Annotated in this window: 46 protein-coding genes (2 of these 46 cut by a window edge); 26 read left to right on the forward strand and 20 right to left on the reverse strand. The window is 47.7% G+C overall.

Annotated elements, in window-relative coordinates; genetic code table 11:
- Window positions 1–553, forward strand: partial view of a UDP-N-acetyl-D-mannosamine dehydrogenase gene (gene wecC, locus METBU_RS0118755; RefSeq protein ID WP_017842077.1) — the final stretch only. It extends 656 nt beyond the left edge of the window; the window shows 553 of its 1,209 coding nt (coding positions 657–1,209); the start codon falls outside the window, past its left edge; the stop codon is at window positions 551–553.
- A gap of 47 nt (window positions 554–600) precedes the next feature.
- Here the strand turns inward: wecC and greB are convergent, their stop codons facing one another.
- Window positions 601–1,098: a transcription elongation factor GreB gene (gene greB / locus METBU_RS0118760; protein ID WP_040575876.1), complete on the reverse strand. Its 498-nt coding sequence runs from the start codon at window positions 1,096–1,098 to the stop codon at window positions 601–603.
- A 99-nt stretch (window positions 1,099–1,197) separates the two neighbouring features.
- Here greB and METBU_RS0118765 point away from each other — a divergent pair, with 99 nt between their 5' ends.
- The gene (locus tag METBU_RS0118765) at window positions 1,198–1,680 is read left to right on the forward strand and encodes an FKBP-type peptidyl-prolyl cis-trans isomerase (RefSeq protein ID WP_017842079.1); all 483 of its coding nucleotides are present in this window, start codon (window positions 1,198–1,200) and stop codon (window positions 1,678–1,680) included.
- 81 nt (window positions 1,681–1,761) lie between these two features.
- Window positions 1,762–2,703 (forward strand): TraB/GumN family protein, encoded by a 942-nt coding sequence (locus METBU_RS0118770; protein ID WP_017842080.1) that lies wholly within the window; start codon window positions 1,762–1,764, stop codon window positions 2,701–2,703.
- 476 nt (window positions 2,704–3,179) lie between these two features.
- Here the strand turns inward: METBU_RS0118770 and hemF are convergent, their stop codons facing one another.
- From hemF to METBU_RS0118790, 4 genes are all read right to left on the reverse strand, one after another.
- Window positions 3,180–4,100 carry an oxygen-dependent coproporphyrinogen oxidase gene (gene hemF, locus METBU_RS0118775; protein WP_017842081.1) on the reverse strand — a complete coding sequence of 307 codons (921 nt, stop codon included), beginning with the start codon at window positions 4,098–4,100 and terminating at the stop codon, window positions 3,180–3,182.
- Window positions 4,101–4,409: 309 nt separating this feature from the next.
- The gene (locus METBU_RS0118780) at window positions 4,410–5,567 is read right to left on the reverse strand and encodes a hypothetical protein (protein ID WP_017842082.1); all 1,158 of its coding nucleotides are present in this window, start codon (window positions 5,565–5,567) and stop codon (window positions 4,410–4,412) included.
- Window positions 5,568–5,569: 2 nt separating this feature from the next.
- Window positions 5,570–6,130 carry a DUF1415 domain-containing protein gene (locus METBU_RS0118785; RefSeq protein WP_017842083.1) on the reverse strand — a complete coding sequence of 187 codons (561 nt, stop codon included), beginning with the start codon at window positions 6,128–6,130 and terminating at the stop codon, window positions 5,570–5,572.
- A 38-nt stretch (window positions 6,131–6,168) separates the two neighbouring features.
- The gene (locus METBU_RS0118790; protein WP_014149948.1) at window positions 6,169–6,639 is read right to left on the reverse strand and encodes a CBS domain-containing protein; all 471 of its coding nucleotides are present in this window, start codon (window positions 6,637–6,639) and stop codon (window positions 6,169–6,171) included.
- 331 nt (window positions 6,640–6,970) lie between these two features.
- Here METBU_RS0118790 and adk point away from each other — a divergent pair, with 331 nt between their 5' ends.
- The 5 genes from adk (at window position 6,971) to METBU_RS0118815 (ending at window position 13,717) form a co-directional block, all read left to right on the forward strand.
- A complete protein-coding gene (gene adk, locus METBU_RS0118795; protein WP_017842084.1) occupies window positions 6,971–7,609 on the forward strand; it encodes an adenylate kinase in 639 nt (212 codons plus the stop codon).
- A 73-nt stretch (window positions 7,610–7,682) separates the two neighbouring features.
- Window positions 7,683–9,107 (forward strand): 3-isopropylmalate dehydratase large subunit, encoded by a 1,425-nt coding sequence (gene leuC / locus METBU_RS0118800; protein ID WP_017842085.1) that lies wholly within the window; start codon window positions 7,683–7,685, stop codon window positions 9,105–9,107.
- Entirely contained in the window at window positions 9,104–9,736 is a 633-nt protein-coding gene (gene leuD, locus METBU_RS0118805) for a 3-isopropylmalate dehydratase small subunit (RefSeq protein ID WP_017842086.1), read from the forward strand. The genes leuC and leuD overlap by 4 nt, the downstream gene beginning before the upstream one ends.
- Window positions 9,737–10,056: 320 nt before the next feature.
- The gene (locus tag METBU_RS0118810) at window positions 10,057–11,079 is read left to right on the forward strand and encodes an aspartate-semialdehyde dehydrogenase (protein ID WP_017842087.1); all 1,023 of its coding nucleotides are present in this window, start codon (window positions 10,057–10,059) and stop codon (window positions 11,077–11,079) included.
- A gap of 70 nt (window positions 11,080–11,149) precedes the next feature.
- Complete coding sequence (locus METBU_RS0118815; protein WP_017842088.1) at window positions 11,150–13,717, forward strand: FimV/HubP family polar landmark protein; 2,568 nt, start codon at window positions 11,150–11,152, stop codon at window positions 13,715–13,717.
- A 419-nt stretch (window positions 13,718–14,136) separates the two neighbouring features.
- On the opposite strand, the gene METBU_RS0118820 is transcribed toward METBU_RS0118815, so the two are convergent.
- Together METBU_RS0118820 and METBU_RS0118830 are read right to left on the reverse strand one after the other, a co-directional pair.
- Complete coding sequence (locus METBU_RS0118820; RefSeq protein WP_017842089.1) at window positions 14,137–14,520, reverse strand: VOC family protein; 384 nt, start codon at window positions 14,518–14,520, stop codon at window positions 14,137–14,139.
- A gap of 695 nt (window positions 14,521–15,215) precedes the next feature.
- Window positions 15,216–16,307 carry a response regulator gene (locus METBU_RS0118830; protein ID WP_138767224.1) on the reverse strand — a complete coding sequence of 364 codons (1,092 nt, stop codon included), beginning with the start codon at window positions 16,305–16,307 and terminating at the stop codon, window positions 15,216–15,218.
- A gap of 383 nt (window positions 16,308–16,690) precedes the next feature.
- Here METBU_RS0118830 and METBU_RS0118835 point away from each other — a divergent pair, with 383 nt between their 5' ends.
- Window positions 16,691–17,965, forward strand: a complete 1,275-nt coding sequence (locus METBU_RS0118835; RefSeq protein WP_017842092.1) for an NAD(P)/FAD-dependent oxidoreductase — start codon at window positions 16,691–16,693, stop codon at window positions 17,963–17,965.
- Window positions 17,966–17,979: 14 nt separating this feature from the next.
- Entirely contained in the window at window positions 17,980–18,180 is a 201-nt protein-coding gene (locus METBU_RS0118840) for a YgaP family membrane protein (RefSeq protein WP_014149938.1), read from the forward strand.
- Window positions 18,181–19,010: 830 nt separating this feature from the next.
- Here METBU_RS0118840 and METBU_RS0118845 read toward each other — a convergent pair.
- The 3 genes from METBU_RS0118845 to nagZ are packed head-to-tail and all read right to left on the reverse strand — an operon-like array spanning window position 19,011 to window position 21,325.
- Window positions 19,011–19,751, reverse strand: a complete 741-nt coding sequence (locus METBU_RS0118845; protein ID WP_017842093.1) for an S-methyl-5'-thioinosine phosphorylase — start codon at window positions 19,749–19,751, stop codon at window positions 19,011–19,013.
- A 10-nt stretch (window positions 19,752–19,761) separates the two neighbouring features.
- The gene (locus tag METBU_RS0118850; protein ID WP_175421733.1) at window positions 19,762–20,313 is read right to left on the reverse strand and encodes a hypoxanthine-guanine phosphoribosyltransferase; all 552 of its coding nucleotides are present in this window, start codon (window positions 20,311–20,313) and stop codon (window positions 19,762–19,764) included.
- Entirely contained in the window at window positions 20,306–21,325 is a 1,020-nt protein-coding gene (gene nagZ / locus METBU_RS0118855) for a beta-N-acetylhexosaminidase (protein ID WP_017842095.1), read from the reverse strand. Before nagZ ends, METBU_RS0118850 begins: the two co-directional genes overlap by 8 nt.
- 79 nt (window positions 21,326–21,404) lie before the next feature.
- Here nagZ and METBU_RS0118860 point away from each other — a divergent pair, with 79 nt between their 5' ends.
- Window positions 21,405–21,797 (forward strand): flagellar basal body-associated FliL family protein, encoded by a 393-nt coding sequence (locus tag METBU_RS0118860; protein ID WP_017842096.1) that lies wholly within the window; start codon window positions 21,405–21,407, stop codon window positions 21,795–21,797.
- A gap of 133 nt (window positions 21,798–21,930) precedes the next feature.
- Here METBU_RS0118860 and METBU_RS24705 read toward each other — a convergent pair whose 3' ends face one another.
- Window positions 21,931–22,383: an HIT domain-containing protein gene (locus METBU_RS24705; RefSeq protein WP_051056255.1), complete on the reverse strand. Its 453-nt coding sequence runs from the start codon at window positions 22,381–22,383 to the stop codon at window positions 21,931–21,933.
- Window positions 22,384–22,466: 83 nt separating this feature from the next.
- Here METBU_RS24705 and METBU_RS0118870 point away from each other — a divergent pair, with 83 nt between their 5' ends.
- Window positions 22,467–23,513: a hypothetical protein gene (locus METBU_RS0118870; protein ID WP_017842098.1), complete on the forward strand. Its 1,047-nt coding sequence runs from the start codon at window positions 22,467–22,469 to the stop codon at window positions 23,511–23,513.
- 193 nt (window positions 23,514–23,706) lie between these two features.
- Here METBU_RS0118870 and METBU_RS0118875 read toward each other — a convergent pair whose 3' ends face one another.
- From METBU_RS0118875 to METBU_RS0118885, 3 genes are read right to left on the reverse strand one after another with little or no spacing between them, the layout of a single operon-like run.
- Window positions 23,707–23,916: a dodecin gene (locus tag METBU_RS0118875; RefSeq protein WP_017842099.1), complete on the reverse strand. Its 210-nt coding sequence runs from the start codon at window positions 23,914–23,916 to the stop codon at window positions 23,707–23,709.
- A complete protein-coding gene (murU, locus tag METBU_RS0118880; protein ID WP_017842100.1) occupies window positions 23,909–24,589 on the reverse strand; it encodes an N-acetylmuramate alpha-1-phosphate uridylyltransferase MurU in 681 nt (226 codons plus the stop codon). The genes METBU_RS0118875 and murU overlap by 8 nt, the downstream gene beginning before the upstream one ends.
- Window positions 24,586–25,581 (reverse strand): aminoglycoside phosphotransferase family protein, encoded by a 996-nt coding sequence (locus METBU_RS0118885; protein WP_017842101.1) that lies wholly within the window; start codon window positions 25,579–25,581, stop codon window positions 24,586–24,588. Before METBU_RS0118885 ends, murU begins: the two co-directional genes overlap by 4 nt.
- A 113-nt stretch (window positions 25,582–25,694) precedes the next feature.
- Here METBU_RS0118885 and METBU_RS0118890 point away from each other — a divergent pair, with 113 nt between their 5' ends.
- From METBU_RS0118890 to METBU_RS0118900, 3 genes are all read left to right on the forward strand, one after another.
- Window positions 25,695–28,397 carry an LPS-assembly protein LptD gene (locus METBU_RS0118890; RefSeq protein ID WP_017842102.1) on the forward strand — a complete coding sequence of 901 codons (2,703 nt, stop codon included), beginning with the start codon at window positions 25,695–25,697 and terminating at the stop codon, window positions 28,395–28,397.
- 18 nt (window positions 28,398–28,415) lie between these two features.
- Entirely contained in the window at window positions 28,416–29,705 is a 1,290-nt protein-coding gene (locus tag METBU_RS0118895; RefSeq protein WP_017842103.1) for a peptidylprolyl isomerase, read from the forward strand.
- A gap of 88 nt (window positions 29,706–29,793) precedes the next feature.
- A complete protein-coding gene (locus METBU_RS0118900; protein WP_083877789.1) occupies window positions 29,794–30,360 on the forward strand; it encodes a DbpA RNA binding domain-containing protein in 567 nt (188 codons plus the stop codon).
- 556 nt (window positions 30,361–30,916) lie between these two features.
- Here METBU_RS0118900 and glgA read toward each other — a convergent pair.
- Window positions 30,917–32,347, reverse strand: coding sequence for a glycogen synthase GlgA (gene glgA, locus METBU_RS0118905; RefSeq protein ID WP_017842105.1), 1,431 nt, complete (start codon window positions 32,345–32,347; stop codon window positions 30,917–30,919).
- Window positions 32,348–32,664: 317 nt separating this feature from the next.
- Complete coding sequence (gene glgB, locus METBU_RS0118910) at window positions 32,665–34,851, reverse strand: 1,4-alpha-glucan branching protein GlgB (protein ID WP_085986420.1); 2,187 nt, start codon at window positions 34,849–34,851, stop codon at window positions 32,665–32,667.
- Window positions 34,852–34,961: 110 nt separating this feature from the next.
- Here glgB (METBU_RS0118910) and glgC point away from each other — a divergent pair, with 110 nt between their 5' ends.
- The 8 genes from glgC to glgB (METBU_RS0118955) all read left to right on the forward strand — a co-directional run bounded on the left by glgC (window position 34,962) and on the right by glgB (METBU_RS0118955) (window position 48,917).
- Window positions 34,962–36,236: a glucose-1-phosphate adenylyltransferase gene (gene glgC / locus METBU_RS0118915; RefSeq protein WP_017842107.1), complete on the forward strand. Its 1,275-nt coding sequence runs from the start codon at window positions 34,962–34,964 to the stop codon at window positions 36,234–36,236.
- Complete coding sequence (locus tag METBU_RS0118920) at window positions 36,226–37,917, forward strand: glycoside hydrolase family 57 protein (RefSeq protein ID WP_017842108.1); 1,692 nt, start codon at window positions 36,226–36,228, stop codon at window positions 37,915–37,917. Before glgC ends, METBU_RS0118920 begins: the two co-directional genes overlap by 11 nt.
- A gap of 15 nt (window positions 37,918–37,932) precedes the next feature.
- Window positions 37,933–39,408 (forward strand): 4-alpha-glucanotransferase, encoded by a 1,476-nt coding sequence (malQ, locus tag METBU_RS0118925; protein ID WP_017842109.1) that lies wholly within the window; start codon window positions 37,933–37,935, stop codon window positions 39,406–39,408.
- Between the two features lie 188 nt (window positions 39,409–39,596).
- Window positions 39,597–40,244, forward strand: a complete 648-nt coding sequence (locus METBU_RS0118935) for a DUF4912 domain-containing protein (RefSeq protein WP_017842111.1) — start codon at window positions 39,597–39,599, stop codon at window positions 40,242–40,244.
- A 277-nt stretch (window positions 40,245–40,521) separates the two neighbouring features.
- Window positions 40,522–42,135, forward strand: coding sequence for a glycoside hydrolase family 57 protein (locus METBU_RS0118940; protein WP_017842112.1), 1,614 nt, complete (start codon window positions 40,522–40,524; stop codon window positions 42,133–42,135).
- 450 nt (window positions 42,136–42,585) lie between these two features.
- Window positions 42,586–45,087 carry a glycogen synthase GlgA gene (locus METBU_RS28805; protein WP_235726427.1) on the forward strand — a complete coding sequence of 834 codons (2,502 nt, stop codon included), beginning with the start codon at window positions 42,586–42,588 and terminating at the stop codon, window positions 45,085–45,087.
- Between the two features lie 12 nt (window positions 45,088–45,099).
- Complete coding sequence (locus METBU_RS0118950; RefSeq protein WP_026130326.1) at window positions 45,100–46,374, forward strand: alpha-amylase family glycosyl hydrolase; 1,275 nt, start codon at window positions 45,100–45,102, stop codon at window positions 46,372–46,374.
- Window positions 46,375–46,691: 317 nt separating this feature from the next.
- Window positions 46,692–48,917, forward strand: a complete 2,226-nt coding sequence (gene glgB / locus METBU_RS0118955; RefSeq protein ID WP_017842115.1) for a 1,4-alpha-glucan branching protein GlgB — start codon at window positions 46,692–46,694, stop codon at window positions 48,915–48,917.
- Between the two features lie 174 nt (window positions 48,918–49,091).
- Here glgB (METBU_RS0118955) and METBU_RS0118960 read toward each other — a convergent pair whose 3' ends face one another.
- Together METBU_RS0118960 and METBU_RS0118965 are read right to left on the reverse strand one after the other, a co-directional pair.
- Window positions 49,092–49,943, reverse strand: coding sequence for a quinoprotein dehydrogenase-associated putative ABC transporter substrate-binding protein (locus METBU_RS0118960; RefSeq protein WP_017842116.1), 852 nt, complete (start codon window positions 49,941–49,943; stop codon window positions 49,092–49,094).
- Window positions 49,944–50,119: 176 nt separating this feature from the next.
- Window positions 50,120–51,973, reverse strand: a complete 1,854-nt coding sequence (locus METBU_RS0118965) for a methanol/ethanol family PQQ-dependent dehydrogenase (protein WP_017842117.1) — start codon at window positions 51,971–51,973, stop codon at window positions 50,120–50,122.
- 263 nt (window positions 51,974–52,236) lie between these two features.
- On the opposite strand from METBU_RS0118965, the gene METBU_RS25490 reads away from it, so the two are divergent.
- Together METBU_RS25490 and METBU_RS24720 are read left to right on the forward strand one after the other, a co-directional pair.
- Window positions 52,237–54,675 carry a cation:proton antiporter gene (locus tag METBU_RS25490; RefSeq protein WP_017842118.1) on the forward strand — a complete coding sequence of 813 codons (2,439 nt, stop codon included), beginning with the start codon at window positions 52,237–52,239 and terminating at the stop codon, window positions 54,673–54,675.
- Window positions 54,676–55,317: 642 nt separating this feature from the next.
- Complete coding sequence (locus METBU_RS24720; protein ID WP_235726428.1) at window positions 55,318–56,037, forward strand: reverse transcriptase domain-containing protein; 720 nt, start codon at window positions 55,318–55,320, stop codon at window positions 56,035–56,037.
- A 28-nt stretch (window positions 56,038–56,065) separates the two neighbouring features.
- On the opposite strand, the gene METBU_RS0118980 is transcribed toward METBU_RS24720, so the two are convergent.
- Together METBU_RS0118980 and METBU_RS28810 are read right to left on the reverse strand one after the other, a co-directional pair.
- Entirely contained in the window at window positions 56,066–57,082 is a 1,017-nt protein-coding gene (locus METBU_RS0118980) for a transposase (RefSeq protein WP_017842120.1), read from the reverse strand.
- Window positions 57,083–57,099: 17 nt separating this feature from the next.
- Window positions 57,100–57,435, reverse strand: a complete 336-nt coding sequence (locus METBU_RS28810; protein ID WP_017842121.1) for a hypothetical protein — start codon at window positions 57,433–57,435, stop codon at window positions 57,100–57,102.
- Between the two features lie 105 nt (window positions 57,436–57,540).
- On the opposite strand from METBU_RS28810, the gene METBU_RS24725 reads away from it, so the two are divergent.
- On the forward strand, window positions 57,541–57,671 hold the 5' portion of the coding sequence (locus METBU_RS24725; RefSeq protein WP_268869782.1) for a group II intron maturase-specific domain-containing protein. The gene runs 466 nt beyond the window's last position; the window shows 131 of its 597 coding nt (coding positions 1–131); its start codon is at window positions 57,541–57,543; its stop codon lies beyond the right edge, outside the window.

Genomic DNA, 57,671 nt, shown 5'->3' on the forward strand with positions numbered 1-57,671 from the left:
TTTTGCTAACGAGTTGTCGCTGATTTGCGATCAGGAAAATATCAACGTTTGGGAATTGATCAAATTAGCGAATCGCCATCCTCGAGTAAATATATTGCAACCGGGGCCTGGCGTCGGCGGGCATTGTATTGCCGTGGACCCTTGGTTTATTGTGGCGAGGTCACCGGATCAAGCCAGGCTCATTAGGACCGCTCGCGAAGTAAACGATGCCAAACCGCATTGGGTCATCGACAAAGTCAAAGTCAGTGCCGATAAATTTAAAAATCCTGTTATCGGCTGTTTGGGTTTGGCTTTTAAAGCTGATGTCGACGATTTGCGGGAGTCGCCGGCTTTGGATATCGTTAAGGAAATACGAAAGCAAGGCATTGGCGAGGTATTGGTTGCCGAACCCAACTTAACGGAACACAAAGAATTTGCGCTGTTGCCTTATCAAGAAGTCATCAAGCGGTCCGATATCGTGCTGCTGTTGGTCGATCATAAGCCGTTTAAAGCGTTGAAGGCGGCCGATCTCAAGGAGAAAATTTTGATCGATACGCGCGGCGTGATTCAATAGTTTGCGGATGCCCGATTCGGAAAACTAAAGCGATGCGGTTTTCCGAATCATGCCTCATAGGCAATATCCAGCACCGTATACTGTACGGCTTGATTGGCAATGTTAATGACGACCACATCGTCAAATGTCTTCTTCAATAAGACCTTGGCTAGTGGCGAATCCAAGCTGATATGCTGTTTAGCCGGATCGAGCTCGTCTGCGCCTACGATTCGGTATTTGACTTCCTTTCCTTCGGCGTTTTCCAGCGTTACCCAGGCACCGAAATAGATGCGATCTTGATCGTTCGGTGTTTGATCGACCACTTTCAGAATCGGCAAGCGTTTTTGCAAGTAATGAATACGCCTGTCGATATCGCGTAATTCTTTTTTTCGATAGATGTATTCGGCGTTTTCCGATCGATCGCCTTCCGCGGCTGCGGCGGCGAGCGCTTCAGTCACATCCTTACGTCTTTCCCATAGCTGCCTGAGTTCTTGTTCCAAGGCTTGGTAGCCGTGGTGGGTGATGTAGGGCGATGATTTAGGTTGAGGGGGTCTCCAGCGGCTCATGATTAGTAAGGTAATGAAATTAATTTTGAATATTTTCAGACAAATTGGCGTCAATTTTATATCATAAACAGCCCTTCATTAATTAAAAAAGGTTTATTTATGCAAGTTGCTGACAATATGGCGGTTTCGATCCACTACACATTAACCAACTCGGCGGGTGAGCAACTCGATAGCTCGATAGGCAGTGATGCGTTGGTTTATCTTCATGGCAGCGGCAATATCATTCCCGGTTTGGAAAAAGCTCTACAGGGTAAATCGGTTGGGGATAAATTCCAAGTTTCTATCGCTCCCGAAGAGGGATATGGCGAATATTTTCAAGAAATGGTTCAGGTTATCCCTCGCAAGATGTTCGAAGGTGTTGATAACGTGGAAGTCGGTATGCAGTTTCATGCCGATGTCAGTTCAGGTCCCGGTATTGTTACCGTTATTAAAGTCGAAGGCGAGGAAGTGACGATAGACGGCAATCATCCTCTAGCCGGAGAGTCGCTGAATTTCGATGTTGAAGTCACCGATGTTAGAGCGGCGACCGAGGATGAGTTGGCGCACGGCCATATTCATGGTGTTGGCGGCGTAGATCACTAATCCGGGCTTATTCAATATTTTTACGAGGACCGAATGCGTTGCTAGAGTCCGAGCAACACAAACGATCCCTCTTTCATCATTATGAAGACGCTCAAATCGGCTACGCATTACAAAGTCATTTGCTCTTTTTTTGCGCTCGCGCTTCTAATTGCGGGTCCGGTTTGCTCTGAGACCTCGCTATGGCGGGTTAGTAAAGGTGATACTGAATTGTTTATCGGCGGTACTATTCACTTGCTGAGTGCGTCGGATTATCCGCTACCCGAAGCGTTTGAGCGGGTTTATCGAAAAGCCGACAAATTAGTGTTGGAAGTCGATTTAACCGACCTATCCGGGCAGGAAGTGCAAATAACTATGATGCGGCGTTTACAGTATGTCGACGGTACGACGTTGCGTGATGAGCTTAACGCCGAGACTTATGCCGAATTGGAGCGTTTTTGTCGGCATGCGGGTATAGCGATTGAGTCGTTACAGAACTTGAAGCCGCCTTTGGCCGCGATTAGCTTGATGATGTTTGAGTTACATCGTTTAGGTTTAGCCGAAGCCGGCGTCGATCATTTTTTCAGCGCGAAAGCCCAATCCGATAATAAACCCGTCGGTGCGCTAGAGTCGTTAGAGATGCAAATATCAGTACTGGAGCAGATGGGACGGGGGCAAGAGAACGAACTCATTTTGTCCACGTTAAGAGATATTCAAGAGCTCCCTGCGTTACTGAGTAGGCTCAAGTCTGCATGGCGTTCAGGCGATCTCGATACATTGGATGAATTAGGAATCGCGCCGATGCGCAGCGATTACCCTAGCCTATATCGGGAACTGCTGGTCAATCGCAACAATGCTTGGGTACCTAAGATTGAGACGATGTTAAGTACGCCCGAGCGAGAGTTGATTTTAGTAGGCGTTTTGCATTTGGCCGGGGAAGAGGGTGTTTTGCGGCAATTATGCGAACGGGGTTATGTTGTCGAGCCTTACCGGCCCTTTCCTATTAACCTAGAAAAAGCATTTTGCCATGAAAATAATGAAGAATAAGAGGTTAATTGAGTAACTTGTTATACGTTTGTATAAAACTTTCTCTCACCCAAAAGGTTAGCGAGAATGCTTAGGATTTCGTGATATACCCGTCGTAGATCAAAATTCGGCGCCGGGGTGTCCGCCAAAGGACGCCGTGAATACGTCCATGTAGGCTCTATGCCAGCTCCATGCTGGCAAAGCCTTTGTCGGACACCCCGGCGCCTCCTCGGGCACTGCCATTAAGTTAAGCCATCACAGATTAAGTAATGCTTGTATCCAGGATCTACTTTGCCTCAAAGCTTGCCATCCATGGCACTGGATTCCGCCAGTCCATGGCGGAATGACGGGCTCCCTTAATTTAATGGCAGTGCTTCCTAAAGTAGGGGGGTTATTTACGTCCTAATCCTTAGGTAATTTCTTGAAACCCTTCATGAACTTCATGGTTAAATTGCCGAATTTAGGTTAAACGATTTTTCGATCATAAGGGAGTAAGTTTATTGATTTTTGCCCAGCCAATCTTGCGGCTTTAAATAACGTTCGTACAACTCTGCTTCGGGGGAGCCCGGTTCCGGTTGCCAATTATAGCGCCAGTTCGCAACCGGCGGCATAGACATCAAAATAGATTCGGTACGTCCGCCCGATTGTAGGCCGAATAGCGTACCGCGATCGTAAACCAGATTGAACTCGACGTAACGGCCGCGACGATAGAGTTGGAACTCGCGTTCTCGCTCGCCGTAAGGCGTGTTTTTGCGTTTTTCGATAATCGGCACATAGGCGTCGATATAGTGATTACCGATGCTTTGCATGAATGCAAAGCATCGCTCGAAGCCCCATTCATTCAGATCGTCGAAAAACAATCCGCCCGCACCGCGTGTTTCGCCGCGGTGCTTCAAATAAAAATACTCGTCACACCATTTTTTATAGCGAGGATAAACCTCTTTGCCGAAAGGCTCGCAGGCGAGGCGCGCGGTTCGATGCCAATGCTGCACATCTTCATAAAACGGATAAAAAGGCGTTAAATCGAATCCTCCGCCGAACCACCAAATCGGCTCTTCGCCGGGTTTTTCAGCGACAAAAAAGCGCACATTGGCATGTGAAGTCGGAACATAGGGGTTACGCGGATGAATGACTAATGAAACGCCCATCGCTTGAAATCGGCGGTTGGTCAATTCCGGCCTCGCGGCTGTCGCAGACGCAGGTAGTTGGTTACCGAAGACGTGAGAAAAATTGACGCCGCCTTGTTCGATGACGTGACCGTTGCTTAACACTCGGGTCTTGCCGCCTCCCCCTTCAGGTCTTTGCCAGTCGTCTTCGATGAATCTCGCGTTCGGTTCCTGGCTTTCCAGTGCGGCGCAGATCCGATTTTGTAAATCCAGCAGAAAGCTTTTGACGTTTTCGATGTCTTTGTTATTCATTGTTAATTAGAGTGTCAAGAGGAAGCGGGTGTTAAAATCTACCCGTTTTAGTTACTGTGAAAGTTCGTAAATTTGGATTCATTATCTAATTTTTCGATATACAAATCTCTGTTCTGGCAATGCCGGTTCCGGAGAGGGTGCGGTTGCTCGATCGACAGGCGTTGGCGGCAGGATAGCCGCCATCGAGCCTACATGGACGTATTCACGGCGTCCTGTCGGGCGAGTGACCGCGCCCTCCCCACGTCTCGTACTTTCATTTGCCGGGCTTTCATGAACGTTAGGTTAAGGCAAATTTTTAGCGTGCACTCTCTATAGGGAATCAAGAAAATGCCGGAACAAATCCGGATTAAGTTTTTTTAGGTCCGCTCTTAAAGCGATCGAGGTCGACTCAAGCGGTTCGGCGCTTAATTGCTTGGCTAGGCTGAATGCGAGAAAACCTTCCGTTTCGCCGTTTAAAATAAGGTCTTGTTTAGCGAGTGCCGGCTTGATCAATAGTATCCAGGCCGGGAAAATCTGCGTTGGCAACTCGGGGTCAAGTTCCTGAAATCGTTCCCAGTCGTCGGAAAGCAAATGATATCCGGTCTGTTTTAACAGTTGTTCGGCTGTTTCGGTATGCAGCAGGAATAACAAAAACCAATGCTCGAGACCGGCCAGTTCCCGGATCACTTTGAAGCTGGCCTCGGCATAGCGAAATAGCAAAATAGGTTGTTTAGAGTAGTCGGGTTCTTGTTCGATTGCTTTGGTAACGTCATGCCACAGAAATGCTTTCGTGCCTGTATAGCTGACATGTAGCTTAGGCTGCTCGGGATCGAAGGGGCGGCCGGTTAGTTCGGTGGTCAAGTCTTGCCACAGCGGCGTCAGAAAACGTATAGCTTCTGTTCGTAATAACTTAACCGCTAACGGCATCAGTGTATTATCTAAGGTATCGAGTTTATTGGATAACGAAAAGCCGGGCGCCCGGAATTTTTTTTCCTGCTCGATCAGAAGCGCATAGTCTTCGTGCTTTGTGGGGTCAAAGGCGTATAAGGTGTCTAGCAGTTCCGGAATTTTGCGTTTGTTGCGGTTAGTGATAGCGTCGATTAACTCGTTTTCGGCATAAACCGGTGCACTGTCGAAAAACAAATCCATCTGCATGCGGTCCTGCGCCGGTACGAAGTCTGTTTTGAAATTGATGTCGTTTTGCGGGTCGCGGCTGATGATGAGTTCGTTTTGCTCGGTTGAAAGATAGGTGCCGCGCGTTTCGCTCAAGCCCAGCGCTCGTGCATAATTCGTAGCAATGGCAAGTTGCTCGATGATACGTTCGCGCGGCGCCGTAAAACAACTGTCCAGGTTTTCGATAAGGCCGTCTCGCCAATCGATGTAGTTCGAATAGCTAAGATAGCCGGTCGCGAGCAGCCATGCGATCGGCGAAAATCGACCTTGTTCGATCAGCAATTGGTCGACATGGTGCCGGATACTGCTGCGCATGTTTATTCTCTCGGAGCACCTGCCTGACGGCATGAGGCAATGAGTGCGTGCAGGTGAGGTTTGCCGAGATTACGGGCAAGTGCGATATTGCGTCTAGGAATATTTTCCGAGTCCGGGTGGCGCTCGATGGCTTCGGAGATGCTGTCTTCGCGAAGCAGATGCAGGATAGGGTAGGGCGATCGGTTCGTATAATTGGCCGGATCGTCGCTGTCGCTATCGGCGAAGCAGTAGTCGGGATGAAAGCTGGCCAGTTGATAAATACCGTCGTAGCCCTGCTCCGACAATAGTGTTTCGGCCAGAGAGAGAAAATCGAGATAATCATCGAATTCGTGCAGCGAATGGGGGTAAATCAGCAGTGTTGTGTTTATGCTTAAGTCGGTATCTAAATGCCGGCATTCTTCGATCAAACGCTCAAGGCCGCTTGCGGTGTCGGCGCTTCGGCAAATACTGAAACGAATTCCTTTTTGGCGAAACGGTTTAGCGGCGAAAGGGCATAAGTCGAGACCGATGACAACGGTTTCGAGCCATGCCCTTATTGCGTATTCTACCGGGTCGACAGTCACTTCAGCATTGAAGGATAGTTTCGAAGTGATTCGTTCGGTTAGGTATGGCTGACGCCGGCCGCAATTCTTTTTTCCCGTTCTTCGCTGGCTTTTTCGATTTTCGCAAAAACGCGCAAAATATCGGTGGCCGATACGATGCCGACCAGCTTGCTATTGTGATCGACGACCGGTAGTGCTCCGACTTTGTTTTCGGCCATAATGCTGGCGGCTTCTGACGCGTAAGTATCGGGATTAACGGTCAATACGCCTCGACGCATGATGTGTTGAACTTTTTGTGGGACGACCTGCAAAACGGTTTTCCCTTCGACGGTCTCAACCGAGTTCGAGTTGCTTTTCGGTCCTAAGGCTTTGTACAGGTCTCGATCCGATACGATGCCGATGACTTTGCCTTTTTCAACGACGGGTAAATGACGAACTTTTTCATAATGCAGCAAGAAAAAGACACGATCGATCATGTCATGTTGTTCGACTGTGAATACTTGCGAAGTCATTAAATCTTCAACACGCATGTAGTTGCACTCCTAAAGATAATTGATAAACCGAGTAAGAATAGGGAAAATATCTGTTTTTTACAAGAGTTAATGTCTATTTTGATATAAAATGCCTTGTTTTGTGAGAGCAACTTAACCGCTAAAGTGTGTTTGTACTTAGGCGCGAAGTATGGGCCCATCACAATTTAAAATTTCGGCAATAGGCGTATGGAGGCACCCGGCACCTAAATTCCATAGGCCATTGGTTATGTCAAAATCTAGCTGCTAAGCCTTTGACGGGCAGCCCGATGCCGAAATTTGACTAGCAAAGGGTATATTTCAAATAACCAGACAAACTTGGAGTTTCATTATGCGCATTATTCTTTTGGGTAGTCCCGGTTCCGGCAAAGGAACGCAGGCCCAATTTATTACCGAAAAATATGACATTCCGCAAATCTCGACCGGAGATATGTTGCGGGCCGCTGTGCGCGAAGGTACGCCGTTGGGCGTCGAGGCTAAAAAAGTCATGGATGCGGGGGGCTTGGTTTCGGACGATATTATTTTAGGATTGATCAAAGAGAGAATTGCGCAGCCGGATTGCCAAAACGGTTTTTTGCTGGACGGTTTTCCTCGCACAATCGCGCAAGCCGAGGGTTTGGCCGCGATGGATATCGTGATTGACCATGTTATCGAGATTGTGGTCGAGGACGAGGAAATCGTTAAGCGAATGAGCGGTAGACGCGTGCACCCGGGCTCAGGTAGGACTTATCATGTCGCATTCAATCCGCCTAAAACGGCTGGTGTCGACGATGTAACCGGCGAACCTTTAATTCAGCGAGATGACGACCAAGAAGACACCGTTCGTAAAAGGCTGAGCGTATATCACGAACAAACCAAGCCGTTGGTCGGTTACTATTCGGCATTGGGCGGCAAGACTCACTTCGCATCGATTGCCGGTGTCGGGTCGGTCGATGAGATTACGCAAAAGATTTTTGCCGTTTTAGGATAACGCGCAAGCGTCTTTATCGACGCTTAACGCATACTTTTACTTTCCGCTGACGCGGTTAATACAATGAGTAGCTATGTCAGGTAAAACTTTATATGACAAATTATGGGAAGATCACGTTGTCCATACTGAGGATGACGGTTCTTCATTGATCTATATCGACCGCCATTTAGTCCATGAGGTCACTTCTCCACAAGCGTTTGAAGGGCTCCGGCTTGCCGGCCGCAAGCCTTGGCGACAAGCGAGAAATTTGGCCGTTGCCGACCATAACGTGCCGACCACCGATCGCGATAAAGGCATCGCCGATCCGGTTTCCAGGCTGCAGGTCGAAACCCTCGAAAAAAACTGTGCCGAATTCGGTATTACCGAGTTCGATATGTCCGATATTCGCCAAGGCATCGTGCATGTCGTAGGTCCCGAGCAAGGCGCGACGCTGCCCGGCATGACCGTGGTGTGCGGCGATTCGCATACGTCGACACACGGCGCTTCCGGCGCGCTGGCATTCGGCATCGGCACGTCGGAAGTCGAGCATGTGTTGGCGACGCAATGTTTGGTGCAGAAAAAAGCCAAAAACATGCTGATCAAGGTAGACGGCGAAGTGCGCCCAGGCGTCACCGCGAAAGACATCGTGCTGGCGATCATCGGCAAAATCGGTACCGCCGGCGGCAACGGTTATACGATCGAATTTGCCGGGTCCGCGATCCGCGCATTGTCGATGGAAGGCCGCATGACGGTCTGCAACATGGCGATTGAAGCGGGCGCTCGTGCCGGTCTAATCGGAGTTGACGATGTGACGATCGAGTATTACCGCGGCCGGCCGCTTTCACCGAAAGGCAACGACTGGTTCATGGCCGAGCGCATGTGGCAGCAACTGCATTCCGATCCCGACGCAGTCTTCGATAAAGTCGTCGAGCTGAATGCAGCCGACGTCAAGCCGCAAGTGACTTGGGGCACTTCGCCTGAATTGGTCGTGTCGGTCGACGCTAGTGTGCCCGATCCTGCTCAAGAAACCGATGCGACCAAGCGCGAAAGCATGAAGCGGGCACTGCAATACATGGATCTGAAGCCGGGTCTGGCGATTACCGATATCAAGCTCGATAAAGTATTCATCGGTTCCTGCACGAACTCGAGAATCGAGGATTTGAGAGCCGCCGCCGTGGTCGCAAAAGGCAAAAAACTGGCCGATAACATCAAATTGGCTTTGGTCGTGCCGGGTTCCGGCTTGATCAAACAACAAGCCGAGGCCGAAGGCTTGGATAAAATCTTCATCGAAGCCGGATTCGAATGGCGCGATCCGGGCTGCTCGATGTGTTTGGCGATGAACGCCGACCGCTTGGAGCCGGGCGAGCGTTGTGCGTCAACCTCGAACCGTAATTTCGAAGGGCGGCAAGGCTACGGCGGGCGCACGCATCTAGTCAGTCCTGCGATGGCTGCCGCAGCCGCGATTGCAGGACATTTCGTCGATGTCAGCACCGAAGCGAACCAAGGAGCAACAGCATGAGAGCATTTACCAAAATAGACGCGCTGGTCGCACCGTTGGACCGGGCCAATGTCGATACCGATGCGATTATTCCGAAACAATTTCTGAAATCGATACGTCGAGCTGGGTTCGGACCGTTTCTGTTCGACGAATGGCGCTATCTCGATCACGGCGAACCAGACATGGATTGCACGAATCGGCCGATCAACCCGGATTTCGTGCTGAATAAACCGGAGTACAAGGGCGCCGAGCTATTGTTGACCCGCGAGAATTTCGGTTGCGGTTCGTCGCGCGAACATGCGCCATGGGCGCTCGAAGATTTCGGCTTCAGAGCGATCATCGCGCCGAGTTTCGCCGATATCTTTTATAACAATTGTTTCAAGAACGGTATCTTGCCTATCGTACTCGATGCCGGCATTGTCGATGACTTATTTAACGAATTGACCGAAGGTTATCGGCTAACGGTTGATCTTGAAACGCAAAAAATCGTCACGCCTTCCGGCCGGGAAATTGCCTTTGAAGTCGATGCCAATCGAAAATTCAGGTTGCTGAACGGGCTTGACGATATCGCATTGACCTTGCAGCATGCCGATCAAATTCACGCATATGAGACGGAGCGTGCGAAGCGGGCGCCCTGGTTGTTTGGGTAGCCGTAAATCGATTGCTCCTATCTGAGCGAAAAAACGTTTAATTTTCAAGAGGGCGGGGTGTTTGGCGCGGGTGCCGGCAGTTGAGAGGTTTGTGCTTCTGTGTATTCTTTCCCGCTGCCGCCATCCTCGCCAAACAAACTCCGCTCAATTTTTGATCCCCAAATTGGAAATTGCAGGTACTTCGGCACCATTTTGATTAGCTTGCCTTTCCCGCATAAGTGTCAAAGGCTGGCGTCGCCGGACATTCTAATGCGATGAATATTATCATCCCGAAGGTAGTTGATGCTGTGGTTTCTACTTTAATGAAAAGGTAATCAAACATGACTAAGTTATACAATGTTGCTGTGGTTGGTGCCACCGGCGCTGTTGGTGAAGCGATGCTGTCGATACTGGAAGAGCGTAATTTTCCGGTCGGTGAAGTTTATGCGTTGGCCAGTAGCCGTTCGGTTGGTAAACGCATCCCTTTCAAGGGTGGTTCGCTGAAGGTACAGGATTTAGCCGAGTTCGACTTTTCCAAAGCGCAAATCGGCTTGTTTTCGCCCGGTGCTTCAATATCTGCCGAATACGCGCCTAAAGCCGCGGCAGCCGGGTGCATCGTGATCGATAATACTTCCCAATTTCGTTATGACGATAATATCCCATTAGTCGTGCCCGAAGTTAATCCCGAGAGGATCGCCGACTATAAAAATAAAGGCATCATTGCCAATCCGAATTGTTCGACGATCCAGATGTTAGTTGCATTGAAACCGATTTACGATGCAGTCGGTATCAGTCGAATCAATGTTTGTACTTATCAGGCAGTTTCCGGTACGGGTAAAGAAGCGATTGAGGAGCTGAGTCTGCAAACCGCTCATTTATTGAACGGTAAACCGATTAAACCGAGCGTTTATCCGAAGCAAATCGCTTTCAATGTCTTGCCGCAAATCGATGTATTTATGGAAAATGGATATACCAAGGAAGAAATGAAAATGGTTTGGGAGACGCGGAAAATCATGGGTGACGAATCGATTCAAGTCAATCCTACCGCTGTGCGTGTGCCTGTTTTTTTTGGTCATTCCGAAGCTGTGCATATTGAAACACGTCACAAAATAGATATTAAATCGGTGCGCGCGCTACTCGAAAAGGCTCCCGGAGTGACAGTGTTTGACGAACGCCGGGACGGAGGGTATCCAACCGCGGTGACAGAATCCTCCGGGCACGATAATGTGTTTGTCGGGCGTATTCGCGAAGATATTTCGCATCCGCTAGGAATCGACTTATGGGTTGTTGGTGATAATGTCAGAAAAGGCGCCGCTTTAAACAGTGTCCAAATCGCAGAAGAATTGGTAAAAAATTACATCTAGTCTAAGCTTAATTTCATATTTGACTGTTCCGGGTATTAGATTGTGGTATATGTGTATAAAGGAGAGCAATGTGCGCAAATTGACTAAAACCATAGCGCTTGTATCGTTGATGACCCCGACTAGCGTGCTTCCGTTGGGGATTGGCGATATCACATTGCACTCGGCGCTAAATCAAAGTCTCGATGCAGAAATTGCATTGATGCTTGCGCCCGACGAAAATCCGTCCGACATTACCGTGAAGCTGGCGCCTCCCGATAAGTTCGATGAAGCGGGGCTACCGTGGAGCTATTTTCTTTCCAAAATTAAATTCAACCTGGTTCCCGTGTCCGATAAGCGCGCGGTTATTAAACTCAGTTCGACTGAGGTGCTCAAGGAGCCTTTTTTAGATTTTTTGATTGAGGTGAATTGGCCGAAAGGGACACTTTATCGTGAGTTCACCGTTTTGGTCGACCCGCCCTCAACTTATCAACAGCCTGTATTACCGGTTCCTAGCGACTACGGTGTGACACCTGCCGAGCAAGAATATGCAAGAGTTGTTGAGCGTCCGGTTGCACCCGCTCCGCGTCGGGAAGAGGCGCGCATGCCTGCTTCGGGCGTGTATGGCCCGGTTAGCAGAAATGAAACGCTTTGGGCCGTTGCTACGAAGGTAAGGCCGTCGAACGATGTTTCGGTTGAACAAACCATGATTGCGCTGCTTGAGAATAATCCGGGCGCATTTTATAAAGATAATGTCAATGCGTTAAAAGCGGGAGCACGGCTCAAGGTTCCGGAAAGAGAGGTCATACTGAAACTTTCCCACCGGCAAGCAGTGGCGGAGTATGGTCGGCAAAATCAAGTTTGGCGCGGCCAGTTGGCGGCGGCAACGGAGGCGCCGGTTGACGAGGAAGTTATCGACTCGCAATTAAGACTCGTAGCCCCTACCCAAGAAGATGTTGCACAGACCGAGCGCGTTGTCAGCGGTGAAAGAGATGAAAGATTGTTGCAACCAGTCGATCCTGACAAAACCGATCAGGATGAATCAAGCAGAGATGATGCGGAGTTGCGCGCGCGATTGGAGAAGTTGGAGGAACAATTAGCGGTGATGCAGCAAATGCTGGCCATTAAAGACGAGCAATTAGCCGCGCTGCAGCATAAAGAACCATCCGAAAAAGTTGAAGCGCCACCCCCCCCAGTTGTTACGCAGCCGGTGAAGGAAGCTGCGCCGCAGCCACGTCCGGCAGTAAAACCGCCCCAAGCTGTGGCGCAAGAGCCTGTGAGCGAACTTCTGGATTCCTTTTATTACGCGATAATAGCACTAGTCGGTGCCGGTTTGTTAGGTGGTTTAGGCTGGTTGTGGTTGAGGAAGCGCCAAACCGAAAAAGAAACCGATACGGATAGTATGTTCGCTGCGTCATCGCAGATTAGTCTTCCCAGTTCAGATGACGAGCTGAATTTGTTGGCCGCGGAAGACGAGTCTGCTTATGATGTCGGGACCGTTGGTGAAAGTTCGTTCTTAAGTGAATTTACTCCGAGCGATTTCGATGCTTTCGATAGCGACCAGCATGAGGTCGATCCGATTTCCGAGGCTGACGTTTATTTGGCATACGGTCGTTACCAACAAGCCGAGGGATTGATCCGGCAAGCAATTGTCGAACATCCTGAGAATGACGATTACAAATTAAAGCTATTAGAAATTTTTTATGCCAACGAAAACAAGGACGCTTTCGATAGTTATGCCAATGAACTGAAACAAGCCGGCAAAAACGAAAATATTGAATTTTGGGCAAAAGTTACTGAGATGGCCAGTGAAATTAGCCCAGGATCAGTCTTGTTCACTGCCGATTTTGATACGGAAGACGATATCGAAGACGCGTTGGTGACTGAAAATGTTTCTCGGGATGTCGATGCCGCGAATTCAGGTGATATAAGTGAGGATAATCGTTTCGACTTCGATCTGCCCGAGTTTGAAAAGATGGAGCATGAAGAGGAGCAGTCATCTTTAAAAGATGAAGAAGCGGAGGATGAAAAGCCGGATAACAGTCTCGATTTCGATTTGGAGAGTTTTGATTTTTCGGTTCCCGAGCCGGAAGATCGTCCGATTGAGGTTTCAGAACAACGAACATCGGAACAGAATCGGCAATACGATAATCAGATCGAGTTCGATTTGAATCCGACAACAGAACCATCTGCAGAGAAAAAAACCGATGCCTTAGGCCTTGAAGAAATTGAATCGTTCGATTTTGATGCCTTCGATTCCGGTACAGAGCAAAAGCCTGATACTGCCGCCTTTTCTGGGATGGATGATTTTGATGAATTTGATGAATTTGATGTATCTTTCGACGAAAAAGAAACTCAGGCCAAAGACGCATCCGGTTTGACCGAAGAGGAAAAGGATGACGCCGGTTTTGATTTTAATTTTGACTTCGCTTTGGATTCGACGTCAAAGAAAGGGAGTGACGATAGTTTTCCAGACGATTTGGACTTAGGGGTTTCCGATTTGACCGATATGGATGAATTCGAAACCAAAATCGATCTTGCCAGGGCTTATATCGATATGGGAGATAGCGATGCCGCTAAGGATATCGCGCAGGAAGTATTGGATAAGGGAAGTCCCGAGCAAAAAAAGATCGCTCAATCAATTCTTGACGAATTGAAATAAAAAGAAAGGGCCCGTTATCGGGCCTTTTTTATGACTATCTTGTCTGCTAAGGAATATACACAAAATAACTCAGCAATTCCCAGTTTGAGCAGTTTCGCCGATTTTAGGGTGTGGGGTATGCCTGTCGAGGAACGCCGTAAACCTATCCATGGGGGCTTGGCGGCAGCTAAGCGCCAAGGATGGCGTGAATGCAGATTTTGTAGGAGCAAAAATCTGCCCCTGCTGCCGACATCCTCGCCAAGCATACCCCACACCCTTTTTGATCTCCAAATTGGGAATTGCTGCAAAATAACTGCTGTAAGTAGTAGGCGTTGCGGCGGTTCGGTAGGACGCCTAGCACTTTCATTTATTGGATGATTGCCAGGTTTTCATGAACGTTAGGTTTATGACCAAATGCTTAGGTGTTCGCCTTGCCTTTTTTATTCGGTTTTCGGGCGTTCGATTATTTCTATTGCATTACCGTCAAAATCTCGGCAAAACAATGCTTGGCGTCCGGAAATGCTCAATGTATATCGAAAGCCGCTGTCATCGAGTGCTTCCTTGACAGGAGATAGGTCCGAACATGTTAATGCAACATGGCGGTCCCTTCCTCCATGAGTCGGTCGGCCAGAGATTGGATCAGGATTTTCCAATTCCAGTAAATGAATTTGCTGTTCGCCAAGTTGAAGCCAAGCGCCCGGGAATGGAAGATTCGGCCGTTCTGTTTGCTGAAGTCCTAATATGTCCCGGTAAAAATGCAAGGACTTTTCGGTATCGGAGACGATAAGACTAATATGGTGGATGGCAAGGTTAAATTTGGACATAGTCGTTTTGGGTTGGTTGTCGTTGAAACGATTATACTTCGCTTGGCTTTATTGTTGGAGGATATAGCAAAGCTATTTTATTCGGCGTTTACAAGGTAAGGCTTTTGCTACAAATAATTTCCTGGAATTAAGAAATTTGCAGTCGGTTTGGTTACTTTTTAACTGAGCGTCATTATTTGATCCATATACATAGAAAAAGCATTTCACCATGAAGATCATGAAGAATAACAAGTTAATTCAATAACTTGTTACACGTTTGTATAAAACTTTTGCTCACCCGATAGGTTAGCGAGGATACTCAGGCAACCTTTTGGCTTACTTAATGAACTTCATGGTTAAACTGCCGATTTTAGGATATAGGTTTTTTGATCTCTTACCTAACGATTATGAAGGCCCGGCAATCATCCCCGGCAAAGGAAAGTACGATGCGTGAAGGAGAGCTCGGTTACCCTCCCTAGAGGAAGCGCCAAGGATGGCGTGAATGCAGATTTTGCATGGAGCAAAAATCTGGCCTGCTGGCGACATACTTGCTTGCCAAGCCCCACACCCTAAAATCGGCGAAACTGCTCAAACTGGGAATTGCTGGACGGGCACCCCTGCGCCGAATTTTGATCTGCGATGAGTGTATATAAAGGGCGTAATGCCGAAATTCGATGAAGTGCGTTGGTTTATGCGTTTAAAGGCTCATCCTTTCATTACACGCTGTATTTATTGGACAATTCCTCGATAAGTTCGGTTTTTTTTCTAATGAATTGTTCAATCAAAGCTTTTAGCTTATCGAAATGACGCTCAGTTTCGAGGAAGTTTTTCGAGATTAAATTTTGCTCTAATGTTAATGCCAGTTGACGGATATCTGTTAAACCGCAGAAACTGACCGAACCGTGCAGCTTATGTGTGACCGATAAAGCTTGTTGCCATTGTCGATGGCGTAATGAGGTTTGTATCGATGCTAGTTGTTGAGGGAGCTCCTCGCATAGTTTGTTTAAGATGGTTAATGCCAATTCTCGGTCATAAGCGGTTTTAGCGAGAAGTTGTTGCGCATAGCCGGTTTGCTTTAGAGAGCCGCTCAAATTTAGTGAGTCGCTTAAAGCCTCTCGAGGAGAGTCGGGGCGCCAAAGTGCGACAATTTCTTCTAATTGCTCAGCTAAAATCGGTTTAATAAGGCATTCGTCGAAGCCAAGGGCAATGATGTCTTGGCATTGGCTAGGCAAAGCGTGCGCCGTGACGGCGACAATTGGAGTATCCTTATTCGGGTTTTCGGTATGCCGAATGGTTTCAATTAATTCAAAGCCGTTATGGCCCGGCATTTGTAAGTCTAGAAAAACCAGGTTAAATCGTTCGCTCTTCAGATAATTAAAGGCTTCGATACCATCTTTTGTCGCGATAATTTGTTCGCAATGATCTTGCAATTGATTGACCAACAGTAGGCGGTTAATGGAATTATCGTCGGCGATTAAAATTGAAAATTTATGGGGAGATATAGAGTGTTTTGATTGCTCTTCGGGATTTGTCTTATTCCATGGGGGTGGGCGAACTGTGACTGAGCCTCCGATTTCGTTAGTGTTGCCGCTGCGGTCATTTTGCTTAAGGCGCCGATAAGCCGCTAAGGCGACTAATCCTGCTGCTAATGTCGAGACCAATCCGATTAGCGCGCTGATCTTGATCCGGTTAAGCGATTGTGTCATCGAGATTTTTTGGGGCGGTTCAATGAGAGCTTGTTTTGCGTAGTTGTTCCGTACTGCTTGATATTCCGCGAACAACATGCCGGTTTGAGCGAGGTTGCTCATAACTGTTGGTAACAGCGCTATGATGAGGATATTTTTTAGTAAAAAAGTTTTTTTCACTGCGGAAAGGCCAAAAGTAAAAATAAATTTGCGTATTTTAGTAAATGCTAATATTCTCTGGGTAACGCCGGTTCCATGTATTTTTATCGAATGTGTGCGTTTAAATGGTAACGATATGAGTTCCGTTCAAGCCGGTGTATCTTTGAATCGACGCAGCGATGTGTCGTCATTTTCAATGACATGCGGTTATTGAAAATGCTATTGATTGGGAATTTGTTTTCCCAAGACCAAAAACGGAAACGTCTATGTTTTCTGAATTAAACCAAATTGATCGAAATGAATAACAAGAATAATAGTGCATTTTGATCCAACACGAGGAGAAATTTATGGCTAGAATTGTAGTATTAGGTGCCGGTATCGGTGGTGTTCCGATGGCCTATGAAATGAAAGAATTGGTTAAAAATAATCATACGGTCACCGTGATATCCGATTCCCCGACGTTTCATTTCGTACCTTCGAATCCTTGGGTGCCGCCGAAATGGCGTAAACCGGAAGATCTGAAAATCGAATTAGCTCCGATTATGCAGAAAAAAGGCATCGAATTCATTCAAAAAGCGGCTGTAAAGGTCGATCCTCCCAACAATCAAATTCATTTAAACGACGGTACTGCGGTCGATTACGATTATTTAGTGATTGCAACCGGCCCCCGCCTTGCCTTCGACGAGGTGCCGGGGCTAGGTCCGGAAGGTTATACAACTTCGGTCTGTCATGTCGATCATGCTGCCGTGGCTGCTCAGGATTGGGATAAATTTATGGAAGATCCAGGTCCGATCATTGTCGGCGCTGTGCAAGGCGCATCTTGTTTCGGCCCCGCTTATGAATATTTGATGATCCTAGAGACCGAGCTGCGTAAACGCAAAATACGCGACAAGGTGCCAATGACCTTCGTTACGTCGGAGCCTTACATCGGGCATTTAGGCCTAGGAGGTGTCGGTGACACCAAAAGCATGTTAGAAAGCGTGCTGAGAGAGAGAACGATCAAGTGGGTGACTAACGCGAAAGTTGATCGTATCGAACAAGGCATGATGTATGTGACAGAAGTCGATGACGCCGGCAACGAGAAGAAAAAGCATGAGTTGCCATTCAAGCATTCCATGATGTTACCGGCGTTTACCGGAGTTGATGCAGTGCGTAATTGCGGTGTCGAAGGCTTGATGAATCCGCGGGGGTTTGTCATCGTCGATGAATATCAGCGCAATCCGACGTTTAAGAATATTTATTCGGTCGGCGTTTGTGTGGCGATTCCACCGGTCGAAAAAACACCGGTCACCACAGGTACTCCGAAAACCGGTTACATGATCGAGTCTATGGTAACCGCGACCGCGCACAATATTCGTGATGAATTGGCCGGAAAAGAGCCTTCCGACAAACCGAGTCTGAGTGCATTGTGTCTGGCCGATTTGGGCGATACCGGAGTTGCATTTTTGGCGGTACCGCAAATACCGCCGAGAAATACGACTTGGTCGAAAAAAGGGAAATGGGTGCACCTGTCCAAAATCATTTTCGAAAAATATTTCATGCGCAAAGTCAGAAAAGGCATTAGCGAGCCGTTTTATGAAAGAATGATGCTGAAGTTTATGGGTATTGTACGTCTTAAATAAAGAGGAGACGAATCATGAGTATCGATCGTTTAGTGATGGCATTTGCCGGTAGTTTTATATTACTGAGTCTGCTTTTGGCGCATTTTCATTCACCGAACTGGTTATGGTTTACCGCATTTGTCGGTGCGAACTTATTGCAAGCGTCATTTACCGGGTTTTGCCCGTTGGCGATGATATTGAAAAAATTCGGTGTGAAGCCGGGATGTGCATTTTAGGAACGAAGATTCGAAATGCCAGGGAAGGGAGTATTCCCTATTATTAGGTTACCCACTTAACGCGGGACAGATTAAGGTTATACCCCTCCTCGTAGATCAAAATTCGGCGCCGGGGAGCCCGTCAAAGGACGCCGTGAAACGTCCATGTAGGCTCTACCAACATCCATGCTGGCAAAGCCTTTGCTAGACACCCCGGTGCCTCCTTAGGCACTGCCGAGATTTGAAGTGCGAAAGGTATAATCCGTTCGTAGTGAGCCTGTCGAACCATGGGCGGATTAACTATCCACCCTTCGACAGGGCTTTCCTGAGCGCAGCCGAAGGGCTCAGGGTGAAGGGTTAATCCTTAGTGCTTTTATCAAGCCTTAAGTGGGATGTCCTTTTATACACACGCCTGTTTTGGCCGTGTATTCAATGAGTGGTTAATCTGTCGAGGCTCTTTTCAGTGTTAGATTATTAATGTAAGTGATTGATATATTAATGCGAAAGGGTTTTGTGTAAAAAGTAGTCAATTTAAAAAAGTTGTAACAAATATGAGGCGTTAAGAAACGAGTCATCAAGTTACTCACAGACTTATCCACAGGTTTTGTGAATAACTTTTCAAAAGGTTGCACCTATTTGAGAAAAAATCCGCCTAACATCCCCGCGCTTCAAATTTCGGCAGTGCCGGAGGAGGCCTCGGGGTGCTCGATAAAGGCTTTGCCAGCATGGAGCTGGCATAGAGCCTACATGGACGTATTTACGGCGTCCTTTAACGGGCACCCCGAGGCCGAATTTTCATCTACGATGAGTATAATACCGGCAGCGAAACATTATTTAAGATACCGTTGGCGTTATAACCGGGCTATAAACGCTTTTAATAGCTTGGCGGTATCGGCCATTCCTTTGTGTAGATTTTGTTCGATTTCAGCCATGGTGATTTCGCCTTCTGTTTTTCCCGCTGCCCAATTTGCAACGACCGCAAGCGCAGCATAGTCGATGCTCTGCTCTTTGGCTAGAGCGGCTTCCGGCATGCCGGTCATGCCGACTAAGTCGCAACCGTCACGTTCCATGCGTTGGATTTCAGCGGTGCTTTCAAGTCGTGGGCCTTGTGTGCAGCCGTATGTGCCTGTTGGCGTGACTGAAATCTGTGCACTTGCTGCAGCAGAGATCAGTTTTTCCCGTAATTGTGCCGAATAAGGGCTAGTGAAGTCGATATGCGTGACTTCCTCGAGATCTTCTTCGAAAAAGGTGTGCTTACGTCCATAGCTATAGTCAATGATTTGATCGGGCACCGCGATATGAGCGGGAGCCATTTTCGACGTAATACCTCCGACCGCAGCCACAGCGATGATTTGTTGGGCGCCGAGTTCTTTGAGTCCCCAGATATTCGCGCGGTAATTGATTTTATGAGGCGGGATCGTATGCGGGTCGCCATGTCTGGCTAGAAAGACGACGGTTTTTTCATCAAGCTCGCCGATGACGTAATCGGCCGATGGTATGCCAAAAGGCGTTTCGATAGGTTTTCGGTCGATGATTTTCAAACCTTCAAGGCGAGTCAAGCCGGTTCCGCCGATGATCGCTAACTGTGTCATAGTGATTGTCCTAGTCGATTAAGTTATCCTGACAAGCGTAAATACCCGGCATGTTGCGAAGATAGCCTTTGTAGTCCATTCCATAGCCGAACAAGTAGCGATCTTCCACCGATAGGCCGACAAAATCGGCTTGAACCGGTTTTTCGCGGTCTAAAATCTTATCGACCAATACCGCACTGTAGACAGAGGTCGCGCCTTCCGATAAACAATATCGGTAGATCGCCTCCAGCGTGATGCCTTCGTCTAAAATGTCGTCGACGATTAGAACCGTTCTGCCTTGCAGCGGCGTTCTCGGTTTTAAGACCCATTCGATGGTGCTGCCGGATGTTTGGTTTTGATAGCGACTGGCATTTATCGCGTCGACGGTCAAGGGAATGGTCAAACGAGTCAAGAGTTCGCCGCCGATGACCAAACCCCCGTTCATGACGCATAGAAAAATAGGGTTTCTATCCGCCAGAAGCAGGTTGATTTTATGAGCCATGTTGTCGATGGCCGCGTCGACTTCCTGTTTGTCGTGCAGTAGGTCGGCGGTTGATTGGACGTGGTCGATTTCTTCAAGCATATTCATTGGAAAGTTGGGCGATTTGTTGTGATATTTGTTGCCATTGGGTTGATGCTTGGAGCATTGCTCGGGTCATTTTGGGTTTGCCTCGCATCGCATTAAGCCGTTGTGTTCTTAGCGGATCGCTTTTGATCGGTACGCTGTCGAGCACTTTTTCGGCCGCTTTGGGATTATTGCAAACTAATAGCATATCGCAACCGGCTTGTTGGGCCAGTTTCGCGCGTTCGGAAAAATCGCCGGCAATTGCTGCGCCTTCCATGTTTAGGTCGTCGCTAAATATAGCGCCGTTGAAATAAAGTTCGCGCCGTAAGATGTTTTGCAGCCATTTTTCGGAGAATCCTGCAGGCATTTCGTCGACGGCGGGGTAAACGACATGCGCGGGCATGACGGCTTCCAAGCCTTGTTCGATCAATAATTTAAATGGGACTAAGTCCTTAGTTCGGATTTCGCTTAATTCCCGTTCGTCTACCGGTAATGCTATATGCGAATCGGCAGCTACCGCGCCGTGCCCAGGGAAATGCTTGCCGGTTGCGGACATGCCGGCCGATCGCATGCCTTTGCGAAAGCTGGCTGCCAATTGAGCTGTCAGTTGTGGGTCGGTCGAGAATGATCGGTCGCCGATGACTTCGCTGATGCCGCAATCGACATCAAGTACGGGAGCGAAGCTAAAATCAATGCCGACGGACAGCATCTCTGACGCCATTAGCCAACCTGCAGCTTCAGCGAGTTCGGGTCGTTCACGATAATAACTGGCCGGCGGTAAGCGCGTAAAGCCTTGTTTTAATCGTTGTACACGCCCGCCTTCCTGATCAACGGCGATGAGTATGGGACCTTTGCGGGCATTGCGAATACTGTCGATCAAAGCGATAAGTTGTTCGGGTGATTCGTAATTGCGGGAAAAAAGAATCACTGCGCCGGTGTTGGGGTGATGGATCTTTTCTTGTTCATGGGCAGTTAAAGTCAAGCCTTCAACATCGATCATGATGGGGCCGATTGCGGAATTAGTGGTCATGTTTCCGAGATAACATTGTTAATTAAAAAAGTGAAACTGGCTTATACTTAAGCGATTATTGATTGATCGGGAGTTAAGCGTGCGTTTTTTATTGTTATTTTGCGGGTTAATCTTCTCCGGCTGGGTTTTGGCCCAGGATGCAGCCGACAATGCGCAGCCGGCCATAGAATATTTGGAAATGTCGCCTAAGTTTACCGTGAATTTGGACGTTCCCCGAAAATATTTATTGATCAATGTGCAATTGATGGTCGAGGGTAAGGATAATATGGAAAAAATAAAAAAACATTTACCTGCGCTGAGACACGAATTAATTATGTTATATAGCGGGCGCAACGCCAACGAACTGGGGACCAAGGAGCAAAGGGAGGCCTTGCGCCTGGAAAGTGTCGAAGCCGTTAGGAATGCACTCAATAAATATGATAATAGCGACGGCTTTAGAGATTTGTTTTTTTCCGAGTTTTTGGTTAATTAGTTTAGATCTATACCCATCACAGATCAAAATTCGGCACCAGGGTGTCCGTCAAAGGACGCCGTGAATACATCCCTGTAGGCTTTATGCCAGCTCCATGCTGGCAAAGCCTTTGCTGCACAACCCTGGCGCCTCCTCAGGCACTGCCGAAATTTGAAGTTCGAAAGGTATACCTTGTTAAAATATCGTCGAATGCCGTTTTAATCTTTGGTAACAGCTCTGCAAGTTGGTGTTCCGTGTAAGGAACGGCGTCGAATTTCCCCCAGACCGGGGCCGGCCATGCTTTATCCGAGCGATAGCGAACAATGTGATGAATATGCAGTTGCGGCACCAGATTACCGATCGCTGCCACATTCATTTTGTCGGCGTTGAATAGCCCGGCTAGTCTTTTTGCTATTTGGCACGACTCCTCTTGTAATAATGAGCGATCAGTGGGCGACAATTGATAAATTTCACGGATATCGCCAATTTCAGGTACTAAAATGAACCAAGGGTATTGACTGTCGTTCATTAGCAGTAGTTGGCATAATTCCAGGCGTCCGAGCCGGATGCAATCTCGTTGTAGTTGTGGATGTAGTTGAAAAGTCATAAGTTTAGACTTGAAATAAAAGCATAAAACGATGTAATGTTAACCTCCTATTCTAACTATAACTATAAGAAAAGGATAAGATTATGTCGGCGCAGTTATTTTCGAGCCAAGAGCGGGTAAGTGATTATGGGCTTAAGGTTTCTTTTCGGTTGTTATTAGGCTTGTATGCAATTATCCCTATTTGCTTAATAGCGGAATGGTTCGATATTTTACTTTGGCAAGGTGGTTTGCGAGAGATTTTGCCGAGCCGTCCAGAGCATTTCCTGTTATTCCAGTTGTTGTTCGGAACGCCGCATATTATTGCCAGCGCGTTGATTCTCACCACTAATCGCGAATACTTCGGGTATTACCGGCATCGAATCATGATGATGACGTTGTGGCTTGCGGTATTCTTCGGTATCGGCAGTCTATTTATTCCTTATCGCGTATTTTATATTATGGTTGCGGCTTGGACGGTCTACCATGTACTTAAGCAGCAGCACGGTATTGCGCGAGGAGTTTGTAAGCTTCCGGTATGGTCTTATCGTTTGTTGTTGGGGTTGAGTGTTGCCGCAGGTCTATTGATTTATCTCGGTATTTTTCTCAAGAATAGCTTAGAGCCTGAGCAAAATGAGTGGATTAGGCATGTCGCTGGTACCTTAACTTTAGTGCTGTTATTAGCGACTACTTTGTGTCAGCGCTATGTAACGACAGGGTTCGGCAAACTGTTTCTTTGGGCTAATACCATGCTTGTAGTAAGCACTTACTATTTATTCGTTCAGCAATACTATTTTCTGGCGATTTTGGTGCCTCGATTGGTGCATGATGCGACGGCTTATGTTTTTTATGTGACTCATGATTATAATCGTCATGGTCGGCAAGCCCGGAATTTTATCTATCGTTGGGCGCAAGCATGCAATATACCGGTGCTTTTGGTTTTACCGCTGTTGTCTTTTGGGGTTGCTCTCCTTCTGCAGCAATACGGAGACGCAGCTGTCGAGTTTCTGACCGAGTTCTTATTCGGCGTGGAAATTCGTAAGGCGGTCAGTTTAGGTGTGATTGGCTATTTAGCTTTACTGCATTACTATACCGAGGCATTTACCTGGAAGAACGATTCACCTTACCGAAAGTTTATTGCTTTTTCAAAATGAACTCGGCGAATTCGTTTTCTTCATGGTCTTCAGGATGAAATGCTTTCTCTAGGTTTATTGTAAGGATAGGATCAATAATAGTTTTCCTATGCTAACCCCCCCCTCTCCCTGAGGGAAAGGGAGTAAAATGCGGAAGTTATTTTTAACGGGATATGAAGGTTTGTGCTGCCGGTTGACTGGTCAAGGTATGGGACTAATCTTTCAGCGTAAAACCGACTTTAATCGTGACTTGCCAGTGCGCCACTTTGCCTTGGTCGATATGCCCGCGGGTTTCGACGACTTCCAGCCAGCGCAAATCATGGAGAGTTTTCGCCGCTTTTTCGACGGCTTTTTCGATGGCGTCTTGTATGCTGACCGATGATGAGCCGGTCAATTCGATTTTTTTGTAAATATGGTCAGACATGGTGTGTTCCTCGCTGTTGATAAAGGTGGTCTAATTCTTTTAGCCTTTGCGGCGTTCCGATATCCATCCAGAAACCGTTAAATATTTCACCCGACACCCTGTTTAGACGCATGGCTTCGCGTAAAATCGGCGCCAGTTTGAGGATACCTTTTCGGTTCTCGGCGAATAAGGCCGGATGATAAAGCCCGATACCGCTGAACGTATATTTTTCGGCGGCATGATCGCATAACAGATCGCCGTTAAATCCGAAATCGCCTGAGGGGTGATGTTCGGGGTTGTTGACTAAAACCAAATGCGCAAGATCGATTTCGCGTTGTTTGAGCGTTTTAAATGGAAAATTCGTTGCAATATCGCCGTTTACGACTAGAAAGGGTTTATCGTCCAGCAATGGCAAGGCATGGATAATGCCTCCTGCTGTTTCCTGCGGTGTTTCGCCCTCGTCCGAATAAACGATGGTAACGCCGAATCGGCGGCCATCGCCCAGGTAGTCGATGATTTGGCTTCCCAAGTGCGCCACATTGACTACAATATCGCTAAAATCCGCATCACGCAAATTCTCCAGCAAATGCACAATAAGCGGTTTACCGCCTACCATCAATAAAGGCTTGGGCTGGCGGTCGGTTAAAGGGCGCATTCTTTCGCCGCGGCCCGCCGCCAGAATCATTGCTTTCATGTCTTACTCCGGAAAGCCGGCAGAACTTGCCGGTTTAGGAAGTCTGCAAATTCGGATAGTTCGGGATAGTGGGTGCTGGTTTCGGTAACATAATTTATTGTTCGAGGAATATCATTAAGATAAGCGGATTTTCCGTCTCGTAAGTGTAATCTCGCGAAAATACCGATGGCTTTTAAGTGACGCTGTAAACCCATTAGGTCGAACCAACGTTTGAATTGCGCTTGGCTGCAGTCGATTATTCCATGTTGAAGAAGGCGCTGAAAATAACCGTTTCTCCAATGATCGATTTGCGCTTTCGGCCAACTGATATAGCAATCTTTCAGCAGCGATACCAAATCGTAGGTGACCGGGCCTATTACCGCATCCTGGAAATCGATTATTCCAGATTTGCCGTTGCCTAGGTTCATCAGGTTGCGCGAATGATAGTCTCGGTGCACGAAGGTTAAAGGTTGTTCTAAGGCTGAATTAATCAGTAATTCATTGACTTCGATTCTGAGCGTTTCGGGGATGGTGGTGTTCAGGAAATGCGAAGTAAACCATTCCTCGAAAATACCTAGTTCCCGAATAAGCAGCGGTCGATCGTAATGAGGTATTTCAAGGTTGTCGAGCGCAATGAGCGTTTGTTGTTGAAACAAGCTGTCTAGGGCGTATTGATACAGGTAGTCCGCGTTCGATGGTTTAAGGCAGTCCAAATAGCAAGTTTTACCGAAGTCTTCCAGTAATAAAAAGCCGTGTGCGAGGTTCGATTGAAAAATTGTCGGCACATGGATTCCGGGAACAGACAAAAGCTTGGCGACCTTGATAAACGCCTCGATATTTTCTTTGTCGGGTGGCGCGTCCATGACAATGTAAGTCGTCCCTTGTGAGTATATTCTGAAATAGCGACGAAAACTGGCATCACTCGATGCCGGTTCAAATCGGTCAATGGCTAGCGACAGATCGTTCGATAGCCAATCGAGCATTAAAGCGGCTCGAGGGTCTTCGTTGGTCATAATTGGATGGGATTCTTTAAGTTATATTGCTGGAGTAAATTAAGGTAGAATGTCCATTCGGCATTTTATTCTATTTAAGCCCAATCAAGCCATACTTACTCCCATACTTACCTATGCACTGCCGCATCATTTTATTGTTTTTCTTATTGGTTAGCTCGACTTGTTCTCAGGCGAATGAGCCGGCGTGGGATTGTGAGCAAAACGGCAGCGGAGAATGGGTTTGCGGAGCCGATGAACCGATTGCTAAAAGCCCAAAGCCTATTACGGTTTCGGAGAGCGCTGATGCGGCGGGGAGTTCTGTTGTTACGCAAAAAAGCGTTCCTAGTCCCGACAAGGTTGCGAAAAATCCCCAGGGAGCGAATGAGCAAAATCAAGCGCCGCAGGAGATTATTCAGTTAGAGCCGCCGCGCAAAATCGCAAGAGCCGCAGGATGGGATTGCGCTGCCGGAGAAGGAGATGAAACTTGGAATTGTAGTCTGACCGGTACCGATCCGAAAGGCAAGCCTCGTGTGATGCCGGATGAGAGGCGTAGTTTCAGTTTATTGTCGCCGGCTTTCGATCATGAGCAGGAACTGAATTTCGATATTATGCATTCGCAATTGCCTTACGATCCTTGGGAAAATTGCACGACATCATTAGGCGCTCCGCCCGGGTTTTTATCGACCAAAGACCTACGGGACGAGACGCCTATGGATATTCGGGCCGATTATTCGGAAATTTTCGATAATGAAATTACCGGTTTTTTCGGTAATGTTGATATTGTTCGGGCCGATCAACGTATGGCCGCGGACACCATGCATTACGATACCGTATCGCAAACTCTCGATGCGCAAGGACACGTTTATTACAGTGAAGACGCGCTGTCTTTATACAGTGATACGATGATGTTGAAACTGGCAAGCGATGAAGCCCGGTTGCGTAATACTCTGTTCATTTCGCCGACGACGCCGCTGAGAGGCAGCGCACGAACCGTCTACCGGGATAGCAAGGTTTTATCTCGTTATAATGAAGTCGCGTTCACAAGTTGTAAGCCCGGCAATACCGATTGGGTTTTACATGCATCGGACTTAAAGCTGAACAAGGAAAGCGGCGAAGGTTCGGCTAAACATGCTTGGCTCGAGTTTAAAGGCGTGCCGGTGATCTATACGCCTTATATCAGTTTTCCGCTCGATGATCGCCGCAAATCCGGGTTTTTAGCGCCGAATTTGTCCGTCAACAATAGAAACGGCTACGATGTCGCATTGCCTTATTATTGGAATATTGCTCCTAATTACGACTTGACCTTTCGTCCTAGGTACATGACAAGTAGAGGAATGCAGTGGGGCGGCGACTTTAGGCATTTGTCCGAAATGACCAACAGCCGCTTGCAATTTGAAGTGTTGCCGGATGATCAAATACGAAATAAAACGCGATATCTCGCCGGCATTCAAAATACTACAACATTTCTGCCGAATTTGATTTCAACGGTCGATGCGAGCTATGTCTCAGACGACGATTATTTCGACGATATGGGTAACAGTATTACGATTAACGATACTCGTTTTTTAAGAAGCCATGCTGACATTCGGTATAATCTGCCGGGTGTATCGTTCTTTTCGCAGCTCGAAAACTTTCAGACGACGGATAGAACCATTCCTAAAGAGTTTCAGCCCTATCGCCGCCTGCCTCAAGCAAAGCTGGATTTAAATCATTCGTTCGACTTTATGCCTCTAGACGTTTCCATGGGGTCCGAATATGTTTATTTTCAACAAGACCAGCGCGTAAGCGGTCAACGTTTCAACATCGAGCCGGCTGTCGCCGTTCCGCTAGAAGCGGCGGGTGTTTATTTAACACCAAAATTGTCGCTCAAACACACTCAATATATGTTGGAGAATCAGGAGGAAGGTAGGCCTAGGCCCGATAGCATTACTCGTACCTTGCCGATATTTTCGGCCGATACCGGGTTTACGCTGGAACGGGAATTCGGCGCAGGCGCATCGTCTTATATGCACACGATTGAGCCGCGTTTGTTTTATCTCTATATTCCGTATAAAGACCAGAGCGATATTCCGTTGTTCGATACCGGAGAATACGACTATAACTTCTACAGTCTATTCCGGGAAAATCGCTTCAGCGGCTCCGATAGGGTTCAGGATGCCAATCAAGTGACGGCGGCTTTGACCAATCGAATCATCGATCCGCGAACAGGTCGCGAAAACATGAGGCTTAGCATCGGCGAAATTTTTTATTTCCGAGACCGTTTGGTGCAACTTGATGACCCAAGAGGAAGTACTGATATTTTCGGTAATCCGCGATTAGTAAATCAACAATCTCCGACCAATAGTTTCGCTAATTTAATTGCCGAATTCAGTGCGCAATTGACCGAGCATTTGTCCTTAAGGACAGCGGGGCAGTGGGATCATGCGCAAAACGACCTAACCCGAGGCGAAGTGGCGTTGCGGTATACGAATAAGCCCGAGCAGTTGGTTAATTTAGGGTATCGTTTTCGCCAGGATTTAACGGAAGTGACGGATGTCTCTTTTCGCTGGCCGATCTATGATAATTGGTATGCGGTTGGGCGATGGCAGTATTCAATGTTGTTTGATAGAACGGTGGAAAGTTTCGCAGGCTTTGAAAAAGAAAGTTGTTGTTGGCGTTTTAGGATCATCGGGCGGCGTTATATTAATAGTATTAATGTGTTTGCCGGGCAAGAGCCGACCGGCGAAGCGCAAACCGGCGTATTTGTTCAGCTGGAATTGAAAGGCTTAACGGCATTCGGCGACCGGTTGGATGAATTTTTCGAACGAAATATCTACGGCTATGTCAGACCGCAATAAACTGACTGATTGTTAACCATGAAAAAGCATTTTATCAGCGGCGTTTTGATCGCATTAATAAGTATCTCCGTACCGGTTTTCTCGCAGACACTGGATCGTATCGTTGCAATTGTCGAAGATGATGTGATCCTTGACGCAGAATTGCAAGCGGAAGTCGATGTCATCGCGCAACGCATTAAGGCAAGTAACGCGGTAGTGCCGCCGTCGTATATTTTGCGCAAGCAAGTGCTCGAAAAATTGATTATCGAAAAGCTGCAGCGACAGTTGGCGGAAAGGTCCGGCATCGCATTGAATGATGAAATGTTGGCCAGTGCCGCAGCAGACATCGCGCGCAGAAATAATATGACGCCGGCACAATTTCGTGTCGAACTGGAAAAGCAGTCGATTTCTTATCGCAGTTTTTTGGAAAACCTGCGTAACGAAGTCATCATCAATCAGTTGCGGGGCAGGGAAATCGGCAGCCGCGTTAATGTCAGCGATCGGGAAGTCGAACATTTTCTTGAAACCGAAAGCAAACTCGGCGGCGAAGCCACTCAATACCATTTAGGGCATATTCTGGTGGCGATTCCGGAAGGCGCTTCGTCGGCAGTGATACAAAAAGCCAAACAAAAAGCCGAAGAAATTATTCAGGATTTACGGGGTGGGCGGGATTTCGTGCAGGTGGCGATGAGTCAATCCGATGGCAGCGAAGCCTTGACCGGCGGGGATTTAGGATGGCGCTCGATTAATCAAGTGCCGACTTTATTTGTCGATGAAGTGGGTGATATGAAGGAGGGCGATGTTTCGGACCCGATTCGAAGTCCCAGCGGTTTTCATGTCTTAAAAATGCTGGAGCTGAAAGGCGGCGATCAACAACATATCGTGACTAAAACGCATGTTCGTCACATATTGATCAAAACCAATGAACTGATTGACGATGATGAAGCGAAAAAAAGGCTGGATAACCTAAAACGTAGAATTGCCGATGGCGATAGTTTCGATGCGCTGGCCAGGGCGCATTCCGATGATAAGGGGTCCGCGCTTAATGGTGGAAGTTTAGACTGGGTGGCGCCCGGGGCGTTGGTTCCCGAGTTCGAGGAAGCAATGAATGCATTGGCGATCGACGAGATTAGTAAACCGGTTCAAACGCAATTCGGCTGGCATCTGATACAGGTGCTCGGCAGAAAGCAGCAAGACGATAGTGAGGACTACAAAAAGGAACAAGTAAGAGAAGCGATTCGCAAACGTAAGATCGAAGAAGAAACTGAATTATGGCTCCGGCGTTTGCGCGATGAAGCTTATGTCGAGGTATTTCATGATAGGCTTTGAATCGATGAGTTTTGCTAAGCGTCGAATGTTTAATTCATGACGCTTGATGATTTAGCAAGATAATCGCACGTTCAGTATCGAGACCTCAATGACTAAGGAAGACAGGATAATGCAGTGTTTAAGGCGTATTATCGAAACGCAAACATTGCATGAAGAGCGGCAAATAGTTCGTCATATAGCGGCTGAATTAAAGCTCGAGTTATTGGACTGCGCAGCCGCTTTGTTGCATATTCAACAACTTGAAGGCGGCATGCAAATTATTCCGGAAAGGGGCATGTTGGAGCGGTCTATTTCGGAAACAGTTTCCGTTATGCCAAAAATGGTTCGTTATCGATTGGCGGTCGGGCATAAACATGGCGCATCGAAAGAGGTAATCAAAGACGTGTTGGTCGATGAATCCGGTGTCGAAAGGAAAATGATCCGCCTTGTCGATATACGTAACGAATTTACTATTGTGGAATTACCGGAAGGCATGCCGGAGGATATTTTTCAACATTTGAAAACGATTGAGGTTCAACGGCAAAAGCTGGATATCAAAAGATTAAGCGCTAATTCGAATAAAAAAAGAGCAAGTAATGCGCGCCGGCGAAAAAAGCGTATGTCCCGTTTAGAGAGTAAGGACCCGAAAAGTCTTAATTGTAAAGAAATCGCCTAAGGGTTTTCTAATGTACCCAACCATCGTAGATCAAAATCCGGCGTCGGGGGTCGTCAAAGGACGCCGTGAGCCCAGCTTCTCACCTAGCGTTAGGAGAGGAACCCGGTGCCTCTTTAGGCGCTGCAGAAATTTGAAGTGCGAAAGGTATAATGACTAAAAAATATCAAAACAATGGCGAGACTGAAGTGGCAATAATGATGGCATAGGCTGTTAATGGACAGTCACTTACATTTAATTGTAAATGCTGTATCTTCAAGTCCTTCATGCTCTTCATGGTAAAAGATAAATAACTCTTTTTGGAGTTATAGCCCGCCTTAGGATTTCGTGATAAATAACGTCTTGGAACTATGAGCTTTGTTGAGGGTTCGGTAACTCGCTTTGCAGGACGCCGTGAATACGTCCGTGTAGGCTTGACCGCGGCGACTGATTGCCATGGATGGCATGAATGCAGATTTTGCAGGAGCAAAAAATCTGCCCTGCCGCCGACACCTGCCAATCGAGTTACCGAACTCTCCATAAAACAGGGAAGTTATTTACGACCAAATCCTTAATCGAGTTACAAATGGTCATAGAGCGATAAGTATTGTTTAGCACTACTATTCCACGAAAAGTCTTTCCTCATGGCATTGGTTTGCAGTTGTGTCCAAATTTCCGGGACTCTGTATAAAATCAACGCGCGCTTGATGGCCTCCAGTAGCGAACTGGGGGTCGATTCATTAAAAGTAATTCCGGTTGCCGTTTTGTTGTCAATCGTATGGGGTAGAGCATCGACTACAGTATCTGCTAGGCCGCCGGTTTTCCTTACGATCGGCAAAGTTCCATAGCGTTGACTATACATTTGGTTTAATCCGCAGGGCTCGAAGCGCGATGGCATCAAGAAAATATCGCTTCCCGCTTCTATCCAATGGGCCAATTGTTCATCGTAGCCGATAGTAATCGACATTTTTTCAGGGTAGGCTTCGGCAAAATTATATAAACGTTGTTCGAAGCTTTTGTTGCCGCTACCGAGTAATACAAATTGTACTGGCATACTTAATAATTCCGGCAAGCATTCTAATAGCAAGTCGATACCTTTTTGTTCAACCAAACGGCTAATTAATCCGAAAATGGGAATCGACGGCTCGAGAGGCAGTGAGAGCCGTTCTTGTAATGCGGCCTTATTGGGTTGTTTGTGATGGAGCGTTTTATAGCTGTAGCGCTGGACGATGTTGTTGTCGAATTCGGGATTCCAGTCATTGTCGGTTCCATTGAGTATACCGCATAGAAATTCCTTGCGATGGGTTAACAAGCCTTCTAGCCCGTAACCAAACTCGGATGATTGAATTTCTTTGGCATAGGTAGGACTTACCGTTGTTACTCGATCGGAGCAAGCAATGCCGCCTTTTAAAAACGACATGTTGCCGTAATACTCAAGTACATTTGGGTTCCAAAGTTGTCTTGGAAGATTAAGCGCATTGTAGGTCGAATAGGGAAAGATCCCTTGATAGGCCATGTTATGAATCGTAAAAATGGTTGCCGGGCGATTGTATTCCAGCGTTAACAAGGCGGGAACCAGGCCGCTTTGCCAGTCGTTGCAGTGGACGATTTCCGGTTTCCAATCTAAGTAGGCTCTGTTCATCGCGACTTCCACGGTTATGCGGCAGAACAGCGAAAAGCGATCGGCACTGTTTGCCCAGGCATTACCGTATTCATCGTGATAAGGATTGCCCGGGTAGTCAAAAAACTGGGGACAATCGATCAGCCATACAATTACTTTCGATTCCGGCAAGCGGGTTTCGAGAATATTGACATCGCAATTATTGATTCTCAGCGTACACCGATGTTGGACGTTTTCGGTTTTTTTTATAGCCTGATAGTTAGGTATGATGATACGGATATCCTGGCCTAGATCCGCCAAAGCCTTAGGTAAGCTGCTTGAAACATCCGCCAAGCCGCCGGTTTTTATTAAAGGGTGTGCTTCACTGGTAACAAAAAGAATTCGTTTCATAATTAAATTTAAAGGCAGTCAAAATTCGGTTCTAGGTATATTAAAGAATTGAGTTTACCGAGGTGGATTTCGCCAAAATAGCCGATTGAGTGTTTATTGGCTCACTGTCTGCTGTAGTAGGATCGTCCGACATTATTGAAAAATCAGTTTAAGTTTGCGTTCGGGGCGGCGGTAGTTCTATTTTGCGGGCATTTCTCGCGTAGTTGCGCCTATTACGTATAAATATCGAAGCGAATTTTTTATAAGCTAGGCCGTCGTCAGTTAATTTGCGGTGCGCAACGGCACGCTGGGCTCACTTTCTCAAGCAGGTCCCTATATTAGTGAGCAGAGCTGTTTATGGTTTTCGTTTGCCGGGTCAAGATGATTCCGCCTAACGGAGGTAAAGTCAAGTGTATCGATTGCTGGTGCCCCATCCAAGGCTCCGGTTCCGATAGTATCTCGCGGTTGCCGACATTGCTGCCTTCATAATAGGCAGAGTCTGAATTAAAGATTTCAAAATAAACCCCTTCGAAAGGCACGCCGATATGATAGTTTTCTCTAACAATCGGTGTGAAGTTAAGTATGATGATCAAATCATCGTTGGTGCCTTTGCGGCGGTAGCTGATAATCGATTGTTCGACATCATGGCAATCGATCCAGTCAAAGCCGCTGTGATTGAAGTCGTATTGGTGAAGTGCCGGGTGGTTTTTATACAAATGATTAAGATCTTTGACCAGAGTATGTAAACCTTGGTGTCTAGGGTGCTGCAATACATACCAATCCAAGGCTTGGTTGAAATTCCACTCTGTACCTTGCCCGAACTCGCAACCCATGAATAATAATTTTTTACCCGGGTAGGTAAACATCAAGGTATAAAGTAGGCGCAAATTCGCAAATTTTCGCCATTCGTCTCCCGGCATTCTGTTGAGTAACGAACCTTTGCCGTGAACGACTTCATCGTGAGAAAAAGGAAGGACGAAATTTTCGGTAAAGGCATAAAGAAGGCCGAAGGTCAGTTGATCGTGGTGATAACGCCTGTGTATCGGGTCGCGGCTTATATAATCGAGAATGTCATGCATCCAGCCCATGTTCCATTTCATCGAAAAACCCAGGCCTCCTGTCCAAGTCGGGCGGGTTACCTGAGGCCATGCAGTCGATTCTTCTGCCATCATGACCGTTCCGGGGTGTTGTTCATGGGTTACGGTATTGAGTTCGCGCAAAAAAGCGATGGCTTCGAGATTTTCGTTGCCGCCATACATGTTGGGAATCCAGTCGTTTTCATTGCGGGAATAATCCAAATAAAGCATCGATGCGACGGCATCGACCCTAAGACCGTCAAGATGAAATTCTTCGAGCCAAAATATCGCGCTCGCCAGTAAGAAATTTTTGACTTCGTTGCGCCCGAAGTTGAAGATCAGGGTGCCCCAATCTCTATGCTCGCCTTTGCGGGGGTCTTCGTGCTCATAGAGCGCGCTACCGTCGAATCGCGCCAGTGCAAAAAAGTCCTTCGGAAAATGCGCGGGAACCCAGTCCAGAATGACGCCGATATTGTTTTGATGAAAAAGGTCGATAAAATATCTAAAATCGTCGGGCGATCCATGTCGGCTGGTCGGAGCGAAGTAACCCGTCGATTGGTAACCCCAAGACGCATCGAAAGGATGCTCGGTGATAGGCAGTAATTCGATATGGGTAAAGCCCATGTCTTTGACGTATTGGATTAACTGTTTAGCGAGCTCACGGTAATTCAAGAAGTTGCCGGCATCGTCCCGTTGCCACGACCCCAAGTGCACTTCGTAAATCGACATCGGTTCGTGTAGCCAATCGCGGTTTTTACGATAAGTCATCCATTTCGCATCTTGCCATTGGTAAGCGTCTTCTTTGACGACGATCGAAGCGGTTTTAGGGCGATGCTCATATTGCTGGGCATAAGGGTCTGTTTTAATCAAAATTTCTTGGCTTTGACGGTTCAATATTTCAAACTTATATAAACACCCCGCGTCGAGGCCCGGAATAAAAAGCTCCCAGATCCCGCTGTTGCCTAGTACCCGCATTAAGTGACAGCGCCCGTCCCAGCGGTTAAAATCGCCTACCACGCTGACGCGTTCCGCGTTCGGGGCCCAAACGGTAAATAAAACGCCATCGATTCCGTCTACGTTGTATCGATGTGCGCCGAGTTTCTGGTAGATATGCCAATGCTTACCTTCGCCGAACAAATGACGATCGAATTCCGGCAATTGCTCGGGAAAGTCGTATGGGTCGTAATCGATGTGGTGTCGGCCTTCTTTGTCGATCCAAGAAAATCGATAATGTTCTGGTAATTCGCCTGGTTGAGCGGTATATTCAAAAAAGTCCGTTTCGGCGAGTCGAGGTATTTCAGGGCCTTTATCAGCAAAACGAACCGAATCGGCATAAGGCAAATGGAGTCTTATCTTTGTCAGGTTGTTTTCGCTTTGGCGGCCTAGAACGGAAAAAGGATCATGATGTTTGGCTTCAATGATTTTGCATAAATCATCACACGACGGCATATTGGATTGCTTTTTCACTTCGAAACGCCTCAATGTAGTAGAATGATTTTTATGAGAATGTTACCACCTAAGCAACAGATGTAATAGTCAATTCCAGAAGGGGAATTAAAATGTCAGAGTCAATCAATCAACCTCAAGATAGGTTCGTCAGTCATTTAACTAGAAATACAATTGCCTTGATTCTTGCGGGCGGCCGCGGCTCAAGGTTAAAAAATATGACTGATTGGCGTGCCAAGCCGGCGGTTCCTTTTGGAGGGAAATTCAGGATTATCGACTTTCCGTTATCCAATTGCATTAATTCCGGAATCAGAAAAATCGGCATTTTAACGCAATATAAAGCTGATTCTTTGATTCGACATATTCAACAAGGCTGGGGGTTTTTACGCGGCGAATTCGGTGAATATGTCGATTTGATGCCGGCTCAACAGCGTCTCGAAACGTCTTGGTATGAAGGAACTGCCGATGCGGTTTATCAGAATATCGATATTCTCCGAACCCGCCGGCCGGAGTATGTTTTGATATTAGCCGGCGATCATATCTATAAAATGGACTACGGCGAAATGCTCGCCGATCATGTGGCCAATAATGCCGACTTGACCATTGGCTGTCTCGAGGTAAGTCTGGAAGAGGCGACCGAATTCGGAGTCATGGACGTCGATCAAAATCGACGGGTAAAAGCATTTGTCGAAAAACCCGCCAATCCGCCTTCGATGCCGGGTAAGCCGGACAAAGCCTTGGCTTCGATGGGTATCTATGTATTCAATGCGGCATTTTTATTCGAGCAGTTGATCAAGGATGCCGACACCAAAGGCTCGAATCGGGATTTCGGTAAAGATATCATTCCCGCGGTTATCGATAAATATAGAGTCAATGCATACCCATTTCTGAACTTGCAGGGCGATCAAAGTTATTGGCGCGATGTGGGTACGATAGATGCGTATTGGGCGGCAAACATGGAGTTAATCGGCGTTAAGCCCGATTTAAACCTGTATGACAAAACTTGGCCGATTTGGACTTATCAGGAACAAACGCCGCCGGCGAAATTTGTCTTCGACGACGATAAAAGAAGAGGGCAGGCGGTTGATTCGATGGTGTCCGGCGGTTGCGTTATTTCCGGCGCCAAGGTCAGACATTCCTTGTTGTTTTCCAATGTTCGGGTTAATTCTTACACGACTTTAGAAGATGCTGTGGTGCTACCTGAAGTCAATATTGCAAGGCATTGCCGAATTACCAAGGCGATCATCGAGAAAGGTTGCGAAGTGCCCCAAGGCACGGTAATCGGTGAGAATCTCGAGGACGATAAAAAAAGATTTCATGTCAGCCCGGGCGGAGTCGTATTGGTTACCCCGGATATGTTAGGGCAGAGCAGGCACTATGTCAGATAATAAACTAAAGCTGGTGATATGTTGGCACATGCACCAGCCCGAGTATCGCGATTTGCAAACCGGCGAATTTCAATTGCCTTGGACTTACTTGCATGTCATGAAAGACTATGTCGATATGATAGCTCACCTTGAAGCGGCACCGGAAGCAAAAGCAGTGGTTAACTTTGCGCCGATTCTTCTGGAGCAGATCGAGGACTATGCCAGGCAAGTAGGGCGCTATCTGCATGATCGCATCTCATTCAAGGATCCGTTATTGGCGGCACTGGTTGCGCCGTCGATACCCTCGGATCCCGATGCACGGCTAAGACTGGTCAAGGATTGCATGCGTGCCAATCGGGAGCGGCAGATCGGACGATATCCGACGTTCCAGAAATTGGTCAAAATGGCAGAATGGATGGAGCAGAATCATGATGCATTGTGTTATATGAATTCTCAATTCATCAGTGATCTTCTGGTTTGGTATCACCTTGCCTGGATGGGTGAAAGTGTTAAATTGACTGATGTTAGGGTCAAGCGCTTGATCGCAAAAGGTTCAGGCTACACGTTGCATGAACGGATCGAAATTGTCGAGGTCATCGGTGAGCAATTGTCCACTGCAATATGTCGATATAAGGCATTAGCGAGAAAGGGGCGTATCGAGCTTTCGGTTACGCCCTATGCGCATCCGATTATGCCATTGTTAATCGATATCAAAAGTACCTTACAAGCAATGCCCGATGCTCCGCTTCCCGAGTTGGATACTTATCCGGGCGGCGAGGAAAGAGTGAAATGGCATCTGAAGCATGGTGTCGAAACCTTTAAACGATTTTTCGGATTCACGCCGAGAGGCTGTTGGCCATCCGAGGGGGCAGTCAGTACCGAGACATTAAAGATGCTCTCCGAGTTCGGTTTCGATTGGGCCGCAACAGGCGGTAATGTGTTGCATAACAGCTTGCGATTATCGGGCATCGATGGCGAGAGTCCGCATCATCCGTTTCGCGCTAGCGGAACCGGTATTCCTTGCTTTTTTAGGGACGATGGCTTGTCGGATTTGATCGGATTTGAATATTCCAAATGGCATGCCGACGATGCGGTTGCCGATTTGATCAATCATTTGGAACAAATCCACAAGCATGATACTTCTGCGAATAAGGTGGTATCCATTATTATGGATGGAGAAAATGCTTGGGAGTATTTTCCGCAAAACGGTTATCACTTTCTCAGTGCTCTCTATAAACGCTTAAGTCATCATCCCGTGATTCATCTAACAACATTTTCCGAATGCCTCGATCAACCGGTCGAAATTAAGTCGCTTCCGAATTTAATGGCTGGGAGTTGGGTATACGGAACTTTTTCTACCTGGATCGGCGATGTCGATAAAAATCGAGGTTGGGATATGTTGGGCGATGCCAAGTGGGCGTTTGACAAAGTCGTGTCTACCGGGCGCTTGACCGAGGAACAATTGGCTCTTGCCGAGCATCAGCTTGCTATTTGCGAGGGATCGGATTGGTTTTGGTGGTTCGGAGATTACAATCCGGGGGAGGCTGTCAGTAGCTTTGAAAAGCAGTTTCGTTTGAACTTAAGTAATCTCTATCTATTGTTGGGAGAAGAGCCGCCGGCTTATCTGGCATTATCGTTCACTCAGGGATCCGGAGCTCCCGCCATGGGCGGTACGATGAGGCCGGGTATTGAAAGCGTTTAGCCAGGGAAGCCGTTTGTGATTGATATTTTACATAGACGCCGTGCCGGAGTTTTATTGCACATTACTTCACTCCCAGGTAACAATGAGAATGGTAACTTGGGGCCGGAAGCTTATCGTTTTGTCGACTTTCTAAACAGTGTCGGCGTAACGGTATGGCAAACTTTACCTTTAAACATGCCGCACGATGACGGGTCCCCCTATCAATGCATCTCCGCTCATGCCGGTAATACCGCTTTGATCGATTTGGATAAGTTGGTTGATAAAGGTTGGCTTAGTCCTGGCGAGCGCTGTCAAGAGTGCGGCGGCAGTCCGTCATTTGCAAGGGAGTGCTTGCTTAATCATGCCTATTATGGTTTTAAGCTGCACGCGACCGAACACGAAAAAATTGAATTTACCAAATTTTGTATCGACAAAAAGTTCTGGTTGGATGATTACGCCTTATTTATCGCACTAAGAAAAGAATTCAATAACCTTAGCTGGAATCAATGGCCTGAACAGTATAAATCACGGAATATTTCGGCGCTTAAAGAAGCCTCCAGACGCTTAAGCACCGAAATCGAAGCCATTAAATTCGAGCAATTCGTATTCTTTACGCAGTGGCTAGAACTCAAAGATTATGCCTCGCGCCATGGCATATTGTTGTTTGGCGATATTCCTATTTTCGTTTCTTACGATAGCGCCGATGTGTGGGTTCATCCGGAGGTGTTCAAGTTGGATGAACAGTTTGAAATGTCGGTGGTTGCGGGAGTGCCTCCCGATTATTTTTCTGAAACGGGGCAGCGTTGGGGAAATCCGCATTACAATTGGTCTTACCTTAAAAAAAATGGTTTCCATTGGTGGCTTGATCGAATCAAAACACAGGTCGAAATGTTCGATATTATCCGTATCGATCATTTCAGGGGGTTAGAGGCCGCCTGGGAAATTCCGGTATCCGAGCCCACTGCAATGAATGGTTGCTGGGTCAAGGCGCCTGGACAAGCCTTGTTAAAGACGATTTTCGATGCGTTCGGGCCTATTGCATTGGTTGCGGAAGATTTAGGCGTTATTACCGATAAAGTCGAAAAACTCAGGGACGATTTCTCTTTGCCTGGCATGAAAATTCTGCAGTTCGCGTTCAGCGGCGGCCCGAGTAATCCTTATTTACCGGGTAATCTGGATAAAAACAGCGTTGTTTATACCGGCACGCACGATAACGATACCACCTTGGGATGGTACCGTCAGATCAGCGAGCAAGAGCAAGCTTATGTTTATGAATACTTAGGGCAGCCTGCCAGCTCGATGCCCTATACGCTAATACAAGCTGCTTTAGCTTCGGTTGCTAATCTCGCGATCATTCCGATGCAGGACATTCTTGAGTTAGATACCGAGCATCGCATGAATATTCCCGGTACGACTGAAGGCAATTGGCTGTGGCGTTTTACTTGGGATCAATTATTACCTCTGCACATGCAACGTTTAGCGCGTGCGATTAAATTATATGGACGAGATTAAGTCGGGTGAAGGTTGCCGAAGATTTGTTTGGGTTTGTCTTTCGCTAAAATCTGGTTGGCAAAGGGTAATTTGAATTGACACTTTAAGGTTTCAGTCAGGATAATCCGTCTATGGTTCATGCCGATATGACGGTTACCCTTCAATGCAGTGAATGTGGTTAAAAGATTTATGAAATTAGGAAAAAATGAATGAGATATTGGCATTCCAGGCATAACCCCGAACTCACTATATCGTCTCAAGAAATCCAACACATCAGTCAAACCATTAGCCGTACCTATCATCCTTTGCAATTCAGTCAGGCTGAGCCACTTAATTTTCCACAGCTCATTATTTTACCGATAGATCCCTATCACCTTCATGCCTATTGGCGTATCGCCGGTGCTACACCTTTGCTGCAGATGGCGAATAGTCCGTTGATATTACGTTTATTTTGGCAAATTGATTGGGAGGATGCTCAAGATCATCTGCGTCCATGGTTTGATGCCTGCGTGGTATCCGCGCAGGCCAATGCTAAGATTGAATTGCCGGTTGCCGGCGCAATTTATACTGCGGCGATTGGTCAATGCGACAATAATGGGGACTTTATTGTATATGTTCGCTCGCAGCCTGTTATTATGCCTTCTTCTGCGATGACGCCGGTGACCGCGCTAACAAGGCCTTTAGCCTTTGACGAAGCCGATATTGACGCTCAAATTCGGCAAACATTAGGCAAGCCGCATGCCGAAGATATCCCATTTTCACCGGTGTCTCCTATTCACATGACATCGGCGGAACGAGTTGAGCTTCGTGATATGGATAGTTATTCGAGTTCCAGTATATCCTGTCTACAGATATAGCAATAAAACTCACTTAGGAATATGCACAAAATAACTTGTACAAGTAGCAGACTTTGCGGCGGTTCGGCAGCAAATTCCAGTTTGAACATCTTCTCGCAGTTTAGGGTGTGGACCATGTTTGACGCGGAATGCCGTGAACCCGTCCGAAGGAGCTTGGCGGCGGCTAAGCGCCAAGCATCCCCCGCACCCTTTTTGATCCCCAAACTGGGAATTGCCGACCAGCCTCCCTTCCAACAGTTGTTGAAATTATCTCATGCTCGTTCCTTAGGCACTTAAGATGGATAGGGGCGGTTTATGCATTGTATTACATGCCCATTTGCCTTATGTACATCATCCCGAGTATGAGCATTTTTTTGAAGAGCGCTGGTTATTCGAAGCGATAACCGAGTGTTATTTGCCGCTTCTTGACATGTGCGAGCGCTTGACACGGGATCGCGTGCCATATCGACTGACGCTGTCGTTATCGCCAACCTTGTTGACTATGTTGAATAATGAGTTATTGCAACAGCGCTATGTGCGCCATTTGCAAGGTTTAATCAGATTAGCCGAGCAGGAAATTTCAAGGACTCGCAAGCAATCTGAGCATCAGTATTTGGCTCGATTATATCGACGTAATTTCAAGGCGGCATTGCAGCGTTATCAACAGGCGTATGATTGCGATTTAATCGCGGCTTTCAAAAAACAGGCTGAATTAGGCGGTCTGGAATTGATTACCTGCGCGGCTACCCACGGTTTTTTGCCGTTACTGAACGTTTCCGAAAGTGCGGTGCGCAATCAGATCAACATGGGCGTTGAAACTTTCAAACAGTGCTTCGGTTTTATGCCAAAAGGATTTTGGTTGCCCGAATGCGGTTATTACCCTGGTTTGGAAGCGCTGCTTGACGAAGCCGGTTTGGGTTATTTTTTTGTGGATAGCCATGGTTTGACTCAAGCAAACCCGCAATCTGAAAATGGCGTCTATGTGCCTATAGTCTGTGCGAACGGTGTGGCGGCGTTTGCCCGTGATCCCGAATCATCGCGTCAAGTCTGGAGCGCGCAGGAAGGCTATCCGGGAGACAGCGACTATCGTGAATATCATTGCGATATCGGTTATGATTCCACTATTCCGGAAAGTTATCTCGCACCGTATTTATTGGAAGAAACGATTCGTGTACCCGTCGGCATCAAATATCAGCGAGTGACGGGAGGGAGTGGCCCGAAAGAGGCTTATCGGCCGCGTCAGGCACTGATGAAGGCGAGGCGCCATGCTCAAGACTTTTATTTGAAGCGGCAACGGCAGCTTGACGATCTGAGCTATCGGATGGGGAAATCGCCGATTATTGTAGCTCCCTACGACGCTGAATTGTTCGGTCATTGGTGGTTCGAGGGGCCGCAATGGCTGGAGTTTTTATTGCGCCTAGTTGGCGGTAATAAGTCGGGAATGCAATTGGTCAGTGGCGGCGATTATTTAGCGCGTTTTCATAACTTGCAAACCGCAACGCCTTCGGCATCGAGTTGGGGCGAACAAGGCTATTCAGGATACTGGCTCAATGAAACCAATGCTTGGATTTATCCTGTTTTACACAAATCGGCGATGTTGATGGAGGAATTGGCCGATGAGTTTCAACAAGTTCCCCGTTATTCCTTGGAGGAACGGGTATTGAATCAGGCGGCTCGTTCGTTATTATTGGCACAGGCCTCGGATTGGCCGTTCATCATGAAGTCAGGAACGACCGTCGAGTACGCTAAAAAGCGTATTCTCGACCATTTGGCTCGATTTAATTATCTGCAAGAAAGTGTTCGCACTCATACAATTAACGAACACTATTTGGCAGCGTTAGAAGTGATGGATGATATTTTTCCGATGCTTGATTTTCGGACTTATAAAACACAAACGCGGACAACATACTAAGCTAAGAATTTCGCGATAAATATACCCGTCGTAGATCAAAATTCGGCGCCGGGGTGTTCGCTAAAGGACGCCGTGAATACGCACAGGTAGGCTCTATGCCAGCTCCATGCTGGCAAAGCCTTTGTCGGACACCCCTGCGCCTCCTCGGGCGCTGCCGAAATTTGAAGTGCGAAAGGTATAGCTTCCGGGGGTTATGAGCTTTTTCAAGGGTTCGATAACTCGGTTGGCAGGACTTTGTGAACCCGGCACCTAAATTATCGAAGGCAGTTAGCCATAGCCAACAGGCTATGTAATTTAGCCGCTGGGTGAATACTTTCGTGAAGGCTTGACGGCGGCCGACACCTCTCAAGCGAGCAACCGAACCCTCCATAAAAGAGGGAAGTTATTTATGAGCAAATCCTAAGGGCAGCGGGATGATAAATCTTTTAATTGGCATGATAGGTCTGATTTATGGCAAAGCAAAATACAACTAAAACCAGAAGCTCAACAAAAAAAGCAACAACGACTAAGGCTTCCGAAAAGCCGACGACAGAGAGTCAAGCGGCGCTAACGTCTGAGGCGGAGGCGGATGCGGTGCCGGAGATACAGAATTCAAGCGCTGCTGTGTCTACGGTAAAAGACGCCCCTAAAGCAGAGTCTCCGACAATGGAAAAGTCGATTTTGGCGGATGATGCGCCGAAGCCTAATCTATCGTCTGAGTCCAAAACGGCACCGAAATCTAAAGCAACCCCGAAAGCAAAAGCGGCTTCTTCGGAAGTCACTTCTTCGCCTAAGACGACGATTACAAAAGTGGCGCAAGCGGAGCCGGAGAAAAAAGCAGCACCAAAAGTTGCGAGTCCGGTAAAGCCTCCTGCGACTCCAAAAGCTAAAGCCGCTCCAAAAAACAAGTTTGCTGAAAAAGCCAAGACTGCGCCTAACGTCAAGACGCCGACTCAAACTAAGGATGAAGAGAAGGCTAAAGCCGAAATAGAAGCGAAGGATTCTCCGAAAACTAAGTCTGCAGCGGAAGTTAAGCCGGCCGAATCTGATCGGCAGATTAAAGCAGCGGAAACGAATGCGCCGGAATCGACGTCATTATCGCCGGCACCGGTGTTGCCCGTTGTTCCGCAAAACGAGACGGCGCTCAATATTGTTGCTTCGAAGGGGAAGGCTACGCCTAGCCAACCCTCCGCAAAAACCGTCCCTAAACAGTCCGATTCCGCTGGCGAAACGCAAGTCAAAACGCCCTCCAATGTCGACGAACCCTTATACTTGGAGCCCAAGACGACATTTATCACGCCTTTTCCTGAGGTCGCTCAAGCAACCTCCGTCAGCCCTGATATACCGTCGGAAAAGCTTCATCGACAGACCGATTACAGCAAGGCAGAGACAATAGCGCGCACACCGGAACCTTCGGCGCCGGAGCCCGTTGCCGACATGATGTCGCAACTCGAGCATGCACCATACCACGACAAACCCGGTCCCGACTATCCGCATATGTTTGTCGTGCAGATTACTCCGGAATTGGCTCCTCTGGCAAAGGTCGGAGGTTTGGCGGATGTTGTGACCGGTTTGAGCCGCGAACTGGAATTGCGAGGACACAGTGTCGAAATTATTTTGCCCAAATACGATTGTATGCATTACGATCATATTTGGGGCTTATGCAAAACCTATGACGACCTTTGGGTGCCCTGGTATAACGGCCATATTCATTGCACGGTCTGGTTCGGTTTCGTTCATGGCCGTAAATGCTTTTTCATAGAGCCGCACTCCCCGGAGAACTTCTTCAATCGCGGCACGATTTACGGCTTTAATGACGACGTGCTGCGTTATGCGTTCTTTTGCCGCGCCGCATTAGAATTTCTTTGGAAATCCGGCAAGCATCCCGATGTGATTCATTGCCATGATTGGCAAACGGCATTGGTTCCGGTGTTTTTATATGAAATCTATCAGAATTTAGGCTTATGGCATCCGAGGGTATGTTTTACGATCCACAATTTTAAACATCAAGGGTTGACGGGCGACTTCTTATTGAATGCGACGGGCCTGCATCGGCCGGAGTATTATTTTCATCATGATCGCTTGTTGGATAATCGGATTCCGCATGCGTTGAATTTGATGAAAGGCGGTATAGTCTATTCCAACTTCGTTACGACGGTATCGCCGCGTTATGCCGGTGAAACCAAGGACGGCGGTCAAGGATTCGGTTTGGAGCCGACCCTTCATACGCATCATTATAAGTTCGGCGGTGTGGTCAACGGGATCGATTATGATGTCTGGAATCCCGAAATCGATCCGCATATCGCGGCTCCCTTTGCTGTAGACAGGGTAGACAATAAATATCTCAATAAACGGGCTTTACGCGATCGCTTGTTGCTAGCGGATAATGAAAAACCGATTATTGCTTTCGTCGGGCGGCTCGATCCTCAGAAAGGGTTGGACTTGGTTCGTCATGCATTGTTTTATTCATTGAATCACCGGGCCCAGTTTGTGTTGCTCGGCTCCAGTCCCGAGCGAGATATCAATAGCTATTTCTGGGAGTTGAAGCGGCATTTGAACGACAGTCCCGATTGCCATATCGAAGTCGGCTTCGACGAAGGCTTGGCGCATCTGATTTATGCCGGTGCGGATATGATCGTCGTGCCTAGTTTATTCGAACCTTGCGGTTTGACGCAGTTGATATCGATGAAATACGGCACGGTTCCGATCGTTCGCGAGGTCGGAGGGTTGGCCGATACGGTATTCGATAAGGATCATGCGCATCATAAAGCCTTGCACGAGCGCAACGGCTATGTTTTTAGGGATTACAACAATGAAGGGCTGGAGTCGGCATTGTCGCGCGCGATCGATTGTTATTATCAATTTCCGGATCATTTTCGGGAGTTGATGAAAAATGCAATGCGTTACGATTATTCCTGGAAATATCCCGGTCAACATTACCTGAATATCTACGATTATATTCGTAACAAATAAAGAGGCCGATTGATGAGGATGTATAACTTGTTCCCCCTGTTGGCAGGTCACTTCGGGCAGTGGGAAGTTCATTTGGAAAGGGCCGCGGCGATGCGGTTCGATTGGGTTTTCGTCAACCCGTTACAAAAAACCGGGGCATCCGGCAGCCTGTATTCTATTGCCGATTATTTTCAGTTAAACCCGCTGTTGGTCGATCCGAAATCCAAAAAAACCGCGGAGCAACAATTGCAGGCTTTGATTCAACAGGCTGAGAAAAAATACCGAATCCGCTTTATGACCGATTTGGTATTGAATCACTGTGCGATCGATTCGCCCTTGTTGAAACAGCACCCCGAATGGTTTGTTCACGAGCATGGTCAGGTTCAGCGCCCTTTTTGTCTCGAAGACGGCGGCCATAAGGTGGTATGGGAGGATTTAGCACAATTCGATCATGGCCGAAGTCACGATAATGGGCTTTATGCCTATTATCGTAAAATTATCGAGTCATACATCGATCTGGGTTTTAAAGGCTTTCGTTGCGATGCCGCCTATCAATTAGCGCCCGAACTTTGGCGGCAATTGATTACGGATACGAAACAAAAACATCCCGATGTGGTGTTTACCGCTGAAACGCTAGGCTGCAGCGCCGAGCGAACCAAGCAAACCGCGCAAGCCGGGTTTGATTATATTTTCAATAGTTCCAAATGGTGGGACTTCGAAAGCCCTTGGTTACCGGAACAGTATCAATTATTGCGCCAAGCCGCCCCTTCGATCAGTTTTCCCGAAAGCCACGATACGCCTCGTTTATTTGCCGAAAGCAACGGCAATGCCGAAGCCTTAAAGCAGCGTTACTTATTTTCCGCAGTATTCAGCAGCGGCGTGATGATGCCGATGGGTTACGAATACGGTTTTAGTAAACCGCTGCATGTGGTGCATACTCGGCCTGAGGACTGGGAAACTACCGAGGTGGATTTGACTGAGTTTATTACTCAAGTCAACACCATGAAAGCCGATTACCCTGTATTTCAGGAAGAGGGGCCTTTTAACCTAATTGGTTATCCGCAGTCGCCGATACTTTTTTTCTGGAAAGCCAGCCTATCCGGACAACAAGAAGCTTTGATCTTGTTAAATAAGGACCCTTGGCAGCGTCATGAGTTTTCGACGCCCGATCTATATCAATATGTTCAGTCGCGTGCGCCGTTTACCGATCTCTCACCGGAGTATCCGCTAGCTTATGTGCCGAGTCCTTATCATTTCGACTTGTTGCCGGGCATGGTTCGAGTAATGGTTACTACACAAGCTGTTTGACAAAATTCGAATTTTATAACTACAGGTGCCTAACGACGCCGAATCGATGCTAAACCAGGATAGCACATTAGAACAGGAGAGCGGGAACCGGGCTTGTCGAGGCAAGCTGAGCTATCCCCACCCGAATGATATACCTTTCGCACTTTAAATTTCGGCATTAGCCTATGGAGGTGCCGGGGTGTTCGGCAAAGGCTTTGATAGCATGGATGCTATCATAGAGCCTACATGGACGTATTTACGGCGTCCTTTGACGAGCACCCCGGCACCGAAATTTGACAAGCAAGGGGTATAAATTCGCGGGCTTCCCGCAAAAGCAGATGAGTAAAACAAAACTGTCCACAGAATTACAGTGTCTTATTGATGCCAAAAGCAGTGATCCCTTTGCCGTTTTAGGTCGCCATCCCATGGATGACAAACAGGTTGTGGTCCGCGCTTTTTTGCCGCATGCCGAAACCGTGGCCTTGGCTGAAGGAAACTTGCCATTGACTCGAATCGAGGGTACGGCTCTTTTCGAATGGCATGGCTTAGCATCACAAGTCCCTCCATGCTATCGACTGATTTGGCGCGATCAAGACCATTACGAGCACATTGGTTATGATCCTTATTGTTATGCGCCGCAATTATCGGATTACGATTTACATTTATTCAGTGAAGGTAAACATTGGCATGCTTACCGTTTACTGGGGGCGAGAGTCCATGAAGTCGAAAACGTCGCCGGCGTGCTGTTTTCGGTGTGGGCGCCTAATGCATCGCGAGTTAGCGTAGTCGGCGATTTTAATCGCTGGGATGGCCGTTGCCATCAAATGCGGGTGCGCGGTAATGGCGTTTGGGAGCTTTTTATTCCAGGCTTAGAGCCCGGCTTGGTTTATAAGTATGAAATTCGCGCGAAGAATGGCGATATTTTATTAAAAACAGATCCTTACGGTCGGTTTTATGAGGTTCGCCCGAATACGGCCAGTATTGTAACGGCAAACGATAATTTTAATTGGCATGACCAAAAATGGTTGAAACAGCGTGAGAAGTTCGATTGGCAGCACAAGCCGATTAGCATCTACGAGGTGCATTTGGGGTCTTGGCAACGAGGTTCCGAAGGAGAGTTATTAAATTACCGGCAATTGGCGGTGGCCTTGGTGGAATATGCTAAGACCCTGGGCTTTACCCATCTTGAGTTATTGCCGGTTACTGAGCATCCCTATGATAAATCGTGGGGTTACCAAACGACCGGGTACTATGCTCCGACTAGTCGATTCGGTAGTCCTGAAGATTTTCGCTGGTTTGTCGATTATTGTCATCAGCACGAGATCGGTGTCATTCTCGATTGGGTGCCGGCGCATTTTCCGAAAGATGCGCATGCGCTTGCATGGTTCGACGGCACATCGCTTTACGAGCATGAAGATCCAAGGCTCGGCGAACATCGTGATTGGTCGACATTGATTTTTAATTTCGGTCGCTATGAAGTTAAGAACTTTTTGATCTCGAGCGCTCTATTCTGGCTCGAGGAATATCATGTAGACGGTTTGCGAGTCGATGCGGTAGCGTCAATGTTGTATCTCGATTACTCCCGTGAGGAAGGCGAGTGGATACCCAATAAATACGGCGGTCGCGAAAATTTGGAGGCTATCGACTTTTTACGATCATTAAACGAAATTACCCATCAGCAAGTTCCCGGCGTGTTGATCATGGCCGAAGAGTCGACCGCTTGGCCGCAAGTCACTAAACCTCCGTATGTCGGTGGGTTGGGCTTCGATTTGAAGTGGAATATGGGCTGGATGAACGATACGTTGCGCTACATGGAAAAAGAGTCGATTTATCGCCAATACCATCAGGGAGAATTAACCTTTAGTCTGATTTACGCCTTTACGGAAAATTTTTTGTTGCCGTTTTCTCACGATGAAGTGGTTCACGGCAAGCAATCGATGTTATATAAAATGCCCGGCGATGAGTGGCAGCGCTTTGCTAATTTGCGTTTGGTGTATTTTTATATGTTTACCCACCCCGGCAAAAAGTTGCTCTTCATGGGTTGTGAATTCGGTCAAGGGCGCGAATGGGACAGCAGTCAAGTGCTTGATTGGTATGTGTTGGCCTATCCTTTTCACCAAGGACTGCAACATCTCGTAAAGACGCTGAATCACACCTATCAAAAGGAGACGGCTTTACATGCCAATGATTTTACCGATGCGGGGTTTGAGTGGATCGACTGTCACGATGCCCATAACTCGGTGCTGATCTATATCCGCAAGGCTGCCGATACGGGAGAGTTTTTGATTATAGCTCTGAACTTTACTCCGGTCCCTCGTGAGTATTATCACATTGGTGTGCCGGCGGCTGGGCGTTATGACGAAATCCTTAACTCCGATGCGCAGGAATTCGGCGGCAGCGGGGTGGTCAATTCGCCGGATGGTATTTGGACTCAGGAGCAGGCCTGGATGAATCGGCCTCACTCGCTCTATATAACCTTGCCGCCTTTAGGAGGAGTCGTCTTAAAACACAACCAAACGGCACCCGGTCCGCAAGCGGTGTTGACGCCTCCCAAAAAGAATTAATCTTGAAAAAAAACCAGGCTAAATTCAAATGATTTAGCCTGGTGGATTTTATATCAGCATTTTGATTCTCGCCTCAGCTATAAAAGCCGAATGCTTGACTTGCTCCTAGCTTGGATTCAAGTTATAAGTGCAATAAAATATTCGGTGAATTAGCCGGGAAGACAACGGTTTGTATTAGTCGTCATCTTTGCGGCTTTTTTGTTTTGGGATCGGTAATAATGGGACCTGGTAGCCGGCTATAATTTTTTGAATGTCATCGAAATGTTCGTCAATGAGCCGGTTGAGCATTTCTTTTCGCGCCTTATCTCCATATCGAACCCCCATTGCTATTGAAAAATCGAATTTCATGCCGGGTGACGAACTCATAGGGATGGCAGTGAAGCTACCTTTTGGGCTTTGCGAGAGCACATGGCCCGCCATCGGCCCCCAGATTACAGCCATATCAATTATTCCGGCTTTTAGATCCTTATCGATCTGCATAGCGACATTGTTTTCGTCATCGCCGGTCATGGTTTGGTAAGGCACGCCTTGATCGATTAAGCCCAATTTTTGCAGCCAAGCCGTACCAGGCCCCCTGTCGAACATCGCGATGCGTAACGATTCTTGACGCTGGAGGGGCAGGTCGTTCAGCTGTTCCGCCGACTCGATATCGTCCCAGCCACGATTTTTGGCGATTAGCAAGACATAGGTCGAATGATAATAGGGCTTGGTTGTCAAGGTTCGATCGTAACCGGCCGGGACGCCTATGACGACATCGCATTTATACTCGTCTTCGGAATCGCCGACTGTCGCGGTCAGTGTGTTGCGGATAAAGCCCATGCGATTGGGAAACCAAGTGTACTCAAGTTCTTGCCCTAACTTTTTGGCAAATAATTCGGCAATTTTATTTTCGAAGCCATCGCCGTTTTTAGTGGAATACGGAGGATCCAACGGGTCTGCGCATACTCTGAATTTGTCTTCGGCATTGGCTGTGGAGGTTATGGCGGCACATAACAAACCGCTAAATAATAAAGTCCTGAGAGTCATTCTTTCTCCTGGTGAGTTCGGAACTAGATCGAATAGTTTAATGTATCTGAGTCGTAAAGGCTAAGTTACAACGCAGGCATTATTGGGTTCCGGTTCTGTGGGGTGTGTCGGTCAAAAAAAAACCCCGGACGAAAAATCGACCGGGGTTTGTTTCTATCTAAAAATCAGATATTTTCTTAATTAGGCAATGCGAATACAGTTAATGTGCCGCCCAATTTAGTGTAAGAGCTTAAGCTTCTGTATGCGCCGACCGCTCCTAAACCTTCAGAGTTAGAAGATTCTTCGCCGGAGTCGAGTCCCGCAGCAATACCGATACCAGCCCAGCCGCCGACGCCTGACAGTACGCCGACATATTGTTTGCCTTCGTATTCCCAAGTATTGACGTTACCAATGATGCCGGAAGGTGTTTTAAATCTGTAAAGCTCTTTACCGGTCTTCGCGTCAACCGCTTTCAGGTAGCCTTCCAGAGTGCCGTAGAAAACGACACCGCCGGCAGTAGCCAGCGAGCCTGACCATACCGAGAATTGCTCTTTGTTAGACCAAATGATTTTACCGGTTGTAGCATCCCAAGCAGTAAATTGACCTAAGTTGTTGGAGCCGTCTTCCTTGCCGGTGATGACATCTTTACCGGCGGGGAACATAGACAACGTCGCGCCAACATATGGTTGTCCGGCAGTGTATTCAACCTCGAACGGTTCATAGTCCATGCAAACGTGGTTGCCGGAAATATAGAAATAACCGGTTTGCGGAGAGTAAGAAACAGGCTGTTGGTTTTTGCTTCCTAATGCCGCAGGGCAAACGCCTTCAGTGTTGACGTCTTCGCCGTTGTATTCCGTGCTGTATTGAGAAACGACTTGCGGACGGCCGGATTTCATGTCGACATGAGACGCCCAGTTAACCGCTTTGTCGAATTTTTCGGCAACCAACAATTCGCCTGTGACGCGGTCCAGTGTGTAGCCGAAACCGTTACGGTCAAAGTGAACGGCAGTTTTGCGCATTTGGCCTTTGATTTCTTGATCGACTAGCGCGACTTCGTTGATGCCGTCGTAATCCCATTCGTCATGCGGAGTCATTTGGTAAACCCATTTGACTTCGCCGGTGTCTGCGTTACGAGCCCACAATGACATCGACCACTTGTTGTCGCCAGGGCGTTGCGCCGGGTTCCAAGTCGAAGGGTTGCCGGATCCGTAATAAACCAGGTTCAATTCAGGATCGTAGCTGTACCAGCCCCAAGTGGTGCCGCCGCCGATTTTCCATTGGTCGCCTTCCCAAGTGCTGGTGCTCGAATCTTTACCGACCGGTTGGACTTTACCGTCTTTCCAAGTGGTGGTTTTAGTTGGATTGATCAAAGTGTCGGCATCAGGTCCCATGCTGTAGCCTTTCCAATCCAACTCGCCGGTGCGAATGTTGTAAGCCGCCAAGAAGCCGCGTACGCCGAATTCACCGCCGGAGATACCGGTGATGACTTTGTCTTTAACGACTAATGGAGCTTGAGTGTTGGTCATGCCCAATTTAGGATCGCCGTTTTGAACGCTCCATACCCGTTTACCTGTTTTGGCATCCAACGCAGTTAATACGGTATCGGATTGTTGCAGGAAGATTTTACCGTCGCCGTAAGCTAAACCGCGGTTGACGGTGTCGCAACACATCACAGGAATAGTGACGTCGGCATCTTGCTGCGGAGTGTATTCCCAAATAACCGCTTGTGTTTTTTGATCGATCGCATAAACGGTGTTAGGGAATGGAGTGTGAATATACATGACGTCATTGACAACCAGAGGGCCGCCTTCATGGCCGCGCAGAACGCCGGTTGAAAAAGTCCATGCCGGTTGCAGGTTTTTGACGTTAGAAGTGTTGATTTGTTTGAGTTCGCTGTAACGGGTACCATGATAGTTACCGCCCCAAGTCGCCCAGTTCGCTGGGTTCTTGGTCAATTTTTCAACTTCGCTATTCGCTTGAGATACTGCAGGTACTGCAAGCAAGGCAGCGACAGTTGAGGCAATCAGCCAGCTTTTGACAGGCTTCTTCATATATTTCCTCCTGGTATCCTGTTACACGACAGAATACGGGTTATGATTTTTAAGACTAATATTAGTTTTAAGTAATTTATGGGGCGACGATCATTCCCTCTACCGGAGAACTAACAAGTGCCGCGCCAGGTGTGTAAATTTAAGGATTTTTTCCTAAAAGTCAACTTTTAAGGCGGACGACAAGCCTTTAAATTACACTGTCGTTCGGGAATATAAGCTCAGGGTTCGGCTTATCAGGGTCATTGTATCAACAACCTTCTATTATGCAAATTTCCTACTTGCTTTCTGTTGTTTTGGTGTTTCTGACCGTTGCAATGGTTATTGCCGGATTGACCAGGCATTTGCGGTTGCCTTATACCGTTTTGTTGGTGTTGATGGGGTTGATGATTAATTTAACTAGCACATTGACCGATCAAGTGGCCTTTGTGGGTGGGTTTCGATTGACTCATGAGTTGGTGTTGTTTGTCTTTTTACCTGCGTTGATTTTCGAATCCGCGATGAATCTCGACGCGCGGGCCTTATTAAAAGATTTGGTTCCGGTGGTCGTGATGGCGATTCCGGGCATGTTGATTTCGGCATTTCTGGTTGGCCTTGGTCTGGTGGTGTCGCTACAGCTCGATTGGCTTGTCGCGCTATTGTTCGGTGCACTGATTTCCGCAACGGATCCGGTCGCCGTGATTGCTTTGTTTAAAGAGCTTGGTGTCAGTCGAAGGCTTGCGGTATTGGTAGAGGGCGAATCGTTATTCAACGATGCCACGGCGATCGTATTGTTTAATATCGTGCTTGGTTTTCTATTGTCCGGACAGTACGACTGGGCCGATTCGCTATCGGCAGTTCCGGCTTTTATCCGGGTGTTTGTCGGCGGCGCGGGAGTCGGTGTTTTCGGCGGCCTGCTATTTAGCGAATTGATAGTTAGATTGGCTCAAAGCGGCCGGAGTATCATTTTGGTGTTTATGCTGATTATGGCTTATTCGGCATTCATCGTTGCCGAGCATTTTTTCCATGTGTCGGGCGTCATGTCGGTGTTGGCTTCTGCGCTATGTTTTAAAATAGTCGGCTTGCCGAGGTTGTCGGGTGACGTCGAGCATGTTGTCAAAGAATTTTGGGAAGTTATTGTTTTAATTTTTAATTCGCTGTTGTTCATTATGATTGGCTTATCGGTCGATCTGTTCTCGCTGCTCGGAAATTGGAACCCGGTTTTGTGGGCGGTAATGGCGGTGGCTATCGCGCGTGCCGTGAGTATTTATGCGTTGATGCCGTTTACGACCTATGTGTTCGGGTTGCCTAAAATTTATCTTGCTAGCCGGCATATCATGTGGTGGGGTGGTCTGAAGGGCGGTTTGGCAGTGGCGATTGCTTTCTCGATACCGGATACAGTGGCTGATAAACAATTATTGAAAGAGTTGACGTTAGGCGTTGTGATGGTGAGTATGCTGGTTAATGCATCCACGCTTAGGCCGCTGATGCATTGGTTGAAAATAGATCGATTGAGCAACGAAGAGTGGCTCGAGTTACAGCAAGGCATGGTTCAGCTTAAGTATTCGGTCGACGATGTCTTGCATAGCTTTGCCAATTTGCATTTACTTGACAGTGATATTCAAAACTCGGTTGTCTTCGATTTGCGCAAAAAATTGCCGTCGAGCGACAAGCCGATGTCCGAGGATCAGCAGTTAAAACAATTGCATTTGTTGGCATTGCAAGCTGAAACGGATGAGTTGGCGCGCTTGCACGATATCGGTTTGGTGAATTATTACACCTATTTTAATTTTCAGGATCTATTGAGAAAAGACCGGGCAAAAACGATAGAGGAGTTGTTGCTTATCGAATCCGCAAAAGTTGAAAATAATTCGTTTTTGCGGTTTGAAATGTCGATGATCCATTTTTTAAGCAAATACGAATGGACGCTCGGTTGGCTCATTAAATACCAAAGCGTCCGGTTTTCGAATCTCATTCGTCATGATATTGCCGGCGTATTAATGGCGCATGTAGCTTTGCAAAAACTTAAAACTGCCGATCCGAATTTATCCGGCGACAAGTTAAATATCATTAAAAAAATATATCGGAACCGTCTTCATCGACGGCAAGGGCGATTAAAGCGCTTCGGCGAATTGTTTCCGGATTTTTATCGTCAATATGAAAACAGGCTGTTTCAAGAAGTGGCGCTGCTTTATTCGCATAAGTTAGTTGTTGAGGAATACGAACAAGGCAAATTGTCGGTTAAGGTCTTTCGGCGATTAGAGCAGTGCTTATTCGATGCGCAAAAACAATTGCCGGCGATGACGGCTAGTTTGAGTCTGGCTAAACGAGATGATTGGTTTGACAGCGTCCCTTTGTTTTCCGGGTTGCCGAGGGCGGTAATCAAACGCTTAGCGGAACAGGCGCGCTATATTAGTTTCTTGCCTGGAGATACTTTGTTCGATGAAGGTGACAAAGGCGATTGTATTTATATATTAGTCAGCGGCAGCGTCAATGTATTCAAGCGGGATGAGCAGGGGCAAAGCTGTCATGTCGCCGAATTACGGAAAGGCAGCTTTATCGGCGAGCATGCGTTATCGGCCAAGGCGGTCAGAACCGCGACGGTTAGGGCTAAAACGTATATTACCGTGCTACGCTTATCGGTCGAGCAGGTTGTTGAATTGTCGGAGCAAGTTCCCGATTTGGCCGGTCGATTACGGGACGCGGAATTTGGGCATTATGCTTGATAGGGGAAGGTGAAAGGTGAAAGGTGGGGCTCTGTGTATTCGCTAACTTAAGTAAAAAACACGTCATTCCGCCAGGGATTGGCGGAATCCGTACGCCCGCGAGGGCGTACTATCAGTACGGTGAAAGTCCGTACCAGAGTAAGCCAAAAGCTCTGAAATGGAAAATAACTGCGTCACCGCGAGGTGGGGTGGGGAGTAACTGGAAATGAACTGTCAGTCTGTAGTAAGGCAAACTCGTTTCGGTTCCATGTGGTGGCGAGCCTTCGGATTCATGGCGAAGCCTGGAACTCACGGATCACGCTGACTTGGCTATTAAAGCGATGACCCGGCTGCATGGGATGTTTGGAGATTGAATGACAGGAAGGTAGTACGTAGCAAGCGGGGAGACCTGCGGGTTGCAGTGAACGACCGGCAGGAGTCAGAGCCCTCATAGTAGTGAAGACGGATACAGACAGAGCCCCGAAGAGTTTGTGGGAAAGCCGAACCAGAAATCCCGACAGCAGGGCGTAGCGTGAAACCTGCTCTGTCATACGTCCTGTAGCCGTTGAGACGAGCGGGAAGCAAAACCGCTTTTAGCTAAGGGGGGTAGGAAGATAGATGCGAACTGAACATGAAAAGGCAACCGAAGAGGTAGAATCCACAGTGTCAGAAAAGACTAGACAGGAAACAGACATCGCGGCGCTACAGCAGTGTCCGGGGGTGAAAGCCGGATTATGGACGGAGCGCATGTTGGCGGCACTGGTTAACGGTGTCAAAGGAGGCAAATGGCATAGTATGATGGACAAAATCTATGCGGAGCGAACCTTACGGATCGCCTGGCAACGGGTGAAAAGTAACCGGGGCGCGGCCGGCATAGACAAGATCAGTATCGAGCGATTTGAAAATAAAGCGGAGCAGTATCTGCAAGAACTCCAGCAGCAACTGCAAAGCGGTACGTACCAACCGCAAGCGGTCAAACGAGTAATGATCCCGAAGGCCGGAGGCGGCGAGCGGCCCTTAGGCATACCCACGGTCAAAGACCGGGTGGTGCAGATGGCGATCAAGCTGGTGATAGAACCGATCTTTGAGCACACCTTCAGAGACAGCAGCCACGGATTCAGACCGGGCAGAGGTTGTAAAGACGCCTTAAGAGCGGTCGATGAAGGGCTCAAAGCCGGCTACACCTGGGTGGTCGATGCCGACATCAAAGGCTACTTCGACAACATCAGTCATGACCTACTCATGAGCAAACTTGGCGAGCGACTCGCTGACCGACGTTTGCTCAACTTGCTGGAAGCCTATTTAAAACAGGACATCATGACCGACTGCGAAAGCTGGAAACCCACGCAGGGGACGCCACAAGGGGGCGGTACTGAGTCATAAGCGCCAACTTAAGAATCTAAGTATTTGATTAAGCAAGACTAACGCCACCTCCCTGACCTTCAATAATGAGTTCCAAAACTCGATCCGGCAAACCCTGAAGCTTTCTCTTGCGCGGACGTTCACAAAGGCTTTTTACGTGGTCATCAATAAAGCGCTTATTTTTTGGAAAANAAGCCGTAAGTCCTGCCTTGATCTCATTGGCGATCGTGCGCCATAAACGCCAATGGGTAATCGAACGATCACCGTCCATTGTGGTGGCCGCCCGGCCGAATCGGCGCTGCGCTATTTTTTGAGTCACTGCAGCAAACAGTAACTTGCCGTGCAAATATAAATCCGCCAGCTTGCTGTCTTTTCGGGCGCGTAGCCGGTCGATATCAAGCAAGCTCTTTAGCCGCTTTATGACCAGCTCCACTTGCCAGCGAACCCGGTAGAGCTCAGCGATTGATTTCGTGTCGAGCAGCGCTTCGGGGAGCGAAGTAAAAATCAACACCCAGCCGCTCAGCATCAAGGTTTTTTGGCTCGCCGTGCGACCTTTATCACGCGCACGTTGTTTCGCTTTGCGGCGTGCTTGCGCCGCCTGTTCCGGCGGTAACGGCATCGCATGCACCACGCCATCAATACGTTTGTCTTGATGGCACAGATAAACCGGTATCGCACCCGGCTGACCATTCAAATCGCGTATGCGCTGTTCCCAATCGATTTTAACACCTTTCGGTTCGTTGCACCGTTCGTAAAGCGTCATGCTGTGTGGATTGTAGCGCAGTACGACGTGGCCGCCGCGATCAATGAGCGGGACTAAAGACTTCGGTTGGTTGTAGCCTCGATCAACCAACGCGACATCACCTGCAGTCAACTGATAGTGATCCAAGCTCTCGCCGACTTTATCGGTCGTGACGTTGACCTCGCGAAGTGCTAAGCTCATCAAGTCGATCGCCACATGCAAGCGATACGTTGTTTCTTTCGCGCCGGGTTCTTGCACGGTCGAACCGTCAATCACAATGAAATTCAAGGAGTCATTGTTGATCTGTTTATCCAATCCGAACACACTCTTTAATTTCTCTTTTAAAGATCTTCGAACATCATGCCATTGTTGATCTGTTTATCCAATCCGAACACACGCTTCAGTAACGACTTGATCCACACCACGCAGGCCGCCAGTCGCTTGGTCACCGCCGTGTCGCTCAAATAGCCTTGAAGCTTGGCAACTTCGCCGGCACAGCTGCGCAACGACAAGTCCTGTCCGCAATACAACAGGACTAACTGCAATAATTGCAACGGTGATCGGATTTTCCGTGCCCGTGCAAACGCCTGTAATTCATAGGCCTGCTCCTGGAAATCTGCCGGGAGCTCTTGCAAAAATTCATCAAAAGGCGTATCTGTTAGCTGTGGCTGCTTCATAGGGATTTTCACTTTCGTCGGTAAAAATACTCTATGTTGTGGCCACACTTTTATTTTTCAACTACAAATCAACGTTTTATGCCTTAAGTTGGCGTCTATGCGGTACTGAGTCCGTTACTGGCGAACATCTACCTCAACGAACTGGATCACCTGATCGGCGACCGGTATCGCCTGGTGCGCTATGCGGATGACTTCATCATCTTGGCGGCCAGCGAAGCGGAAGCCGACGCAGCCCT

It is taken from the genome of Methylotuvimicrobium buryatense 5G, assembly GCF_000341735.1.
GTDB classification, from domain to species: Bacteria; Pseudomonadota; Gammaproteobacteria; order Methylococcales; family Methylomonadaceae; genus Methylotuvimicrobium; species Methylotuvimicrobium buryatense.

Bases quoted from the DNA above. Each gene is read 5' to 3' on its own strand.
- greB (WP_040575876.1), bottom strand. From the start codon at position 1,098: ATGAGCCGCTGGAGACCCCCTCAACCTAAATCATCGCCCTACATCACC.
- METBU_RS0118765 (WP_017842079.1), top strand. From the start codon at position 1,198: ATGCAAGTTGCTGACAATATGGCGGTTTCGATCCACTACACATTAACC.
- METBU_RS0118770 (WP_017842080.1), top strand. From the start codon at position 1,762: ATGAAGACGCTCAAATCGGCTACGCATTACAAAGTCATTTGCTCTTTT.
- hemF (WP_017842081.1), bottom strand. From the start codon at position 4,100: ATGAATAACAAAGACATCGAAAACGTCAAAAGCTTTCTGCTGGATTTA.
- METBU_RS0118780 (WP_017842082.1), bottom strand. From the start codon at position 5,567: ATGCGCAGCAGTATCCGGCACCATGTCGACCAATTGCTGATCGAACAA.
- METBU_RS0118790 (WP_014149948.1), bottom strand. From the start codon at position 6,639: ATGCGTGTTGAAGATTTAATGACTTCGCAAGTATTCACAGTCGAACAA.
- adk (WP_017842084.1), top strand. From the start codon at position 6,971: ATGCGCATTATTCTTTTGGGTAGTCCCGGTTCCGGCAAAGGAACGCAG.
- leuC (WP_017842085.1), top strand. From the start codon at position 7,683: ATGTCAGGTAAAACTTTATATGACAAATTATGGGAAGATCACGTTGTC.
- leuD (WP_017842086.1), top strand. From the start codon at position 9,104: ATGAGAGCATTTACCAAAATAGACGCGCTGGTCGCACCGTTGGACCGG.
- METBU_RS0118810 (WP_017842087.1), top strand. From the start codon at position 10,057: ATGACTAAGTTATACAATGTTGCTGTGGTTGGTGCCACCGGCGCTGTT.
- METBU_RS0118820 (WP_017842089.1), bottom strand. From the start codon at position 14,520: ATGTCCAAATTTAACCTTGCCATCCACCATATTAGTCTTATCGTCTCC.
- METBU_RS0118830 (WP_138767224.1), bottom strand. From the start codon at position 16,307: ATGAGCAACCTCGCTCAAACCGGCATGTTGTTCGCGGAATATCAAGCA.
- METBU_RS0118835 (WP_017842092.1), top strand. From the start codon at position 16,691: ATGGCTAGAATTGTAGTATTAGGTGCCGGTATCGGTGGTGTTCCGATG.
- METBU_RS0118840 (WP_014149938.1), top strand. From the start codon at position 17,980: ATGAGTATCGATCGTTTAGTGATGGCATTTGCCGGTAGTTTTATATTA.
- METBU_RS0118845 (WP_017842093.1), bottom strand. From the start codon at position 19,751: ATGACACAGTTAGCGATCATCGGCGGAACCGGCTTGACTCGCCTTGAA.
- METBU_RS0118850 (WP_175421733.1), bottom strand. From the start codon at position 20,313: ATGCTTGAAGAAATCGACCACGTCCAATCAACCGCCGACCTACTGCAC.
- nagZ (WP_017842095.1), bottom strand. From the start codon at position 21,325: ATGACCACTAATTCCGCAATCGGCCCCATCATGATCGATGTTGAAGGC.
- METBU_RS24705 (WP_051056255.1), bottom strand. From the start codon at position 22,383: ATGACTTTTCAACTACATCCACAACTACAACGAGATTGCATCCGGCTC.
- METBU_RS0118870 (WP_017842098.1), top strand. From the start codon at position 22,467: ATGTCGGCGCAGTTATTTTCGAGCCAAGAGCGGGTAAGTGATTATGGG.
- METBU_RS0118875 (WP_017842099.1), bottom strand. From the start codon at position 23,916: ATGTCTGACCATATTTACAAAAAAATCGAATTGACCGGCTCATCATCG.
- murU (WP_017842100.1), bottom strand. From the start codon at position 24,589: ATGAAAGCAATGATTCTGGCGGCGGGCCGCGGCGAAAGAATGCGCCCT.
- METBU_RS0118885 (WP_017842101.1), bottom strand. From the start codon at position 25,581: ATGACCAACGAAGACCCTCGAGCCGCTTTAATGCTCGATTGGCTATCG.
- METBU_RS0118890 (WP_017842102.1), top strand. From the start codon at position 25,695: ATGCACTGCCGCATCATTTTATTGTTTTTCTTATTGGTTAGCTCGACT.
- METBU_RS0118895 (WP_017842103.1), top strand. From the start codon at position 28,416: ATGAAAAAGCATTTTATCAGCGGCGTTTTGATCGCATTAATAAGTATC.
- METBU_RS0118900 (WP_083877789.1), top strand. From the start codon at position 29,794: ATGACTAAGGAAGACAGGATAATGCAGTGTTTAAGGCGTATTATCGAA.
- glgA (WP_017842105.1), bottom strand. From the start codon at position 32,347: ATGAAACGAATTCTTTTTGTTACCAGTGAAGCACACCCTTTAATAAAA.
- glgB (WP_085986420.1), bottom strand. From the start codon at position 34,851: ATGCCGTCGTGTGATGATTTATGCAAAATCATTGAAGCCAAACATCAT.
- glgC (WP_017842107.1), top strand. From the start codon at position 34,962: ATGTCAGAGTCAATCAATCAACCTCAAGATAGGTTCGTCAGTCATTTA.
- METBU_RS0118920 (WP_017842108.1), top strand. From the start codon at position 36,226: ATGTCAGATAATAAACTAAAGCTGGTGATATGTTGGCACATGCACCAG.
- METBU_RS0118935 (WP_017842111.1), top strand. From the start codon at position 39,597: ATGAGATATTGGCATTCCAGGCATAACCCCGAACTCACTATATCGTCT.
- METBU_RS0118940 (WP_017842112.1), top strand. From the start codon at position 40,522: ATGGATAGGGGCGGTTTATGCATTGTATTACATGCCCATTTGCCTTAT.
- METBU_RS28805 (WP_235726427.1), top strand. From the start codon at position 42,586: ATGGCAAAGCAAAATACAACTAAAACCAGAAGCTCAACAAAAAAAGCA.
- METBU_RS0118950 (WP_026130326.1), top strand. From the start codon at position 45,100: ATGAGGATGTATAACTTGTTCCCCCTGTTGGCAGGTCACTTCGGGCAG.
- glgB (WP_017842115.1), top strand. From the start codon at position 46,692: ATGAGTAAAACAAAACTGTCCACAGAATTACAGTGTCTTATTGATGCC.
- METBU_RS0118960 (WP_017842116.1), bottom strand. From the start codon at position 49,943: ATGACTCTCAGGACTTTATTATTTAGCGGTTTGTTATGTGCCGCCATA.
- METBU_RS0118965 (WP_017842117.1), bottom strand. From the start codon at position 51,973: ATGAAGAAGCCTGTCAAAAGCTGGCTGATTGCCTCAACTGTCGCTGCC.
- METBU_RS25490 (WP_017842118.1), top strand. From the start codon at position 52,237: ATGCAAATTTCCTACTTGCTTTCTGTTGTTTTGGTGTTTCTGACCGTT.
- METBU_RS28810 (WP_017842121.1), bottom strand. From the start codon at position 57,435: ATGAAGCAGCCACAGCTAACAGATACGCCTTTTGATGAATTTTTGCAA.